The organism is Bradyrhizobium sp. PSBB068 (assembly GCA_016839165.1).
Lineage (GTDB): Bacteria > Pseudomonadota > Alphaproteobacteria > Rhizobiales > Xanthobacteraceae > Bradyrhizobium.
In genome coordinates, this window is sequence record CP069300.1 from 285,633 (window position 1) to 343,303 (window position 57,671).

Annotated in this window: 47 protein-coding genes and 2 pseudogenes (2 of these 49 cut by a window edge); 29 read left to right on the top strand and 20 right to left on the bottom strand. The window is 64.9% G+C overall.

The window, feature by feature from the left end; all coding sequences use genetic code 11:
- The 3 genes in view from JQ507_01315 to JQ507_01325 are tightly spaced (at most 19 nt apart) and all read right to left on the bottom strand, a layout consistent with a single transcriptional unit that may run on beyond the window.
- On the bottom strand, positions 1-190 hold the start of the coding sequence (locus JQ507_01315) for a Gfo/Idh/MocA family oxidoreductase (protein ID QRI70213.1). The gene continues 791 nt to the left of window position 1, outside the view; 190 of the gene's 981 nt are visible here — the first part of the coding sequence; its start codon is at positions 188-190; its stop codon lies beyond the left edge, outside the window.
- Complete coding sequence (locus JQ507_01320) at positions 187-1,074, bottom strand: NAD(P)-dependent oxidoreductase (GenBank protein ID QRI70214.1); 888 nt, start codon at positions 1,072-1,074, stop codon at positions 187-189. Before JQ507_01320 ends, JQ507_01315 begins: the two co-directional genes overlap by 4 nt.
- A 19-nt stretch (positions 1,075-1,093) precedes the next feature.
- A complete protein-coding gene (locus JQ507_01325) occupies positions 1,094-2,053 on the bottom strand; it encodes a hypothetical protein (protein ID QRI70215.1) in 960 nt (319 codons plus the stop codon).
- Between the two features lie 132 nt (positions 2,054-2,185).
- Between JQ507_01325 and JQ507_01330 the strand changes: the two genes are divergently transcribed.
- Both JQ507_01330 and JQ507_01335 read left to right on the top strand, forming a co-directional pair.
- Positions 2,186-2,581 (top strand): carboxymuconolactone decarboxylase family protein, encoded by a 396-nt coding sequence (locus JQ507_01330; protein ID QRI70216.1) that lies wholly within the window; start codon positions 2,186-2,188, stop codon positions 2,579-2,581.
- A 159-nt stretch (positions 2,582-2,740) separates the two neighbouring features.
- Positions 2,741-3,997 (top strand): aminopeptidase, encoded by a 1,257-nt coding sequence (locus JQ507_01335; GenBank protein QRI70217.1) that lies wholly within the window; start codon positions 2,741-2,743, stop codon positions 3,995-3,997.
- 7 nt (positions 3,998-4,004) lie between these two features.
- Here JQ507_01335 and JQ507_01340 read toward each other — a convergent pair whose 3' ends face one another.
- The 3 genes and pseudogenes from JQ507_01340 to JQ507_01350 form a co-directional block, all read right to left on the bottom strand.
- Positions 4,005-4,937, bottom strand: a complete 933-nt coding sequence (locus tag JQ507_01340; GenBank protein QRI70218.1) for a GNAT family N-acetyltransferase — start codon at positions 4,935-4,937, stop codon at positions 4,005-4,007.
- 11 nt (positions 4,938-4,948) lie between these two features.
- Positions 4,949-5,998 (bottom strand): amidohydrolase, encoded by a 1,050-nt coding sequence (locus JQ507_01345; protein QRI70219.1) that lies wholly within the window; start codon positions 5,996-5,998, stop codon positions 4,949-4,951.
- Between the two features lie 46 nt (positions 5,999-6,044).
- Positions 6,045-6,863 (bottom strand): annotated as a pseudogene (locus tag JQ507_01350) (MBL fold metallo-hydrolase).
- Between the two features lie 228 nt (positions 6,864-7,091).
- On the opposite strand from JQ507_01350, the gene JQ507_01355 reads away from it, so the two are divergent.
- Positions 7,092-7,976: an alpha/beta hydrolase gene (locus JQ507_01355; GenBank protein ID QRI73135.1), complete on the top strand. Its 885-nt coding sequence runs from the start codon at positions 7,092-7,094 to the stop codon at positions 7,974-7,976.
- Between the two features lie 8 nt (positions 7,977-7,984).
- Here the strand turns inward: JQ507_01355 and JQ507_01360 are convergent, their stop codons facing one another.
- Together JQ507_01360 and JQ507_01365 are read right to left on the bottom strand one after the other, a co-directional pair.
- On the bottom strand, positions 7,985-9,505 hold the full coding sequence (locus JQ507_01360; protein ID QRI70220.1) for a permease: 1,521 nt from the start codon (positions 9,503-9,505) through the stop codon (positions 7,985-7,987).
- Positions 9,502-10,254: an ABC transporter ATP-binding protein gene (locus tag JQ507_01365; protein QRI70221.1), complete on the bottom strand. Its 753-nt coding sequence runs from the start codon at positions 10,252-10,254 to the stop codon at positions 9,502-9,504. The genes JQ507_01360 and JQ507_01365 overlap by 4 nt, the downstream gene beginning before the upstream one ends.
- Positions 10,255-10,544: 290 nt before the next feature.
- On the opposite strand from JQ507_01365, the gene JQ507_01370 reads away from it, so the two are divergent.
- The 7 genes from JQ507_01370 to JQ507_01400 all read left to right on the top strand — a co-directional run bounded on the left by JQ507_01370 (position 10,545) and on the right by JQ507_01400 (position 19,351).
- Positions 10,545-11,420 carry a branched-chain amino acid ABC transporter permease gene (locus JQ507_01370; protein ID QRI70222.1) on the top strand — a complete coding sequence of 292 codons (876 nt, stop codon included), beginning with the start codon at positions 10,545-10,547 and terminating at the stop codon, positions 11,418-11,420.
- Between the two features lie 10 nt (positions 11,421-11,430).
- Positions 11,431-12,582: a branched-chain amino acid ABC transporter permease gene (locus tag JQ507_01375; protein QRI70223.1), complete on the top strand. Its 1,152-nt coding sequence runs from the start codon at positions 11,431-11,433 to the stop codon at positions 12,580-12,582.
- Positions 12,579-13,337 (top strand): ABC transporter ATP-binding protein, encoded by a 759-nt coding sequence (locus JQ507_01380; protein QRI70224.1) that lies wholly within the window; start codon positions 12,579-12,581, stop codon positions 13,335-13,337. Before JQ507_01375 ends, JQ507_01380 begins: the two co-directional genes overlap by 4 nt.
- Before the next feature lie 10 nt (positions 13,338-13,347).
- Complete coding sequence (locus JQ507_01385) at positions 13,348-14,127, top strand: ABC transporter ATP-binding protein (GenBank protein QRI70225.1); 780 nt, start codon at positions 13,348-13,350, stop codon at positions 14,125-14,127.
- 129 nt (positions 14,128-14,256) lie between these two features.
- On the top strand, positions 14,257-16,095 hold the full coding sequence (locus JQ507_01390; GenBank protein QRI70226.1) for an AMP-binding protein: 1,839 nt from the start codon (positions 14,257-14,259) through the stop codon (positions 16,093-16,095).
- A gap of 81 nt (positions 16,096-16,176) precedes the next feature.
- Positions 16,177-17,376: an ABC transporter substrate-binding protein gene (locus JQ507_01395; GenBank protein ID QRI70227.1), complete on the top strand. Its 1,200-nt coding sequence runs from the start codon at positions 16,177-16,179 to the stop codon at positions 17,374-17,376.
- Positions 17,377-17,878: 502 nt separating this feature from the next.
- Positions 17,879-19,351 carry an ATP-binding cassette domain-containing protein gene (locus tag JQ507_01400; GenBank protein QRI73136.1) on the top strand — a complete coding sequence of 491 codons (1,473 nt, stop codon included), beginning with the start codon at positions 17,879-17,881 and terminating at the stop codon, positions 19,349-19,351.
- Positions 19,352-19,502: 151 nt separating this feature from the next.
- On the opposite strand, the gene JQ507_01405 is transcribed toward JQ507_01400, so the two are convergent.
- Complete coding sequence (locus JQ507_01405; protein QRI70228.1) at positions 19,503-20,249, bottom strand: transglutaminase-like cysteine peptidase; 747 nt, start codon at positions 20,247-20,249, stop codon at positions 19,503-19,505.
- Between the two features lie 592 nt (positions 20,250-20,841).
- Between JQ507_01405 and JQ507_01410 the strand changes: the two genes are divergently transcribed.
- Both JQ507_01410 and JQ507_01415 read left to right on the top strand, forming a co-directional pair.
- The gene (locus JQ507_01410) at positions 20,842-24,996 is read left to right on the top strand and encodes a VCBS domain-containing protein (GenBank protein QRI70229.1); all 4,155 of its coding nucleotides are present in this window, start codon (positions 20,842-20,844) and stop codon (positions 24,994-24,996) included.
- A gap of 107 nt (positions 24,997-25,103) precedes the next feature.
- A complete protein-coding gene (locus JQ507_01415; GenBank protein ID QRI70230.1) occupies positions 25,104-27,338 on the top strand; it encodes an adenylate/guanylate cyclase domain-containing protein in 2,235 nt (744 codons plus the stop codon).
- A gap of 279 nt (positions 27,339-27,617) precedes the next feature.
- Here JQ507_01415 and JQ507_01420 read toward each other — a convergent pair whose 3' ends face one another.
- Positions 27,618-29,225 carry an ABC transporter substrate-binding protein gene (locus JQ507_01420; GenBank protein ID QRI70231.1) on the bottom strand — a complete coding sequence of 536 codons (1,608 nt, stop codon included), beginning with the start codon at positions 29,223-29,225 and terminating at the stop codon, positions 27,618-27,620.
- 211 nt (positions 29,226-29,436) lie between these two features.
- Between JQ507_01420 and JQ507_01425 the strand changes: the two genes are divergently transcribed.
- The 7 genes from JQ507_01425 (at position 29,437) to JQ507_01455 (ending at position 37,031) form a co-directional block, all read left to right on the top strand.
- Positions 29,437-31,089 (top strand): ABC transporter substrate-binding protein, encoded by a 1,653-nt coding sequence (locus tag JQ507_01425; GenBank protein ID QRI70232.1) that lies wholly within the window; start codon positions 29,437-29,439, stop codon positions 31,087-31,089.
- 195 nt (positions 31,090-31,284) lie between these two features.
- On the top strand, positions 31,285-32,238 hold the full coding sequence (locus JQ507_01430) for an ABC transporter permease (protein QRI70233.1): 954 nt from the start codon (positions 31,285-31,287) through the stop codon (positions 32,236-32,238).
- A gap of 65 nt (positions 32,239-32,303) precedes the next feature.
- A complete protein-coding gene (locus tag JQ507_01435) occupies positions 32,304-33,191 on the top strand; it encodes an ABC transporter permease (protein QRI70234.1) in 888 nt (295 codons plus the stop codon).
- A 189-nt stretch (positions 33,192-33,380) separates the two neighbouring features.
- The gene (locus JQ507_01440; protein ID QRI70235.1) at positions 33,381-34,454 is read left to right on the top strand and encodes an ATP-binding cassette domain-containing protein; all 1,074 of its coding nucleotides are present in this window, start codon (positions 33,381-33,383) and stop codon (positions 34,452-34,454) included.
- Entirely contained in the window at positions 34,451-34,648 is a 198-nt protein-coding gene (locus JQ507_01445; GenBank protein QRI70236.1) for a hypothetical protein, read from the top strand. The genes JQ507_01440 and JQ507_01445 overlap by 4 nt, the downstream gene beginning before the upstream one ends.
- The gene (locus JQ507_01450; GenBank protein QRI70237.1) at positions 34,645-36,057 is read left to right on the top strand and encodes an Asp-tRNA(Asn)/Glu-tRNA(Gln) amidotransferase GatCAB subunit A; all 1,413 of its coding nucleotides are present in this window, start codon (positions 34,645-34,647) and stop codon (positions 36,055-36,057) included. Before JQ507_01445 ends, JQ507_01450 begins: the two co-directional genes overlap by 4 nt.
- Complete coding sequence (locus tag JQ507_01455; protein ID QRI70238.1) at positions 36,054-37,031, top strand: ABC transporter ATP-binding protein; 978 nt, start codon at positions 36,054-36,056, stop codon at positions 37,029-37,031. The genes JQ507_01450 and JQ507_01455 overlap by 4 nt, the downstream gene beginning before the upstream one ends.
- Here the strand turns inward: JQ507_01455 and JQ507_01460 are convergent.
- The gene (locus JQ507_01460; GenBank protein ID QRI70239.1) at positions 37,028-37,936 is read right to left on the bottom strand and encodes a LysR family transcriptional regulator; all 909 of its coding nucleotides are present in this window, start codon (positions 37,934-37,936) and stop codon (positions 37,028-37,030) included. The genes JQ507_01455 and JQ507_01460 overlap by 4 nt on opposite strands.
- A gap of 108 nt (positions 37,937-38,044) precedes the next feature.
- Here JQ507_01460 and JQ507_01465 point away from each other — a divergent pair.
- The 4 genes and pseudogenes from JQ507_01465 (at position 38,045) to JQ507_01480 (ending at position 43,579) form a co-directional block, all read left to right on the top strand.
- A pseudogene (locus JQ507_01465) lies at positions 38,045-38,839 on the top strand (thioesterase family protein).
- Positions 38,840-38,987: 148 nt separating this feature from the next.
- Positions 38,988-40,739 carry a type I secretion system permease/ATPase gene (locus tag JQ507_01470; protein ID QRI70240.1) on the top strand — a complete coding sequence of 584 codons (1,752 nt, stop codon included), beginning with the start codon at positions 38,988-38,990 and terminating at the stop codon, positions 40,737-40,739.
- 20 nt (positions 40,740-40,759) lie between these two features.
- Positions 40,760-42,070: an HlyD family type I secretion periplasmic adaptor subunit gene (locus tag JQ507_01475; GenBank protein ID QRI70241.1), complete on the top strand. Its 1,311-nt coding sequence runs from the start codon at positions 40,760-40,762 to the stop codon at positions 42,068-42,070.
- A 216-nt stretch (positions 42,071-42,286) separates the two neighbouring features.
- The gene (locus tag JQ507_01480; GenBank protein ID QRI70242.1) at positions 42,287-43,579 is read left to right on the top strand and encodes an IS4 family transposase; all 1,293 of its coding nucleotides are present in this window, start codon (positions 42,287-42,289) and stop codon (positions 43,577-43,579) included.
- A 25-nt stretch (positions 43,580-43,604) separates the two neighbouring features.
- On the opposite strand, the gene JQ507_01485 is transcribed toward JQ507_01480, so the two are convergent.
- Entirely contained in the window at positions 43,605-44,087 is a 483-nt protein-coding gene (locus JQ507_01485) for a CinA family protein (protein QRI70243.1), read from the bottom strand.
- 175 nt (positions 44,088-44,262) lie between these two features.
- On the opposite strand from JQ507_01485, the gene JQ507_01490 reads away from it, so the two are divergent.
- Genes JQ507_01490 through JQ507_01500 form a run of 3 tightly spaced genes read left to right on the top strand, consistent with a single transcriptional unit; the run spans position 44,263 to position 46,917 of the window.
- Complete coding sequence (locus JQ507_01490) at positions 44,263-45,378, top strand: amidohydrolase (protein ID QRI70244.1); 1,116 nt, start codon at positions 44,263-44,265, stop codon at positions 45,376-45,378.
- A 15-nt stretch (positions 45,379-45,393) separates the two neighbouring features.
- Positions 45,394-46,503, top strand: coding sequence for an amidohydrolase (locus tag JQ507_01495; protein QRI70245.1), 1,110 nt, complete (start codon positions 45,394-45,396; stop codon positions 46,501-46,503).
- A complete protein-coding gene (locus JQ507_01500) occupies positions 46,504-46,917 on the top strand; it encodes a Rieske (2Fe-2S) protein (protein ID QRI70246.1) in 414 nt (137 codons plus the stop codon). It abuts the gene before it with no gap.
- 185 nt (positions 46,918-47,102) lie between these two features.
- Here the strand turns inward: JQ507_01500 and tcuB are convergent, their stop codons facing one another.
- From tcuB to JQ507_01525, 5 genes are all read right to left on the bottom strand, one after another.
- A complete protein-coding gene (gene tcuB, locus JQ507_01505; protein QRI70247.1) occupies positions 47,103-48,206 on the bottom strand; it encodes a tricarballylate utilization 4Fe-4S protein TcuB in 1,104 nt (367 codons plus the stop codon).
- A 70-nt stretch (positions 48,207-48,276) separates the two neighbouring features.
- Positions 48,277-49,305: an esterase gene (locus JQ507_01510; GenBank protein ID QRI70248.1), complete on the bottom strand. Its 1,029-nt coding sequence runs from the start codon at positions 49,303-49,305 to the stop codon at positions 48,277-48,279.
- Between the two features lie 163 nt (positions 49,306-49,468).
- Positions 49,469-50,869, bottom strand: a complete 1,401-nt coding sequence (gene tcuA, locus JQ507_01515) for an FAD-dependent tricarballylate dehydrogenase TcuA (GenBank protein QRI70249.1) — start codon at positions 50,867-50,869, stop codon at positions 49,469-49,471.
- 79 nt (positions 50,870-50,948) lie between these two features.
- Positions 50,949-52,259: an MFS transporter gene (locus tag JQ507_01520; GenBank protein ID QRI70250.1), complete on the bottom strand. Its 1,311-nt coding sequence runs from the start codon at positions 52,257-52,259 to the stop codon at positions 50,949-50,951.
- A gap of 188 nt (positions 52,260-52,447) precedes the next feature.
- Entirely contained in the window at positions 52,448-53,347 is a 900-nt protein-coding gene (locus tag JQ507_01525) for a transcriptional regulator GcvA (protein QRI70251.1), read from the bottom strand.
- Between the two features lie 118 nt (positions 53,348-53,465).
- Between JQ507_01525 and JQ507_01530 the strand changes: the two genes are divergently transcribed.
- Both JQ507_01530 and JQ507_01535 read left to right on the top strand, forming a co-directional pair.
- Positions 53,466-53,684 carry a DUF1127 domain-containing protein gene (locus JQ507_01530; GenBank protein ID QRI70252.1) on the top strand — a complete coding sequence of 73 codons (219 nt, stop codon included), beginning with the start codon at positions 53,466-53,468 and terminating at the stop codon, positions 53,682-53,684.
- Positions 53,685-53,751: 67 nt separating this feature from the next.
- Positions 53,752-54,375, top strand: coding sequence for a GNAT family N-acetyltransferase (locus JQ507_01535; GenBank protein QRI70253.1), 624 nt, complete (start codon positions 53,752-53,754; stop codon positions 54,373-54,375).
- A 51-nt stretch (positions 54,376-54,426) separates the two neighbouring features.
- Here JQ507_01535 and JQ507_01540 read toward each other — a convergent pair whose 3' ends face one another.
- From JQ507_01540 to JQ507_01550, 3 genes are all read right to left on the bottom strand, one after another.
- Complete coding sequence (locus JQ507_01540) at positions 54,427-54,984, bottom strand: GNAT family N-acetyltransferase (GenBank protein QRI70254.1); 558 nt, start codon at positions 54,982-54,984, stop codon at positions 54,427-54,429.
- A gap of 16 nt (positions 54,985-55,000) precedes the next feature.
- Positions 55,001-55,831 carry an enoyl-CoA hydratase gene (locus JQ507_01545; protein QRI70255.1) on the bottom strand — a complete coding sequence of 277 codons (831 nt, stop codon included), beginning with the start codon at positions 55,829-55,831 and terminating at the stop codon, positions 55,001-55,003.
- 142 nt (positions 55,832-55,973) lie between these two features.
- Positions 55,974-56,675 carry an SDR family NAD(P)-dependent oxidoreductase gene (locus JQ507_01550; GenBank protein QRI70256.1) on the bottom strand — a complete coding sequence of 234 codons (702 nt, stop codon included), beginning with the start codon at positions 56,673-56,675 and terminating at the stop codon, positions 55,974-55,976.
- A gap of 71 nt (positions 56,676-56,746) precedes the next feature.
- Here JQ507_01550 and JQ507_01555 point away from each other — a divergent pair, with 71 nt between their 5' ends.
- Positions 56,747-57,671, top strand: partial view of an acyl-CoA dehydrogenase family protein gene (locus JQ507_01555; GenBank protein ID QRI70257.1) — the 5' portion only. 857 nt of this gene lie beyond the right edge of the window; the window shows 925 of its 1,782 coding nt (coding positions 1-925); it begins with the start codon at positions 56,747-56,749; its stop codon lies off the right edge, out of view.

The following is a 57,671-nucleotide window of genomic DNA, read 5'->3' on the forward strand; positions in this document are numbered from 1 at the left end:
CGATGCCGGGCTCGGCGAGGACATCGTCCAGGCTGGGGGTGAGGGAGAGGCCATGCGTCGCGCAAAAGCCCGCGGCGCCGCCGACATCGGGTTCCACCGCGCTGGTGATCCTCAGTCGTGGCTCGCCTTGCGCAGCCTCGACCAGCGCGCGGCCCCAGCGGCCGAGGCCCGCGATCGCACAATTGATCATGAATGTTCCTTGTCCTGACTGCGTCCGGCCCGGATCGCCTCGATCACTGCGGCGCTGTCGCTGTCCGGGCCCCGAAGCGCGATCGCCGCGCGCAGCAACTCGGCCTGCACTGACGTCAGCGGCAAGCGCAGGCCGCATCGACCTGCCTCGCGCAGAATCAGCTCGGCGTCCTTCAAGGTCTGCGCGAGATGCGATTGCGGCGAGAAGTCCCGCGCCAGCATCTTTGGTCCCTTGCTGTCCATCACCTTGGAATATGCCGCCGATTGCCGCGCGGTCGCAAGGAACGTCGCCCCGTCGAGGCCGAGCGCTTCGGCAAGGGCGAGGCCTTCGGCCAAAGCGGCGCGGTTGTTCTGCAGGATCAGGTTGATGGCGAGCTTGGTGCGGCTCGCATTACCGATCGCGCCGACATTGATCCGCCGCGGGCAGAGGACGTCGAGCGTCGCTGCTGCGGCGGCGATGATGTCGGCGTCGCCGGCGACCAGCGCGGTGGCGGTGCCGGCGCCGACCTCAGCGCTGGTGCCCGAGATCGGCGCTTCGATGAAGGGCAGGCGTGAGCGCGCCGCGAATTCGGCGATGACAGTGATTTCGCCCGGCGCACACGTGGTGGTGCAGATGACGAGCGGCGGCGGCCTGGTGTTCGCAAGGTCCGGCAGCAGGCCCTCGACCTGGGCCGCGTCATACACTGCGATGACGATGACGCGGCAGCGCGCCGCGACGTCGGCAGCGAAGGCCGCGAACTCGGCACCGCTGGCCCGCAGTCCATCCTGCTTCGCAGCATCGACGTCGAAGCCGATCACGCCGATGCCGGCATCGATCAGGCGTGCCGAGAGCGCTGATCCCATCAGGCCCAGGCCGATCATGCCGACAGGTGTCTCGCGAGCCATGATGCGCCGCCGCTTCGCGCTATTGCGGCTGGATGCCGGCCGCCTTGACCTCCGCCGACCAGCGCACGACCTCGCTTTTGACGAAGGCGCCGAACTCGGCGGGCGTCAGCGGTGCCACGATCACCCCGACATCGGCGAGCTTCTTCCTGGTCTCCGGCATCGCGAGGTACTTCGCGCACTCCGCATGGATCTTGTTGACGATGGGGGCCGGCGTGCCGGCCGGCGCGAACAGCCCGTACCAGATCGTGGCCTCGAAGCCCGGCATGGCTTCCGACAGCGCGGGCAGGCCGGGGGTGAGCTCGTTGCGGGCCGCCGACGTCACTGCGATGCCGCGCAGCGTGCCGCCCTGCATCTGCGGGATCGCGACCGAGAAATCGCCGAAGGTCAGGTCGATCACCCCCGCCATCACGTCGGTCATCGCCTGCGGCACTCCGCGGTAGGATGCCGCGATCAGCGACAGGCCGCCGCGGGACTGCAGCTGCGCGACCGAGATCTGCGATGCGCCGGAGCCGTAGCCCGCGGTCAGATTTGGATTGGCCTTGGCGTAGCTGAGGAACTGCGGCAGGTCCTTGGCCGCAAGCTTCGGGTTGACCAGCAGCACCATCGCCGTCGTGGTGGTGCGGATGACAGGCGCGAAATCCTTCACCGGGTCGTAGGGCAGGCTCTTCAACGTCGCGACGTTGCTGGCATGGGTGGTGTTGGTGCCCATCAGCAGCGTGTAGCCGTCGGGCGCGCTGCGGGCGACTTCCTGGGTGCCGATGCTGCCGAGCGCGCCGGCGCGATTCTCGATCAGCACGGTCTGGCCGAACGCATCCTGCAGATGCTGGCCAACCAGCCGCGCGACATTGTCGGGGCCGGCGCCGGCCGGGAAGGGCACGATGATCCGGATCGGCCGTTGCGGGAAATCGTCCGCGGCGACCGCCGGCAGGACCCGAAGCGCAGCGAGCAGGACGACGAGCAGCCCCAGCCGTAACTTCATCCCGGTCCCTTCCCGTGCCTGCTTTTCCCAAATTTATACGGACAAATAAGTCTGAAATGCAAGCAGATGGCCCGTCGGAATATTGAGACGCGGCAAATTTATCCGTATAAATAGCCCATTCAGAGGAGCCAGATGACGATGGTGGACATCAGCGATCTCCATGCGCGCGGGCTGCGCCGGCGCCAGAAGATGTTCGGCGAGGTCGATGTCGCCAAGCGGATGGCGGCCGCCGGCGATTTTGGCACGCCGCTGCAAAACATCATCAATGCCTACGTCTATGGCGACGTCTGGGAGCGCAGTGGGCTGTCTGACCAGATCCGCAGCCTCGTGATGCTCGGCATCACCGCGGCGAGCAGCAAGCCCGCCGAGTTCCGCGTTCATGCCAAGGGCGCGTTGGCCAATGGCTGCACCGCCGCGCAGGTGCAGGACGTGCTGCTGCTGGTTGCGATGTATTGCGGCATTCCGGCTGCGATCGAGACCAGCAAGATCGCGGCCGAGGTGTTCGGCGAGGCGCCTCCGAAGGCGTAGGGTTCGCGCCGGGGCCAAACAGGCGGACACGCGCCGGAGCGGTAAATTCGACGCGAATGCTCGCTGCCGCGTGATCGGGCGCGGCAGGCTGGAACCTTGCGGATGCGGATCGAATTGGACTACGAATCCTGAAGAGATCCTCAAACGACACGGCGCTTCATGACCGCACATCAACGCAACCTTTCCGCCTCGATCGATCCGGTGAAGCTCGATCGGCTCGCCGAAGTCGCGATCAAGGTCGGCCTGCAGCTGCAACCGGGGCAGGATCTGCTGCTGACGGCGCCCGCCGCGGCGATGCCGCTGGTGCGGCGGGTCGTCGAGCATGCCTACAAGGCCGGCGCGGGTCTCGTGACCCCGTTCTTCTCGGACGAGGAGCTCACGCTGGCGCGCTACCGCTACGGCAACGATGCGAGTTTCGATCGCGCCGCCGGCTGGCTCTACGAGGGCATGGCGAAGGCGTTCGGCGCCAACACCGCGAGGCTTGCGATCGTCGGCGACAATCCGATGCTGCTGTCGGGCGAGGATCCGACCAAGGTGGCCCGCGCCAGCAAGGCCAATTCGATCGCCTACCAGCCGGCGCTGCAGAAGATCGTCAATTTCGACACCAACTGGAACATCATCGCCTATCCCAGCACGTCCTGGGCGAAGCAGGTATTCCCTGATGATGCCGAGGACGTTGCGGTGGCAAAGCTCGCGGATGCGATCTTCTCCGCCTCCCGGGTCGATCAGGACGGCGCCGTCGCCAATTGGGAAAGGCACAACGCGAGACTGCGCGAGCGCACCGAATGGCTGAACGGCCAGCGCTTCCACGCGTTGAAATATTCCGGCCCCGGCATGGACCTGACCATCGGCCTCGCCGACGGTCATGAATGGGAAGGCGGCGCCTCGACCGCGAAGAACGGCATCGTCTGCAATGCCAACATCCCGACCGAGGAGGTGTTCACCACGCCGCACTGCCGCCGCGTCAGCGGCCATGTCGTCAGCTCCAAGCCGCTGTCCTATCAGGGCACGCTGATCGATAATATCTCGGTCAGGTTCGAAGAGGGCCGCATCGTCGAGGCCAAGGCCTCGCGCGGCGAGGAAGTGCTGAACAAGGTGCTCGACACCGACGAGGGCGCGCGCCGTCTCGGCGAGGTCGCGCTGGTGCCGCATTCATCGCCGATCTCGAAGAGCGGCCTGCTGTTCTTCAACACGCTGTTCGACGAGAACGCCGCCTCGCACATCGCGCTCGGCCAGTGCTACTCGAAATGCTTCGTCAACGGCGACAGACTGACACCGCAACAGATCGCCGAGCAGGGCGGCAACAAGAGCCTCATTCATATTGACTGGATGATCGGCTCCGCCCATACCGACATCGACGGCATCCATGCCGACGGCCGCAGCGTGCCGGTGTTCCGCAAGGGCGAGTGGGCGTAACAGCCCGCTAGCGGAACCTCCGCTCCCGCGCGGCGAGCAGGTCGCCCCGCGTGGCGCTGAAGCGGCATGTCTCGTGCTGCGGTCGGAAGCCGAGCCGGCGATAGATCTTCAGCGCGGGGGCATTGCGGCTCGAGACGTTGAGCCAGCAGGGATGCTCGACCGAGACGTCATGCGCGCTGAGTACGCGGTAGACCAGGAGTTGGCCGAGCCCGCGTCCCTGCCGCGCCGGGTCGACGGCGACCGACTCGATCCACATCGAGTTCCGCTCCGGCTCGGTCAGGCAGTAGCCCGACATCTGTCCGTCTTCCGACGCGATCCAGACCTCGGTCTCGGTCAGGACCTGCGCCATCTCCTCCGGCGAGTACAGGCGGAAGGCGGCGTCCGAGGCATAGGCGGCGTTGTGGATGCGCGCGACCTCGGCCGCGCAGGCGGTCACGTCGCTGACCTGTTCGATGGTGGCGCGGGCCGCCGCGAGGGTGCGCGCCGGCTGCAATGGCTCGACGCATTTCATCCCGATCTCGGACTCGAGATGAACAAACCCGAAAGCGGAGACGAAGGCCATTCCGGCCGGCCAGTCACTGCTCACCAATGTTTGCACGATCAGGTCGGGATCGGTCTCGATTGCGATGATGTCGTCGAACAGGGCCAGACCAATCCGGCGCCGCCGCATCTCGGGCGCCACGACGATCTTGAGGAACCGGGACTGATGCGCGCCCTGATCGCGCAACGAGGATTCGGCGAGACCGACCAGTCGGCCATTTCGCTCGGCAACACGGAAGTCGCGCCCGCCACGGTTCTGCGGCAGTTTCAGGAACTGGTCCCACTGCGGCAGCGCAACAGGGCCCAGCCGCGGTTCCACCACAGCTGCCTTTGCGTAGAGTTCGACCACCGCTTCCGCATCAGCCTCTCGAAGCGGCCGGATGGTGATGCCGTCATCCATGAGTCGCAAGTTTACCCGATGTCGAGCCGATAGACATCCTTTGCCGTATTCAAGAACAACGCCGTCTTCTCGACTTCGCTATATTGTGATGCAAGCCGTTTAAAGGTGTTGAAGATCACCTGATAGCTGCACTGTCCCTTGTCAGGTGGGAAGTTGCTCTCGAACATGCAACGGTTCGGCCCGAACGCCTCGATGCAGGTCTCCACATAAGGCCGCCAGGCGGCGGCGAGTTCCTCGGACGAGGGCGGCCGGGGGCGAAGGTGGAAGTCGTAGCCCAGCAGGCACATCGCCAGCCCGCCGAGCTTGACCACGACGTTCTGGCACCGGGCGATCTCCTGGATCGAGGCCCTCCAGACCGGAAAGGTCTCCTCGCGCTTGCCGGCGAAGCGGCCGGTGCCGACCGGCCCGCCGCAATGGTCGAGCACGATCCGGGTGTCGGGAAAGGCGCGGGCAAGGTCGGTGAGCTCGCCGATCTGCGGGTGGAACAACCAGGCGTCGAAGCTGAGGCCGAGCGGCGCCAGGCACGCGAACCCCCTACGAAAGGTGGAATCCAGCAGAATGCCCTTCGGCCGGTTCGCATACATGTGCGCGACATTCGGATCCTCGTCCCAGGCCGAGGAGTGGCGGATGCCGCGGAACCGGCCGTTGCCGGCGGCAATCTCCGCCTCCAGCACCGCCCTGGCCTGGTCGCCGATCAGGAGGTTAACATGGCTGACGATGCCGGCGCAGATCGCCGCCCTGCCGTAGCCGCCGCTCGCCGCCATCGCCGCGACGCCGTTGGCGAACTCGACCTCGCCGACCGGGCGGAATGCCTCCGGCCCGTCGGCGCGATACATCGACCGGCAGTCGACATAGACGGTGGCGACGATGTTGTGGCCCGAGGCGATGTCGTCGCGCATCTCCTCGATCAGATAGCGCAAGCCTCCGCGATCCCAGAGATGGTGGTGCGGGTCGACGATCGGCCTGTCGGGATCGATGATCGCCTCGGTGTACTGGGCGAGCCAGTCTTCGCGCGGATTGGCATAGAGCCCGCTGGCAGAGGCGGGCAGGGTGCTGGCCATGGATTTTTCACTCCCGTTTGGTTTTGCTTCTTCTTGAACAGAGACCTTACACGCCGTCGAGGATGATGACAGTCGGCGTCATGGGCAGCGTGTCGCGCGAGATCCTTAAAGTCCGCTCGCCGCCGCGGCGGTCGATCTCGAATTGCTGGCCGATCAGGTGCATGAACTCGTCGAGCGGGGTGGCGAAGCGGTGCATCGGCAGCACCACCGATGCCCGCAGCCGCTTGGTGATCGCGGAGATGCCGTCGAGTGACATCGTGTAGGTGCCGTCGATCGGCACCATCACGATGTCGAGCCGGCCGATCGCCGCGAACTGGCTGTCGTCGAGCTTGACGTGGAGGTGGCCCAGATGGCCGATGCAGAGGCCGGCGACCTCGAAGATGAAGATCGAGTTGCCGTCCTTGATCATCTCGCCGCCGGGGTCCTCACCCTAATAACGGCGGATGTCGGTCGTGACGTTGCGGATATAGACGTCGCCGATGCGCTCGGCGTAATGCGCGGCCTGGCCGTTCTCGCCCCAGCCATGCAGCACGTGGGCGATCCTGGGATCGGGGAACAGCGTGTAATGCGTCGCATGGGCGCGGTTCATGGTCGCGACGTCGGGCAAGCGCCCGGTCTGGTAAACGCCGTTGTAGTCGGTCGCGATCCGGACGCCGCCGGGCGTGTCGATATAATAGGTCGAATGGCCGGCATAGGTGATCGCGACCTCGTCGGCTTTAGCCGCTGCGACGCGCCGATAATTCACCGGGACGGCGCGCGGCGGAGCATTGGCCATCGCCAGGCATTCGCTGCGCTGGGCGTCCTGCGCGAAGGCATGGACGGTCAATGATCCCAGCAAGACGAGCGCGGCAAGCAATCTCAGCATGAGCTGTTCCGTCTTCGGCGATATCGGCCGATACGAGACTATCGCGCAATTGGCTTGCCGTCATGATGAGGCCGGCGCATCGCTCCATGGCGCTGACTGCAACACGATCCAGGCGATTCTTGCTCCGGGACGCGCTACCATGCCGCGCAGACATCGGAGATCAGGGAGTTCTGCGTGACCGACGTTGCCCCTACGCCGCGCGCGTCATCGACCAAGCGGCTCGAGCCATTGCGCCATGTCGACGCAGGCGTGCTCAACATCGCCTATTACGAGGCTGGTCCGGCCGACGGCCCCGCCGTGATGCTGCTGCACGGCTTTCCCTACGATATCCATTCCTTTGTCGACGTCGCGCCGATCCTGGTCGGGCAGGGCTGCCGGGTCATCGTGCCGTATCTGCGCGGCTACGGACCGACACTGTTCCGCGACAAGGCAACGCCGCGCTCGGGCGAGCAGGCCGCGGTCGGCGCCGACCTGATGGCGCTGATGGATGCGCTCGGCATCGAGCGTGCGGTATTCGCCGGCTATGACTGGGGCGGCCGTGCCGCATCGATCGGCGCCGCGCTGTGGCCGCAACGCTGTAGCGGACTGGTCTGCACCAACGGCTACATGATCCAGGACATCGCGCACGCAATGCAGCCGGCGCCGCCGGAGCGCGAAGTGCCGCTCTGGTATCAGTATTATTTCCAGCTCGAGCGCGGCCGGGCGGGGCTTGCCGCGAACCGGCGCGGCATCGCAAGGATCCTGTGGTCGCAATGGTCCCCGACCTGGACGTTCGACGAGGCCTGCTTCGAGCGGACGGCAGTGGCGTTCGACAACCCTGATTATGTCGACGTCGTGATCCATAGCTATCGGCATCGCTACGGCGTTGTCGAAGGCGACCCGCAATATGCCGCTGTGCAGCGGCGGCTCGACGCCTTGCCTGTGATCACGGTCCCAGCCATCTCGCTCGACGGCGCCGATGATGGCGTGACGTACGTGAGCGACGGCAGCCGCACCGCGGCAAAATACACAAGCCGCCTGGCCTATCGCGTGATTCCGGGCGCCGGCCACAATGTCCCGCAAGAGGCGCCGGAGGCATTTGCCGCGGCGGTAATCGAGGTGATGAGGGCCTAACCTCGGTCTCACGCCTGTCGCGGGCTGATCTTCCAGGCGATGGCGAGCGTCAACAGCGTCAGAATGCCGCTGGCGAGCGCGACCACCGGGATCGTCAGGGCCAGCGCCGCGGTCGCGGCCCAGCCGATCGAGGAGAAGGCTTCGGCGAAGGTCGCGATGCGGGAGGAGGTCTGGCGCCGGCGGAACTGGCTGCGCTTGGCCTGCGCGCGGAACCAGAGCTGGACCGCGGCGGCGGATGCGGTCGCGATGATGATCGCGATCGCCGTGACCACGGCCTGCCCTGGCGAGGCGAAGGCCAGTGCGGCCACCAGCGGCGCGAACACGACGGCGATGGCGATCAGGACGACCTCGACCTTGGCGCGGGTCACGCGTGACGGCGGCAGCGGCGCGGTCGCCACCAGATCGGGCGCGTCCTCGCCCGAGATGGTCAGCCACGCGAGCCCGCCGGCGAGTTGGCCCGCGGCCATCACCACGACCGGCGTGATCAGCACGATCGCGGTCGACGTGCCGGAGAAGCTTCGCCACAGCATCAGCGCCGGCGGCAGCAGATAGAGCATCTGCATCAGGCTCTGCGACAGTAGCCACGGGTCGCGGCGCAGCAGCAGGAACTCCTTTCGGCGCAGCGCCTGCTGCCGCGAGCCGGGCCGGAACGTGCGGGCACGGCCCTGTGCGACCGCAGCCGGATTGGCGGCAACGCGGGCGACCGTGTCGGCAAACCGCGGCGCGAACGCCGCCATCACGGCGCCGAGCAGCACGAGGCTTGCTGCGAGCAGCAGCAGCATGATTTCGCGATCGCCGAGCGCTGCGCGCGCCGGCCACCAGAGCGGGCTATCGGGGGCAGGGGCGATACGTGCCGCGGTATCCGAGGTCAGGAAAGCAAAGCGCGACAGCGTGCCGTAGGACAGCACGGCGACGACCTGCAGGGCGATGACGAACCCGGCGCCGATCACGGCGGAGACGATCTGCGCCACCAGCCGCGTCCGGCTCGGCCCGATCACGCGAAACAGCAACGCGGTGACGGCGATCGCCGCGGCAGCCGCCGATAGCCCGATCGCAAGGACGACGCCGAAACCGGCGAGCCAGCGCGCGCCGCCGAGATAGACCAGCACGTCGATGAACGGCGTCGACAGCAAGAGCGCCATGCTGCTCACCGTCAGCGCGATCGCGGCAATCCGGATCGAGAAGATGTTGGTGAGCTTGGCCGGCGACGACATGATCAGATCGAGATCGGCACGGGCATAGAATACCCGCGTCACCGACTCGATCGCCTGCGAAAGCATCAGCGCCCAGGACAGGAAGATCGTCGCGGTCAGCACGATCAGCGAGGACGGATCGAGCGGAAACCGCAAGTCGACATAGCGGGCGACCACGGCATAGGCCGGCAGATGCAGGATCGCCGCGAAGACCAACAGGCCGATCACGGCGTGATTGCGCCGCCGCCGGCCGCCGGTCATCATCGCCAGCCATTCGCGCCAGGCCAGGCGGAATTCGTGGCGGGCGAACCAGGTGAGATGGGCGGTCGAGCTCACGCGGCCGCCGCTTCGGTATCGACCAGCGCGATGAACATGTCTTCGAGCGTGGTGTCGTTGCGGCCGTTCTGCTCGCGCAACTCGGCAAGCGTGCCCTCGGCGATCAGCCTGCCGGCCGCGATCACGCCGATCCGGTCGGCCATGCGTTCGGCGACTTCGAGAATATGGGTCGTCATGATCACGGTGCAGCCGGCCCGGACGCGCTCCTGCAGCAGCCCCTTGACGTGACGCGCCGACAGCGCGTCGAGGCCGGTCAGCGGTTCATCGAGAATGATTAGGCGGGGGTCGTGCACCAGCGCGCCGGCGAGCGCCACCTTCTGGCGCATGCCCTTGGAGAAGCCTTCGCAGCGCTCGTTCAGATGCGGCTCGAGCCCGAGCGAGATCAGGAGATTGCGTGCCGACTTCTCCGAGGTGCGGGGATCGATGCCCCACAGGCCGGCGACGAATTCGAGGTATTCCAGCGGCGTCAGCTTGTCGTAGATCATCGGCTCGTCGGACACCCAGGCCATGATCTGCTTGGCGGCGACCGGATCGGCCAACGCATCGATGCCCAAAATCGACACTGAGCCGGCATCGGGCCGCAATAGCCCGGCCACCATGCGCAGCGTTGTGGTCTTGCCGGCGCCGTTCGGCCCGAGCAGCGCATAGAACTCGCCGACACGGATGGTGAGATCGAGCGCGTCGACCGCCGGGCGATCAAAACGCTTGGTTAACCCTCGCACGGCCAGTGCGGACAGTTGCGACGTCATTGTGTGGCGATCCCGGATTTCGCTCGTCGGTTGCGCAACTTGGACAAAAACCGTTTCGGTGCAGTGAATCGCACGGGGCAAATCGCAGGCGATATCCGTATTACTCCGTGCTGCGGCATACCTCCGCAAATGTGATGATACAGCGGGATCAGGGGTTTGTTGACAGGGATCGGGCCATTTGGCTCAATCCGGGCGGACGTAGGTGGCTTTCAGCGCTTCCGACACAAGGGCGTGAAGGCGGGATGCAACGAGCGATCGGATAAGAATCGCCGGGCATCGGGGAGGGAACGATGCTGGACTTCGTTCAGCAGCTCGTCAGCGGCATCGCGCTCGGCTGCGTTTACGGCCTGATCGCGCTCGGCTTCGTGCTGGTCTACAAAGCGACCGAAGTCGTCAATTTCGCGCAAGGCGATTTGATGATGCTGGGCGGCTTTTTCGCCTTCACTTTCATCGGCATGCTCGGGCTGAATTACTGGGTCGGCTTCGCCGGCGCGGTGATTTGCATGGCGCTGTTCGGCATGCTGGCCGAGCGGCTCGTGGTGCGGCCGATCCTCGGCTATCCGCAATTCTCCATCATCATGGCGACGATCGGGCTCGGCTATTTCCTGCGCTCGGTCGCCGGCATGATCTGGGGCACCGACGACTTCAAGATCGAGACGCCGTTCAGCCAGGGCGTGTTGCGGATCGGCAGCCTGGTGCTCGCCTACGACAAATTGTCGGTGATCGCGGCGACCATCATCCTGTGCGCGCTGCTCTATCTGTTCTTCAATCGCACCACGCTCGGCACCGCGATGCGCGCCAGCTCCGAGAACATGCTGGCTGCCTATTACATGGGCATCCCGGTCAAGCGCGTGGTCTCGATCGTCTGGGCGATCTCGGCGGCGGTGGCAACCTGCGCCGGCGTGCTGCTGGCGCCGATCACCTTCATCCATTCCAATGTCGGCCTGGTGCTGGGACTGAAGGCGTTTCCGGCCGCGGTGCTCGGCGGCTTCGGCTCGATCCCGGGCGCGGTGGTCGGCGGCGTCCTGATCGGCGTGATCGAGAGCATGGCCGGCTTCTATTTGCCGCAAGGATGGAAGGACGTCGCGCCCTATATCGTGCTGCTCGCGGTGCTGCTGCTCAAGCCCGAAGGCCTGTTCGGCCTTCACGTCCGAAAAAAGGTTTGAGGAGCGACATATGCGGTTTCTCTTCAAGACCGATTACGAAGACGACATCAGGCTGTTGCCGCATTCCGGCTACGTCTATTCCTACGGCCTGCTGCTCGCGGTGCTGCTGATCGCGCCCTACGTGCTGTCGAGCTATCTGATGAGCCAGCTGGTCTTCGTCTGCATCTATGCGACCGTCGGCGTCGGGCTGATGATCCTGACCGGCTTTACCGGACAGGCCTCGCTCGGCCACGCCGCCTTCCTGGCGATCGGCGCCTACACCGCGGCCTATCTGCAGCAGTTCAACGTGCCGTTTCCGGTCTACTTCCTCGCCGCGGGGCTGTTGACCGGCGTCGTCGGCGCACTGGTCGGATTTCCGGCGCTGCGGCTGCAGGGCATCTATCTGGTGATCGCCACGATCTCGTTTGCCTTCATCGTCGAGGAAATCCTGGCGCGCTGGGAAAGCGTGACCAACGGCAATGAGGGCATGCGGATCAAGGCCATGCAACTGCTCGGCACCACGGTGTCGCGCGACGGCCCGACCTTCTATTATATCTGCCTTGCGGTGCTGGTGCTGACCATCGTCGGCACGCTCAATCTGCTGCGCTCCCCGACCGGACGGGCCTTTGTCGCGATCCGCGACAGCGAGACCGCAGCGCGCAGCATGGGCATCAATGTCGCGCTCTACAAGGTGAAGTCGTTCGCGATCTCGGCTGGTATCACCGGCTTGGCCGGCGTGCTGTTCGCGCACAAGCTGTCCTTCATCTCGCCTGAGATGTTCACCTTGCAGCTCTCGATCGAGTTCATCATCGTGATCCTGATCGGCGGCACCTTCAGCCTGCACGGCGCGGTGCTGGGCGCGATCTTCCTGGTCATGATCGATCCGTTCCTGACCTACCTGAAGGACGACATGCCCAGCGTGATCGCTGGCACCGCGGCCGCACTGGGCGCGGGCACGGAGCGCGCCGGCCGCATCCAGGATGCGGTCGCAGCCTTCGCCTCGGCAAACGGGCTGAAGGGCGCGATCTACGGCATCATCATCGTGGTGTTCGTGCTGTTTGAACCCCTCGGGCTCTACGGCCGCTGGCTCAAGATCAAACTCTTCTTCCAGCTCTTCCCGCTGTACAAGCGCGCCACCTTCAAGCGGCAGAAGATCTATGTGAAATCGGAGCGGAACCGATGAGCTATTTCCGCGCCGAGAACCTGTCGTTGCATTTCGGCGGCCTCAAGGCGGTCGATGCCGTCAGCTTCGCGGTCGAGAAGGGCGAGATCCTCTCGATCATCGGGCCGAACGGCGCCGGCAAGAGCTCGATCTTCAACCTGATCTCGCGCATCTACCCGCCGACCTCGGGCCGGATCTTCTTCGAGGATCAGGACATCACCCAGCAGCCGGCCTACGATATCGCGAAACTCGGCATCGCGCGCACCTTCCAGAACATCGAACTGTTCGAGAACGCGACCGTGCTGAGCAATCTCCTGGTCGGCCGGCATCGCCATTCGACCACCCGGCTCTGGCAGGAGCTGCTATTCCTGCCGAGCGTCCGCGCCGGCGAGAAGGCGCATCGCCGCCGGGTCGAGCAGGTGATCGAATTCCTCGACCTCGAGCCTTACCGCGACAAGCTGATTTCGGGCCTGCCTTACGGCGTGCGCAAGGTGATCGAGTTGGCGCGCGCGCTGTGCTCGGAGCCGAAGCTGATCCTGCTCGACGAGCCGTCGTCAGGCCTCAATGTCGAGGAGACCGACGACATGTCGTTCTGGATCCGCGACATGAAGAGCGAGCTCGGCATCACCGTGCTGATGGTCGAGCACGACATGACACTGGTCAACCGGGTCTCCGATCGCGTCATTGCGCTGAATTACGGCCGCGTGCTGGCGATGGGCTCGCCGTCCGAGGTGCAGCACCATCCCGACGTCGTCGCAGCCTATCTCGGCGCATGAGGATGATGCCATGAGCACACCGGACATCATCCTGAAGCTTTCCAACGTCGAAAGCTATTACGGGCCGATCATGGCGATCCGCGGCATCAGCCTCCAGGTGCCGCGCGGCCAGATTGTGACGCTGCTCGGCGCCAATGGCGCCGGCAAGACCACGGTGCTGAAGACGATCTCCGGCATCCTCGACCCGCAGAAGGGCTCGATCGAATTCCTCGGCAAGCCGATCCAGCGCATGGAGGCCGATCGGATCGTGCGGCTCGGCCTCAGCCATGTGCCGGAGGGGCGCGAGGTGTTTCCGTTCCTGTCGGTGCGCGAGAACCTGATGATGGGCGCCTATCTGCGCCGGGACCGCGACGGTGTGGCGCAGGACCTCGAGCGCGTCTACGGCTATTTTCCACGGCTGAAGGAGCGGCTCGGCCAGCCCGCCGGGCAGTTGTCGGGCGGCGAGCAGCAGATGCTGGCGATCGGGCGGGCGTTGATGAACCGGCCGACGCTGCTGCTGCTCGACGAGCCGTCGCTCGGGCTGTCGCCGATCCTGGTGAAGGAGATCTTCACCATCATCCGCCGCGTCAATCAGGAGCACGGCATGTCGATCCTGCTGGTCGAGCAGAACGCCAAGATCGCGCTGGAGACGGCGCATTACGGCTATGTGCTGGAGATCGGCCGCGTCGTCATGAACGATACCTGTGAGCGGCTGATGAGTTCACCCGATATCCAGGAGTTCTATCTCGGCGCCAAGGAAGCCGGCGCGCGGGGCGAGCGGCGCTGGAAAAAGAAGAAGACGTGGCGTTAGGGAGGTTTGGTGCTGACTAAAGTTGGTTTGGCACTGAGAGCGAGTCGGAGTTAGATTTCAGGCCTGTTTCGCGAACAAGACCGGCAACAAGGCCGGCGCGTGAGACGGGCGGCAGAGGAGGGAGCGCGCATGGCAGGACCAGCGGTGCTGACGGTCGCCGACACGATCGCGAGGAGCTTTCTGCTCGCGGTGCAAACGCGCGGCGACAGGCCCGCGATCCGCGAGAAGAAGTTCGGCATCTGGCAGCCGACCAGCTGGCGCGAATGGCTTGAGATATCCAGGGACATCGCCTGCGCCCTGCATGCGACCGGCTTCCGCCCCGGCGACGTCGCCTCGATCATCGCCAACGCGGTGCCGGAATGGGTCTATGCCGACATGGGCATCCTGTGCGCCGGGGGCGTCTCCTCCGGCATTTACCCGACCGATGCGGCGGCGCAGGTCGAATACCTTCTCAATGATTCCTGCACCCGGGTGATCTTCGTCGAAGACGAGGAGCAGCTCGACAAGGTGCTGACCTGCCGGTCGCGCTGTCCGACGCTGGACAGGATCGTGGTGTTCGACATGGAGGGCCTCTCCGGCTTCTCCGATCCGATGGTGCTGTCGCTCGCCGAGTTCACGGCACTCGGCCGCAATCATGCGCAGGGCAATGATGCCCTGTGGGATGAAATGACCGGCAGCCGCACCGCGTCCGATCTCGCGATCCTGGTCTATACGTCGGGCACCACGGGCCCGCCCAAGGGCGCGATGCACTCCAACCGCAGCGTGACGCACCAGATGCGCCACGCCAACGATCTCTACCCTTCGACCGACAGCGAGGAACGGCTGGTGTTCCTGCCGCTCTGCCATGTCGCCGAGCGGGTCGGCGGCTACTACATCTCGCTCGCGCTCGGCTCGGTGATGAATTTTGCCGAAAGCCCGGAGACGGTGCCGGATAATCTGCGCGAGGTGCAGCCGACCGCGTTCCTCGCGGTGCCGCGGATCTGGGAGAAGTTCTATTCGGGCATCACCATCGCGCTGAAGGACGCGACCCCGTTCCAGAACTGGATGTACGCCCGCGCGCTCGCGATCGGAAACCGGATGACCGAATGCCGGCTGGAGGGCGAGACGCCGCCGCTGTCGCTGCGGCTCGCCAACCGTGCCGCCTATTGGCTCGTGTTCCGCAACATCCGCCGCATGCTCGGGCTCGACCGTTGCCGGATCGCATTGACCGGCGCGGCGCCGATCTCGCCGGATCTGATCCGCTGGTATCTCGCGCTCGGCATCGACATGCGCGAGGTCTATGGCCAGACCGAGAATTGCGGCGTGGCGACCATGATGCCGGCGGACCGCATCAAGCTCGGCTCGGTCGGCAAGGCCGCGCCCTGGGGCGAGGTGATGATCTGCCCGAGGGGCGAGATCCTGATCAAGGGCGACTACCTGTTCATGGGCTATCTCAACCAGCCGGAGAAGACCGCCGAGACGATCGACGCGAAGGGCTGGCTGCACACCGGCGATGTCGGCACGATCGACAATGAAGGCTTTGTGAAGATCACCGACCGGATGAAGGACATCATCATCACGTCAGGCGGCAAGAACATCACGCCGTCCGAGATCGAGAACCAGCTCAAATTCTCGCCCTACGTCTCGGACGCGGTCGTGATCGGCGACAAGCGGCCATACCTGACCTGCCTGATCATGATCGATCAGGAGAATGTCGAGAAATACGCCCAGGACCAGGACATCCCGTTTACCAACTACGCGAGCCTGTGCCGTGCCCGCGAGATCCAGGACCTGATCCACCGCGAGGTCGAGGCGGTCAACGCGAAGTTCGCGCGGGTCGAGACCATCAAGAAATTCTACCTGATCGAACGTCAGCTCACCCCAGAGGACGAGGAGCTGACGCCGACCATGAAGCTGAAGCGCAGCTTCGTGAACAAGCGCTACGCGGCCGAGATCGACGCCATGTATGGCGAACGCGCAGTCGCGTAGCAGGCGATAAGACGTTTGGCGAAGGAGCGAGAAGGCCCGACCCTTCGCTCACCATGGGCCGTTGTGAAGGAGGAGACTGCAATGTCGAAATCGCTGAAGGCGCTGGGCTTTGCGGTCAGCGCGCTGGCGCTGACCTGTCTGCCGGCCGCAGCCCAGACCAAGGTCACCAATGAAGGCATCTCGCCGGCCGAGATCGTGATCGGAACGCATCAGGACCTGTCCGGCCCGATCAAGGTCTGGGGTGTTCCGGTGTCCAACGGCATGAAGATGGCGGTTGAGGAGATCAACGCCAGCGGCGGCATCAACGGCCGCAAGATCAGGATGATTCTGGAGGACAATGGCTACGACCCGAAGAAGGGCGTGCTGGCCTCGCAGAAGATGGTCGAGCGCGACAAGATCTTTGCGATGATCGGCTCGATGGGTTCGGCGCCGACGCTGGCCGCGCAGGACATCCTGTTCGATGCCGGCGTGCTGCAGCTGTTCCCGCTGACAGCCGCCGAATTCACCTTCAAATTCGATCCGAGCAAGCCGCAGGAACGGCTGAAGTTCAACAACCTGCTGCCCTATGTCGAAAGCACGCGCGCCGCGCTCAAATACATGATGGACTGGAAGAACTTCAAGAAGCCCTGCATCCTGCATCAGGACGACGAGTACGGTAAGAACGTGCTCGACGGCTTCAATCAGCAGCTCGCTGCGATGAAGGTGCAGCCGGCTTCGACCACAAGCTACAAGCGCGGCGCCTCCGACTTCTCGGCGCAGGTTGCCAAGATGAAGGCCGACGGCTGCGATCTCGTCGTGCTCGGCACCGTGATCCGCGAGACCATCGGCGCGATGAACGAGGCCAGGAAACTCGGCTGGGACGTGACCTTCCTCGGCGCTACGCCGACCAACGTGCTCGAAGTGCCCGCGCTCGGCAAGGAAGCCGTCGAGGGCCTCTATGCGGCCTCGGGCTTCGAAATTCCCTACGAGGACACCGCCAAGGGCAAGGTGAAGGACTGGCTCGTCAACTACAAGAAGATGTTCAACACCGACGCCAACACCCAGGCGATCATCGGCTACAACGCGGTGATGACGTTCGCGTTCTACGCCCAGAAGGCGGGCAAGGATCTCACCGGCCAGAAGATGCTGGATGCGCTGGAGTCAGGCGACAAGTTCCTCGACATTTTCAGTTCGCCGCCGACCAAGTTCTCCAAGACGGATCATCTCGCCAACACCATCACCCAGGTGCAGCAGGTCAAGGGCGGCCGCTGGGTTCTGGTGAAGGATAACCTGATGTTCTAGTCCAGAGCATGATCCGGAAAAGCTGACACTGGATTCCCGAGAGGATCATGGCGTTGTGGGAAGAGGCCGCTCAAGCGAAGCGGCCTCTTCGTCGGATGGGATCGAGCTAGCAACCATCCGAACTGAGGAGGACAACTCCGCCGGCCTCGGCGAAGCCCTGCATCAGACCCGGGGCGAAAGCCTTGTAGGCGGGAGTATCCATGTTCCTCATGCCGCCACTGACGGCCTCGAACTGCTCAGCGGTCAACGCGAGGCGAGGATCTGACTAGGACGTGGTATTCGAACGCATGTTGTTCTCCTGAGATCGTGGGATGATGGAGGCAGGCGACCGGCCGTCAGCAGCCCTGTCCGCCTACGACCCAGACGGTTGCGCTGGGAGCGGTGCTTGCAAAGCCTCTCAGGAACGCCCTGCACGGCCGCGCTTGCGGCGAGGCGCGTGGCCGCGCGTGCGCTCCATCACAAAACTGCGCTCTCCATCGCCGGCCTGCAGGTCGTGCAGGGGATGGCGATGCTGCGGCTCGAGGGCCTCGCGGAATACAGGCTTCAGGCGGCGCTGATCGATCGGCTGCTCAGGTTGCCGGCCTCCCTGTTTCGCGATTACACGGCAGGCGATCTGGTGGATCGATCGATGGGCATCGACGCCGTCCGCAAGACGTTGACCGTCCATAATCTCCGCGGCCTCACGGCGCTTCTGTTCTGCCTCTTCAGCATCGCCCTGATGTTGTATTACGACGTCAAGCTGGGGAGCATCGCCGTTCTGCTGGTGGCGGTGCGTGCGGCCGCGATCATGGCCGCCGGCGGGCTGCGTATCTATTACGAAGCCCGCTACCTCGATCTGCAGGGAAAGATCGGCGGCTTCGTTCTCCAGTTGATCACCGGCGTTGGCAAGCTGCGTGTGGCCCGGGCGACCGGACGCGCGCTCGCCCTGTGGTCGGAACGCTTCTCGGTCCAGAAGCGCTATTTCACCGCGTCGCAGAAGGTCTCGAATGCGCTCAGCGCGTTCGAGAGTTCCTATCCGACACTTGCGACGCTCGTCATCTTCGCGATTGCCTTCCATGACAACAGCGAGATCCTGCGCGATCTCGGCGCTTTCCTCGGCTTCCTGGCGGCTTTCGGCCAGACCTTGGCATCGGTCGGCAACTGGGCGTCGAGCATCAGTGAAGCGCTGGTTGCCGTCCCGCAGCTGGCGCGGTTGAAGCCATTGATGTCAACTGCCGCCGAGATCGGCGAAGAGCGCAGGCCACCCGGAGCGCTGTCCGGTGAGATCGAGCTTTCCGGCGTCGGCTTCCGATATGCGCAAGGTGGTCCGCCGGTGCTCGACGATGTCACGTTGAAGATTCAGCGCGGAGAATATGTCGCCATCGTCGGCCCGTCGGGCAGCGGAAAATCGTCGCTGCTGCGATTGCTGCTCGGCTTCGAGCAGCCGGAGACGGGCTCCGTCTTCTATGACGGCAAGGCGCTCAACACGCTGGACATCAGTGCGGTGCGCCGACAACTCGGCGTGGTGCTTCAGGACACCAAATTGGCGACGGGCAGCCTCTACGAGAACATCTGCGGCGGCATCGATCTGTCGCAGGACAAGGCCTGGGAGGCAGCGAGGCAGGCCGGTCTCGACACCGACATCCAGCAGATGCCGATGGGTATGCATACGCTGGTTTCCGAAGGCTTCAACACGCTCTCCGGCGGCCAGCGGCAGCGGGTCATGATCGCCCGGGCGCTTGCGCGGGCGCCTCGGATCCTGCTCTTTGACGAGGCGACCAGCGCGCTCGACAATCGGACACAGGCGATCGTCGCAGCTTCGCTGGAGCGGCTTCCTATCACGCGCCTCGTCATCGCACATCGATTGAGTACCGTACGCCAGGCCGACCGCATCATCATGCTGTCGGGCGGCAAGGTGGTCCAGGTGGGAAGTTACGCCGAACTTGTCGCGCGCCCTGGCCCGTTCGCGGACTTCGCGGCGCGCCAGCTGCTCTAAAGCATGATCCGGAAAAGTGCGAAGCGGTTTTCCGAAAAGATCATGCTCAAACAAAGGTCTGAAGCGCGATGATGATTCAACCAAATCTCATCGCGCTTTAGGTCCGGCTCAGCATTCCGATGTCGCCGCCGGCGGCAGGCGTCGCCTCAGTTCACCGCGCTTGAGGCCGCCACGCGGTCTCGGCGACGAGCCGCGCATCGCCATACCGGTTGACGCCGTTCTGGTCGATCACAAAGGTCGGCCGGAAGCTCCTGATATCGGTGTCCTCGATCATCGCCATGCGGCGGTTGTCGAGCATCAGCCAGTGGCCGTCGAGCCGCGCCGCGACTACGGCGTGGTCCTCGCCGCCGAGCAGGTCATGCATGACCACGATGCGCAAATCGTCCGGCGCGACGCCGGCCTTGGCGAGCGCGACGAACTTCGCGATCGCATAGTCTTCGCAATCGCCGCTGCCGCGGGCGAATGTGGCGAGCGGCGTGGACCAGACGTCTGGCTCGCCGTAGGTCGCAAGATCGCTGCCCGGGCGGATCGCCAGATTGATCGCGCGGTTGATCTCACCGAACCGGGCGCGGCCATCGCGTGCCCGGCCGGCATCGACGATCGCCAGGAACCGCAGCGCCTCAGGCGATGCGCAGCCCGCGCGGTCGCTTTCGCAGGCTGCAAGCTGCGCCAATTCGTCGGCCAGCTGGCGCTGCACCCCGCGCCATTTGTCATGCAGGCCGCCGCCGGCAAGCAGGTTGGTCGCCAGGCCGAACGGTTCGGTTGATTGTCTGAGCAGGGTCGCCGGGCCGGGCGACAGGAGCGAGGCGGCATTGAGCTCGACAATTGGCGCGGCCAGAACCAGGCCGAAGCCTAACACGACGGAGCGCAGCGCAAACGAGCGAAGCGAGAATCCCATGTGACACCCCCTGTCCGCTCATCGGCGGGTGGAGATTACACCGCGCACGCGACGGATCGTTTGATGCCGACAGCATCGCAAACGACCCTTCGAATCGACTTAAGAGGTGGGAAATCCGGGCAGGAGGCTGAAGGGCGCGTGGCCCGGGTCCCGAAAACTTTACCGGTTTGTGAAACGAACCCGCGAACCTTTTTCCACCGCGAAACGCCTCATCCTTGCCTACTGGTTAACCCGGCCAATCCGCGCATGGGATAGCTGCGATTTGTAAGCCAAGTCACAGCTTTAGCCGGAAAAATCGGGTCAAATGCCCTCTCGGGGCTGCGGGGAAATAAAGGCAAGTACAGAAATGCCAGTCAATACCACGAATACGTGGCTCACTACCCATCTTGGCTCAAATCCCATCTCATGGTACCGTCAGGCGAGTTCGGAATACACGACTCATGTGAGAGTGAGCCAAGTCACATCCGCTCAAACCGCGCGACCGGAGCACCTTGCGAAAGCAAAGGATGGTTTCGCCAAGCTTTATCCGATGATATGCAGGCGTAATCATTCGGATATTTTACCAATATTAACCCTCGTGCGGTGATCCGCAGTGAACTTTGTCGAGAAATTCGACGGCCATTTGCCGAGCGCGGACGCTTACGCCCGCGGATCGGCATACGTCGAAAGCGTTACCTCGAATGCTCCGCCTGGCGCGATCACGGTCGACGACGGGCAATTGCTGTTCACCGGCGACTTCAAGCGAACCGGGCTCGATCTCGTCATCTCGAAGGACGATCGGGAACTCGTCCTGCACGACTATTTCAAGGGCGAGAAGCGCGCGGCGCTGGCCTCGCCTGAAGGCGCGCACCTCACCGGCAACCTCGTCAACGCACTCACCGGTTACACCCAATATGCCCAGGCCGGCGGCGCGGCGGAGCCGGCCAAGGTCATCGGCCATGTCACCAAGCTCACGGGCGGCGCCACCGCCATCCGCAACGGCGTCGCTGTTGTCCTGAACCAGGGTGACAACGTCAACAAGGGCGATGTGGTGCAGTCGGGCAGCGACTCGACGCTCGGCATCACCTTCATCGACGGCACCGTGTTCGGTCTCGGACCGAACGCCAAGATGGTGCTGAACGAGATGATCTACGACCCGAACGGGTCGAGCAATTCGTCGCTGATGAGCCTCGTCTCGGGCACCATCTCGTTCGTCGCCGGCGCCACCGCCAAGCATGGCGACATGAAGGTCGATACGCCGGTCGCGACCATGGGCATCCGCGGCACCGCGGTGCTGGTCGAGATCGATTTCGACGTGCAGGGCTCGGGCGGCGTGCCGCCGGCCAAATTTCAGGTGCTGGTCGAGCCCGACGGCAGCACCGGCTCCTACATCCTGTTCGACAAGACGACGCTCAATCCGATCGCAACCGTCGATCAGGCCGGCACCCAGACCATCGTCAACGGCCAGGGCAGCGTCAGCTTCGTCTCGTCGGCGCAGCTGTCGACCGATGCGCAGAAGCTGATCTCGGACGTCTTCGCGCTGAAGTTTACCGACAACAACAATCCCAACACCAAGCTTACGACGAACTTCACCGACAGCATCGTCCCGGTCACGACAATCCTCAAGCTCGCGACCGGCGATGTGATCCTGCCGACAAGCTTGCTGCTGGCCCTGACCGGCAATGCCGGGCCAGAGGCCGCTTCCGCGAAGCCCGACCACGCTCCCGGTGCGCCGCATGTCGTGACCCAGAATGCTTCGTTCACCGAACAGGCCGGGCTGACCCATAGCGCGCTGCCCGACACGGTGACCGGCCAGATCACCTGGACGGACGTCAATCTCGGCGACAGGCCCAGTGCGGCGGTCAGCTTCAGCACGTTCAGCTACCACGACGCCGGCGGCAAGGACGTGACCTCGCAGCTGACGGCGGCGGAACTGGCGGCCATCAAGGCGGTCGAGATCCCGTTGCTGCTGCAGAGCGATCCGAACAACACCAATGTCGGCTCGGCGACCTGGACCTACAGCCTTGCCGACGGCGCCTTCGACTTCCTGGCCGCCGGCGAGACCTTGACGCTGACCTATCTGGTGCGCGTCGATAACAACTATGCGCCGAGCAACGAGACCGCGTTCAAGACCATCACCATCACGATCACCGGTACCAACGACACGCCGGTGGTGACATCTGCGCCGCAGGTCGCTTCGATCACCGAGCTGCCATGGACGACGAATTCCGCCGCGCCGGATACCGCGCACGGCGCGATCACGTTCACCGATGCGGATCTGACCGACACGCATACGGTCACCATCACCGGCGTCACCGAAGCCGGCGTCACCACGGGACTCGCCGACCACGCCACCGTGCTAAGCTGGCTGTCGCTGGGCGCGCTGACCGATTCGACCGATGGCGTGATGGGATCGCGCGCCTGGACGTTCTCGGCAACCGACAAGAGTTTCGATTATCTCGCCGCCGGCGAGACGCTGACTCTGGTCTACACGATCCAGATCGATGACCAGCATGGCGGCGTCGTCACGGTCCCCGTCACGATCACGATCGTCGGCACCGACGACAAGCCGGTGATCACGTCGCCGACGCAGGCGGCAACCATCACCGAGGTGCCGGAGACGACCGGTTCGGTGAGCCACGATACCGCGTCCGGCACGGTGACCTTCACCGACGTCGATCTCAGCGACACCCACAGCGTCACCGTCGCCGGTGTCACCGAAGCCGGCGTCACGTCAGGGCTCCCCGATCAGGCGACGGTGCTGAGCTGGATGTCGCTCGGCACGCTGAAGGATTCGACCGGCGGCGTGACCGGAACGGACGTCTGGACTTTCTCGGCCGCCGACAAGAGTTTCGACTATCTCGCGGCCGGCGAGAAGCTGACGCTGACTTACCTGATCCAGGTCGACGACCATCATGGCGGCGTCGTCACCCAGCCCGTCACCATCACCATCACGGGCACCAACGACGTTCCGACATTCACCACCGAGCCGCAGACCGCGACCATCGCCGAGCAGCCCGATACGACGGGTTCATCGAAGCCGGACGTGGCCCAGGGCGTGGTGGGATTTGCCGACGTCGATCTCAGCGACACCCACACCGTGTCCATCACCAGAGTGACCGAGCAGGGGACGACCACGGGCCTGCCTGAGAGCGAGCCAACGATCCTGAACTGGCTGTCGCTTGGGGCGCTGACGGATTCGACCGGCCATGTGACCGGATCGCAGGCCTGGACGTTCTCGGCCGCGGACAAGAGTTTCGACTATCTCGCCGCCGGCGAGACGTTGACGCTGACCTACACGATCCAGGTCGACGACCATCATGGTGGTGTGGTCAGCCAGCCGGTGACGATCACGATCACCGGCAGCAACGACGTGCCGACGGTCACGTCGGCGGCGCAGACGGCCAGCATCGCCGAGCAGCCCAACACCACGGGCTCATCCAAGCCGGACAGCGCATCGGGCGTGGTGACCTTCACCGATGTGGACCTCAGCGACACCCACACGATGACCATCACCGGCGTCGCCGAAGCCGGGGCGACCGCAGGCCTGCCCAAGGATCAATCCACCATCCTGAACTGGCTGTCGCTGGGGACGCTGACGGATTCGACGAACGGGATGACCGGATCGCAGGCCTGGACGTTCTCGGCCGCGGACAAGAATTTCGACTATCTCGCCGCCGGCGAGACGCTGACGCTGACCTACACGATCCAGCTCGACGATCATCATGGCGGCATCGTCAACACGCCCGTGACGATCACCATCCACGGCGCCAACGACGCGCCGACGCTCGCCGACGTCAATGCCGGCACGCTGACCGATACCGCCGCCTACGACACGTTCAGCCCACTCACCGGCACGCTGCACGGCCACGACGTCGACGACGGCGAGACGGCGACGCTGACCTATGCCGCCCTCAATTCCGACCACGCCGCGGTCACGCAGATCACAGGTCTCTACGGCTTGCTCACCGTCAACCCCAACGGCACCTACAGCTACGTTCCCGATGCTGCCGCGATCAACGCGCTGCCCAAGGGGACCTATGCCGACACCTTCACCGTCGAGACGGTCGACGTGCACGGCGCCGTCGGAACGGCGACGCTGACGGTCGACGTCATCGGCGCCAACGATGCGCCTGTGATCCACACCGACAACATCAGCATCACCGAGAATCCAAACGGGACGGACACGATCTCCGGCCTCACCGTGACGGATATCGACGCCACGGCTACCGAGAACTTTCTGCTGGCGGCGACGACGGTCGGTTCGGGCAGCAGCGTGACACCGCCCGCGCAAGCGGGGCACCTCGCCGACATCAACGCGGCGCTGGTATCGTCGGCACTCACCTATCACCCCGGCACCGCGCCGACCGACACCGTCACGCCCTCCGTGACCGACGGCAACGGCGCGAGCGATACGGTCAACCTGATCTTCAACGTCCAGCAAAATCCGACCGCGCCGGTGACCCTGACCAGCACCGCTGGCAAGGACGTGCTGTTCGGGACGGCGGGTTATCAGGACCAGTTCGTGTTCGCGCCGAACTTCAACCACGACACGATTTTGAACTTCAAGCCCGGCATCGACCATATCGATCTCACCGCGGTGGTATCGACGGGCGATGTCGATACCTGGATCAGCCAGCACGTCGCGGCATCGCCGACCAACGCGGCGGATACCCTGATCACGATCGACAGCGCCGACACCATCACGCTGCGCAACGTCAGTCCCGCGGCGCTCGGCCACAACGACTTCCTGCTTCACGTCACGTGACGGCTGTGCGGCCGTGCCGCCATCGGCGGTGCGCCGGATCTGGCTGGTTGTGCAGCGCGCATGCCTGCTCCATTGGAACAACTCGCCGTGCGTGATATCCAGATGGCATGAGACGGCTGAAGGCGATACGAAGGTGGTTCGGACGGCGCTTCGGCTATGCGCGGCTGGCCTGCGTGGCGCTATTGGTCGGCTTTGCCGCGCTGCGGGCCGCCGATCCGGCTCCGGTGCAGGAGATTCGCGTCAGGACGTTCGACACATTTCAGGTGCTCGAACCCCGGAAGAAGACCGCGCGGCCCGTCACCATCGTCGATATCGACGAGAAGAGCCTCGCCGATCCCCGGCTCGGGCAATGGCCGTGGCCGCGGACGCGGCTCGCCGACATCGTCATCAACCTGACCCGGCTCGGCGCCGTGGTGATCGCGTTCGACTCGGTGTTCTCCGAGCCCGACCGCCTCAATCCCGATATCGCGGCCGATACGTTCAGCAGCCTCGATGAGGAGATGCGCGCCAGGCTGCGGCAGCTACCGAGCAATGACAGCATCCTGGCCGACGCCATCAAGAACTCGCGCGTGGTGCTCGGCGAATCCGGCGCGCCCAATGTGCGCGCCGACCTCAACGAAAAGCTGCCGGTCACCGGGCTTGCAATGCTCGGCGAGGAGCCGCAGCAGTTCATGTTCGAGTTTCCCGGATTGTTGCGCAACGTGCCGGTGCTCGAGGAGGCCGCCGCCGGGCGGGGCCTGTTCACGATCAGGCCGGAGCGCGACGGCATCGTCAGGCGGGTGCCGATGATGATGGTCGCGCAGGGCGTCACCATGCCGTCGCTGACGTTCGAAATGCTGCGGGTGGCCGGCGGCTCCGGCACCATCCTGATCAAGGCCGACAAGGGCGGCATCCAGAGCCTCGGCATCACGGGCTTTGCGATCCCGACCGACCTCTACGGCCAGCTCTGGATCCATTATGCCCGCCGCGACCCCTCGATCTATGTTTCGGCCGTCGATGTGCTGGATGGGCGGGTCTCGCCGGACAGAATCGCCGGCAAGCTGATCCTGATCGGCACCTCCTCGGTCGGGCTGAACGACATCAAGACCACGCCGGTGACGCCGGCCATGCCCGGGGTCGAGGTTCATGCCCAGGTGCTGGAGAGCGCGCTGACCGGCGACGTCGTTTCACAGCCGAGCTACGGCATCGCCATCGAGTTCTTTGCCGCGATGATCATGGGGCTGCTGGTCATCGCCTTCGCGCCGAAATTCGGTCCGGTGACGCTGGTCGTCGTCGGCGGCCTGTTTGCCTCGGTGCTGATCGGTACGTCCTGGTATTTCTATTCGCAGCACCGGCTCCTGATCGATTTCACCTATCCGCTGATGTCGACCACGGCGATCTACCTGACGCTGATCTTCTCCGCCTTCGTGCGCGAGCAGCAGCAGCGTCGGCAGATCAGGTCGCAGTTCGTGCAGTACATGTCGCCCGCGCTGGTCGAGCAGCTGGCGCAGTCGCCGGAGCGGCTCGTGCTCGGCGGCGAGGAGCGCGAGATGACAATCATGTTCTCGGACATGCGCGGCTTCACCTCGATCTCGGAGACCTACAAGAGCGATCCGCAGGGCCTCACGGCGCTGATGAATCGTTTCCTCACACCGCTCTCCAACGCGATCCTCGCCCGCAAGGGCACCATCGACAAATATATGGGCGACGCCATCATGGCGTTCTGGAACGCGCCGCTCGACGACAAGCAGCACCAGCTCAACGCCTGCGACGCTGCGCTCGACATGCTGGAGCGCGTCGACGACCTCAACCGCGCGCGCGAGCAGGAGGCGAAGGAGGGTGGCCACGTCTATGTGCCGCTCAACATCGGCGTCGGTCTCAACACCGGCACCTGCGTGGTCGGCAACATGGGCTCCGATGTGCGCTTCGACTATTCGGTGTTCGGCGACAGCGTCAATCTGGCCTCGCGTCTCGAGGGGCAATCCAAGGAGTACGGCTTCCCGATCATCGTGGGGTCGAAGACCGCGCTCGCGGTGAAGGAGAAGTTCGCCATCCTCGAGCTCGACTTCATCATGGTGAAGGGCAAGAAGGAGCCCGAGGTGATCTATGCGATCGCCGGGCGTGAGGACGTCGCCGGCTCCGGCCGCTTCCAGCGGCTGCGCAACCTGACCATCGAGATGCTGGCCTGCTACCGCAGCCGCGATTGGGATGGCGCGCTCGCCGCGATCGAGCGTGGCCGCAAGACCGACGAGGCGCAGGCCTTGCAATATCTCTACCGCCTCTACGAGGCACGCATCCGCGCCTTCCAGAAGGAGCCGCCGCCGGATGATTGGGACGGCGCATTTGCGTTGACGACGAAATAGGCGTCGCAAACTCGCTGTCGTCCCGGCCTGCGCCAAGCATGATGAGATTAGATCGAGCTGGAACGGCGTTGAAAGTTCACCTCTCCCTTGGGAGAGGTCGATTTGCGCAGCAAATCGGGTGAGGGGTTGCGGTCTATCGCGAGAGCGGGAGCCCTCACCCGGATTGCTGCGCAATCCGACCTCTCCCCGGCGGGGAGAGGTGAACCAAGACCGCGCCAAGGCGATTCAACCAAATCTCATCGCGCTTTAGGGCCTGCGCCGGGACGACGATGGGGAGATCTACTCCAGCCCGATCTGCGTCAGGTCCTGGAACCAGTGCTGCGCCTGCACGAAGGTCTTCACCTTCGGCGACAGCGCGTGCGGATTGGTGTCGTGCACCACCCAGACCAGCGCGGCGTCGTCGACGATCAGCGCGTGCGCCTGCGCCAGCAGTGCGTCTTGTTTGGCGCTGTCGAAGGTCTGCTTGGCCTCGTCGATCAAGGCGTCGACCTTCGGATTCTTGTAGCCGCCCCAGTTGACGCCCGTCGGCGCCACTTGGCCGGAATGGAAGAACCGCACGATGGCGTAGAGCGGGTCCGAGGTGACATAGGCGATGTTGTTGGCGGTGATGCCGGCATTCATCTCGTCGGCTGCGCCCTTGCGCCAATGCGAGTACAACGTCTCGAGCTCGACCACCTTGAAGTCGATATCGATGCCGATCTCCTTGAAGCTTTGCTGCAGGAATTCGTTCATCGGCAGCGACAGCATCTGCCCGGTGCCGCCTTGGGCGATGATGAAGGTCGTCTTCAGCGGCTTGTCCTTTGAATAGCCGGCTTCCTCCACCAGCTTCTTTGCGGCCGCGAGATCGTATTTCAGCTCGAAGGTCGGCTTGCCGAACCACGGGCTCGACGGGTCGACCTGGCCCTTGGCCGGCTTGGCGAGGCCGCTCATCAGGCCGACCACGGCGTCGCGGTCGATCGCGAGGTTGAGCGCCTTGCGCAGGCGGATGTCGGTCCAGGGCGAGCCCGGAAGCACGCTCAGATGATAGTTCCAGACATGCGGCGTCACATTGTCGACGATCCTCATGCCGGCGGCCTTGAGCTGCGGTACGGCGTCGGGCGCCGGCGTCTCGATCAGATCAACCTGCCCGGCGAGCAGCGCGTTGGTGCGGGTCAGCGCCTCCGGCATCGGGATCAGGATCAGCTTGTCGGCCTTTGCCAGCCGCTTCTTGTCCCAATAGTCCGGGTTCTTGGTCAGCTCAGCGAGCTCGCGCGGCACCAGCTTGGTCAGCTTGAACGGGCCGGTGCCGGAGGGCTGGCTTGCGAACTTGTCCCAGTCCTTGCCGAGCTTGTCGTATTGCGCCGGGCTCGAGACCAGGAACCAGAGCATCTGGTAGGGAAAGAAGGAATCGACTGTCTTGGTGGTGATCTCGACAGTGAAGTCGTCGATCTTGGCGTAGCTCGCAACCGAGGGCAGGCGGGTTTTCACCTGCGCGCTCTGCCGCTTGTCGAATTGCGGTGCCTTATCGTTCAGCACCTTGTCGAGATTCCAGATCACGGCATCGGCGTTGAAGTCACTGCCGTCATGAAACTTGACGCCCTTGCGCAGCGTGAAGCGCCACTTGGTCTTGTCGGCATCGTCGACCTTCCATTCGGTCGCAAGCCCGGGCACCAGTTTGCCGGGCCGGTCGGCAACATCCATTTCCCAGGCCACCAGCGGATCGTAGATCGTGTAGGCGGTGAACTGATAGGCGCCGGCACCGCGATCGGGCTGGCCGGTCGTCAGCGGAATGTCGGCCATCGAAATGCCGTAGCGCACAACGGACTCCGCCCGTGCCGACATGCCGGGCCAGCCCGCGGTCAGGGCAAGCGCCATTGCCGCCATCAGGATCGAATTGCGCGCACGCATGTGAAAGGCTCCGTTGGTGGGAAGTCGGAGCCAAAACTTGCAAGCATGATGCCAGAATAGGCAGCATTGCCCCGTCTTAGCCTAAGGTAGGAAGAAATGACGCGCCCGGCGGTTATTTGCTGAAGAACTATTCCCCTTGGCACAGGCATTGCATACGCTTGCCCAAGAAATAATCACCAAAACGTCACCAGACTTCGAAGGGGTTGCTGAGATGCGTAACAACAAGACCAATGCGACGGCATTCATGCTGGCGCTCGCGATTGCTGCCGGCGTGCCGGCGATCGCCGGCGCCGAGACCGTGCTGCGTATTGGCATGACGGCTGCCGATATTCCGCGCACGCTCGGTCAGCCCGACCAGGGTTTTGAAGGCAACCGCTTCACTGGCTTGACGATATATGACGCGCTGACGATGTGGGACCTGTCGTCGTCGGACAAGGCCAGCGCGATGATCCCGGGCCTTGCCACCGAGTGGAAGGTCGACGATGCCGACAAGACCAAGTGGGTTTTCAAGCTGCGTCCCGGCGTCAGCTTTCATGATGGCTCGCCGTTCAATGCCGACGCGGTGGTCTGGAACGTCGACAAGGTGCTGAAGCAGGATGCGCCGCAATACGACGCGAGCCAGGTCGGCGTCACCGCTTCGCGCATGCCGACCTTGGTCTCGGCGCGCAAGATCGACGACATGACGGTGGAGCTGACCACCAAGGAGCCGGACAGCTTCCTGCCGATCAACCTCACCAATCTGTTCATGGCGAGCCCGGCCAAGTGGCAGCAGTTCTACGACAAGGCCGAAGGCGCCGACGCCAAGGCGAAGTCGCAGGCCGCATGGGCCGCATTCGCCAAGGACGCGTCGGGCACCGGCCCCTGGAAGATGTCGAGCTTCACCCCGCGCGAGCGGCTCGAGCTGGTGAAGAACGAGAACTATTGGGACAAGGCCCGCGTGCCGAAGACTGACAAGATGGTGCTGTTGCCGATGCCGGAGGCCAATGCGCGCACCGCGGCGCTGCTGTCCGGGCAGGTCAACTGGATCGAGGCGCCGGCGCCGGACGCATTGCCCGAGATCAAGCAGCGTGGCTTCAACCTCTATTCCAACGAGGAGCCGCATGTCTGGCCCTGGCAGTTTTCCCGCGTCGAGGGCTCGCCGTGGAATGACATCCGCGTCCGCAAGGCCGCCAACCTCTGCATCGATCGCGAAGGGCTGCGCGACGGTCTGCTCGCAGGCCTGATGGTGCCGGCGACCGGCACGTTCGAGCCGGGCCATCCCTGGCGCGGCAATCCGACCTTCCAGATCAAGTACGACAAGCCGGCCGCCCAGAAGCTGATGCAGGAGGCGGGCTTCGGTCCGAACAAGAAGCTGACGGTCAAGATCCAGACCTCGGCGTCGGGTTCGGGCCAGATGCTGCCGCTGCCGATGAACGAATATCTGCAACAGGCGTTGGCGGAGTGCTACTTCGATGTGCAGCTCGACGTCATCGAGTGGAACACGCTGTTCACCAACTGGCGGCGCGGCACCAAGGATCCGTCGGCCAACGGTTCGAACGCGATCAACGTCACCTATGCGGCGATGGATCCGTTCTTCGCGCTGGTGCGCTTCCTGCAGTCCGGCATGGCGCCGCCGGTCTCCAACAATTGGGGCTTCAACAACAATCCGAAGTTTGACGAGCTAGTGAAGAAGGCGCGCCAGACCTTCGAGCCGGCGGCGCGCGACGCGGCGCTCGCCGAGCTGCATGCGGCCTCGGTCGATGATGCGGCGTTCCTCTACGTCGCCCACGACGTCGCGCCGCGGGCGATGAGCCCGAAGGTGAAGGGCTTCGTGCAGCCGAAGAGCTGGTTCGTCGACTTCTCGCCGGTCACGGTCGCGCCGTGATGCCGGCAACGTGATCGGTGCACCCTCTCCCCTTTTGGGAGAGGGTGGCCTCGCTGAAAGCGAAGCCGGTGAGGGTTGTCTCCGCGGACACTCCTTATTGTCGTGAACTGACTGTAGCCGCGGACAGAACCCCTCACCCGGCGCGCCTCGCGCGCCACCTTCTCCCACAAAGGGAGAAGGAAGAGAGAACGCAACGTGCTCGCCTATACGTCCAGACGGATCGTCTACGTCATTCCGATCGTGCTCAGCGTGGCGCTGGTGTGCTTCCTCCTGGTGCACATCACGCCCGGCGACCCGCTGGTTGCGGTGCTGCCCGCCGATGCCTCGCAGGAGCTCGCCGCGCAACTGCGCAGCGCCTACGGCTTTGATCGCCCATTGCCCGTGCAATTCGGCCTGTGGCTGTGGCGCGCGATCCATGGCGATCTCGGCAATTCGATTGCGACCGGGCGGCCGGTCCTGTCGGAGGTGATGCGCGCGGTCGGCAACACCGTGATGCTGGCGATCGCGGCCGCGATGATCGGCTTCACGCTCGGCCTGCTGTTCGGCCTGATCGCCGGCTATTTCCGCGACACCTGGGTCGACAAGGTCGCGACCTCGATCGCCATCGCCGGCGTCTCGCTACCGCATTACTGGCTCGGCATGGTGCTGGTCATCATCTTCTCGGTGCAGCTCAACTGGCTGCCCGCGGTCGGCGCCGGGCCCGGCGGCTCCGGAGCCTGGGCGTGGGACTGGGAGCATCTGCGCTATCTGGTGCTGCCTGCGATCACGACTTCAGTGATCCCGATGGGCATCGTCACCCGCACGGTGCGTGCGCTGACCGGCGACATCCTGAGCCAGGATTTCGTCGAAGCGCTCCGCGCCAAGGGCCTGCGCGAGACCGGCGTGTTTCGTCACGTCATCAAGAACGCGGCGCCGACCGCGCTCGCGGTGATGGGACTTCAGCTCGGCTACATGCTCGGCGGCTCGATCCTGATCGAGACCGTGTTCTCCTGGCCGGGTTCTGGCCTGCTCTTGAACTCCGCGATCTTCCAGCGCGATCTGCCGCTGCTGCAGGGCACGATCCTGGTGCTGGCGCTGTTCTTCGTGCTGCTCAATCTCCTGGTCGACATCGCGCAGGCCGCGATCGATCCGCGCATCAAGCGGAGCTAGAGCATGATCCGGAAAAGTGGAGACCGGTTTTCCGCGGAGATCATGCTCCAACCAAGAGGCTTCGCATGAGTGCGATGAGCGATACCGCATTGCAGGCCGCACCCGCGAGCAAGGCGCGCGGCTACTGGGCGACGGTCGGGCGACGGATCAGGCGCGACAAGGTCAGCATGGCCTGCGCCGTCGTCCTGCTGCTGATCTTCGCCTCGGCGCTGCTGGCGCCGTGGCTGCATCTCGCCGATCCCTATCAGGGCTCGATGATCCGGCGCCTGCGCCATATCGGCACGCCGGGCTATCCGCTCGGCACCGACGAACTCGGTCGCGACATGCTGGCGCGCCTGATCTATGGCGGCCGTCTCTCATTGGTGATCGGCATCCTGCCGGTGATCTTCGCCTTTGCGATCGGGACCTCGCTCGGCCTCGTTGCCGGCTATGTCGGCGGCAAGCTCAACACCGCGATCATGCGGACCGTCGACGTGTTCTACGCCTTCCCCTCGGTGCTGCTGGCGATCGCGATCTCGGGCGCGCTCGGAGCCGGCATCACCAATTCGATCGTGTCGCTGACCATCGTGTTCGTGCCGCAGATCACCCGCGTCGCCGAAAGCGTCACCACCGGCGTCCGCAACATGGACTTCGTCGAGGCGGCGCGGGCCTCCGGTGCCGGTCCCTTCACGATCATGCGTGTGCACATGCTCGGCAATGTGCTTGGCCCGATCTTCGTCTACGCCACTGGCTTGATCTCGGTGTCCATGATCCTCGCCGCCGGCCTGTCTTTCCTCGGGCTGGGGACAAAGCCGCCGGAGCCGGAATGGGGCTTGATGCTGAACACGCTGCGCACCGCGATCTATGTCAATCCCTGGGTCGCAGCGCTGCCCGGCGCGATGATCTTCGCGGTCTCGATCTGTTTCAACCTGCTCAGCGACGGCATGCGCAGCGCCATGGACATCAGGAACTAGTGCGATGACCATACTCGCAATCTCTCCCCGCAACGACGGTTCACCTCTCCCCTTGTGGGAGAGGTCAGATCGCATCGTTAGATGCGATCTGGGTGAGGGGTTATACCCTCTCGTGAGACCTAAGGCCCTCACCCGGCGCTACGCGCCGACCTCTGCCCGGTGGGCAGGGGTAATCCCCGCGTGCTCGACATGATCGATACAACCACTCCAATCGACATGCTGGAGCCGGTCGCCGACATCGGCGGCGCCGCGCAGCCACTGCTGCACGTCAACGGGCTGACAAAGCACTTCCCGGTGCGCGGCGGGCTGTTCAGTCCGCGCAAGACCGTGCGCGCCGTCGACGACGTCACGTTCTCGGTCATGAAAGGCGAGACCGTCGGCATCGTGGGCGAGTCCGGCTGCGGCAAATCGACCACGGCACGGCTGCTGATGCATTTGATGACGCGCGATGCCGGCGACATCATCTATGACGGGAGGCAGGTCGGGCCGGCGCTCTCGCTGCGCGATCTGCGGCGCGGCGTGCAGATGGTGTTTCAGGACAGCTACGCGTCGCTCAACCCGCGCCTCACCATCGAGGAGTCGATTGCGTTCGGACCAAAGGTCCATGGCATGGCCGACGACACGGCGCGGACGCTGGCGCGCGAACTGCTCGGCAAGGTCGGATTGCGGCCGGAGATCTTCGCCAATCGCTATCCGCACGAAGTGTCCGGCGGCCAGCGCCAGCGCGTCAACATCGCCCGTGCGCTCGCGCTCTCGCCGCGGCTCGTGATTCTCGATGAGGCGGTCTCCGCGCTCGACAAGTCGGTCGAGGCGCAGGTGCTCAATCTGCTCGCCGATCTGAAGCGCGAATTCGGCCTGACCTATCTGTTCATCAGCCACGATCTCAACGTCGTCCGCTACATCTCTGACCGCGTGCTGGTGATGTATCTCGGCGAGGTCGTCGAGCTCGGCCCGGTCGATGCGGTCTGGGACGCGCCGGCGCATCCCTATACCCGCGCGCTGCTGGCGGCGATGCCGTCATCCGATCCCGACAAGCGCACCGAGGTGCCGCCGATCTCCGGCGATCCGCCCAACCCGATCGATCCGCCGCCGGGTTGCCGGTTTCACACCCGTTGTCCGTTTGCGGAGCCGCTCTGCGCAAACGACACGCCAAAACTCAGCGATCTCGATACAATGGGCCATCAAGCGGCGTGCTACATGGCCATTGCTGGCTCGGGGCACAGCCGCGCGCCGGCAAAAGCAAAAGGAGAAAACGCGGCATGACCAGACCCACGCCAAAAGATGTCAAGGTGATCGCGCACGTTGCCGACGTGCCCGCTGACGACGAGGTCGCCACCCGGATCGCCAATTCGATCGGGCCGGCATTCGACGGCTTCGCACCGATCGCCGGCACGTTGCCGTTCGATCTCGAACCCGCGAGCTTCCTGCTGGCGCAGATCGCAAAGGTGTCGAAATGAGCTCTGATCCGGCCCTGATGACGCTGACCGCGGTTGCCAAGGCGATCGCTGAGAAGAAGGTCTCCTCGCATGAGGTGACGCGCGCCGTGCTGCATCGCATTGCCGAGTGGCAGCCGCGCCTCAACGCCTTCATGGCGATCGAATCCGAGCAGGCGCTCGCCGCTGCCACCGAGGCCGACGCCTCCCTCGCCAGGGGCGACAGCCGTGGCGCGCTGCATGGCGTGCCGCTGGCGCACAAGGACATGTATTACGACGCCGGCAAGGTCGTGACCTGCGGCTCGCTGATCCGCCGCGACTTCGTGCCGAAGACGACCGCGACTGCGTTGCAGCGGCTGAAGGATGCCGGCCAAGTCCGGCTCGGCTCGCTGCAGATGGTCGAGTTCGCCTATGGGCCGACTGGTCATAACGTGCATTACGGCCCGGTGCGCAATCCCTGGAACACCGAGCACATCACCGGCGGTTCGTCGTCGGGTTCGGGCTCGGCGGTCGCCGCGCGGCTGACCTTCGCCGCGCTCGGCTCCGACACCGGCGGTTCGGTGCGGATGCCTGCGCATTTCTGCGGTGTTACCGGCCTGAAGACCACCGTCGGCCGCGTCAGCCGCGCCGGCGCGATGCCGCTGTCGCAGTCGCTCGATACCGTCGGTCCCCTGGCGCAGACCGCGGAGGATTGCGCGCTGCTGCTTGGCCTGATGGCCGGTGCCGATCCCGAAGATCTCACCGCGTCGACGCAGCCGGTGCCGGACTATTTGGCTGCGACCAGGCAGTCGCTGAAGGGTCTCAAGATCGGCGTGCCGACGGCCTTCTACGTCGATGACCTCAATCCCGAGGTGGCACGCGTCCTCGACGAGACGGTTGCCACCCTCAAGAAGGAAGGTGCCGAGATCGTCACGGTCGAGCTGCCGGATCAGCGTCAGCTCAGCGGGGCGTCGCAACTGGTGCTCGCGGCCGAGGCCGCCGCCTTCCACAAGCGCTGGATGATCGAGCGGCCGCAGGATTACGGCGCGCAGGTGCTGATGCGGCTGCAGAACGGCCTGACCATTCCCGCCGTCACCTATCTCGAGGCGATGCGCTGGCGCGGGCCCGCGCTCGCCGCGCACAATGCGGCGGTCACCGGGATCGATGCTGTCATCGCGCCGTCCTCGCCGGTGCCGGCGCCGACAATCGCCGAGAGCGATGTCGGTAACGGTCCGGGTGCGGAGGCGGTGATCCAGCGGCTGACGCGGTTCACCCGCCCGGTCAACTATCTCGGCCTGCCGTCGCTCTCGATTCCCTCCGGCTTCACCAGGACGGGTCTGCCGGTCGGCATGCAGCTGATCGGCCGCTCCTTCGAGGAGGCGACGCTGCTCCGGATCGGCGCTGCTTTCCAGCGCGCGACCGATTTCCACGCCAGGGTACCCAAGCTCGCATGACCAATCTCGTCGAGATCAACAACCTCAACATCCGTTTCACCGGCGATCGCACGGTCCATGCCGTGAATGATCTCAGCCTGTCGCTCGGCGAGGGCGAGGTGTTGGGGCTGCTAGGCGAGTCCGGGTCGGGCAAGAGCGTGACCTTGCGCGCGCTGATGCGGCTGCTGCCGCGAAAGCGCACGCAGATCTCCGGCAGCGTCAAGGTGCTGGGCCGGGAGGTGCTGGCGATGGACGACGAGGCGCTGTCCGCATTCCGCGGCCAGACCGTCTCGATGATCTTCCAGGAGCCGGCGCTGGCGCTCGATCCGGTCTACACCATCGGGCGCCAGATCGCCGAGACGGTGATGCGGCACGAGGGCAAGAGCGAGCGCGAGGCCACGGCCCGTGCGCTTGAGATGCTCGAAGTGGTGCGGATCCCCTCGGCGAAGCGGCGGCTGGAGTCCTATCCGCACGAGATGTCGGGCGGCATGCGTCAGCGTGCGATGATCGCGCTGGCGCTGGCCTGCAAGCCGAAGATCCTGCTTGCGGACGAGCCGACCACCGCGCTCGATGCCACGGTGCAGATACAGATCCTGTTGCTGCTGCGCGAGTTGCAGCGCGAGTTCGGGATGTCGGTTATCTTCGTCACCCACGACATCGGCGTTGCGATCGAGATCTGTGACCGGGTCGCGGTGATGTATGCCGGGCAGATCGTGGAGCAGGGCGCCTTGCGCGAGATCGTGCGCACGCCGGTGCATCCCTATGCCAACGGGTTGCTGGCCTCGACCATTCACGGCGCGATGCGCGGCCAGCGGCTCGAGACCATCCCGGGCACGCCGCCCTCGCTCGACCACGCACCGGCGAGCTGCTCGTTTGCGCCGCGGTGCAAGTTCGCCGAACCGCGCTGCAGTGAAAGCCTGCCGCCGAACGTGCAAGTCGCGCCCGGCCACCAGGCACGCTGCGTCCTGGCAGAGCCTGTACCCGCCACGGTCTAGCTCGCGCGCGCCACCGCATCGGCGATCCAGCGCCGCACCGCCGCAATGCGGCGATCGCGGGCCTGCTCGGTGCGGGAGACCAGATAGATCGTCTCGCTGTGCGTGGGCTCGAACGCGAATGGCGCTACCAGCTTCTTGCCGAAGCCCGGCCGCGCCTTGATCAGGGGCGCCAACGCCAGTGCCACGCCGAGCCCATGCTCGGCGGCTTCCAGCACCGCCGGCACGCTGTCGAGCCAAAGATGCCCGCGCGGGGCGAGGTGAGGCAAACCGGCCTCCTTCAGCCAGGCCGGCCACGCCCGCGGTTGCGTCGTGACGTGGATCAGCACCTCGCGCGACAGGTCCGCCGGGCTGCGCAGCCCGGCCTTGACCAGCGCCGGCGTGCAGACCGGCAATCCCCTGACCTGGACCAGCGGCTCGACCCTCAGCCCGGCGGCATGTTCCCGGCCGTAGCGGATCGCGACGTCGACGCGGGAGCCGTTGAAGTCGGCATATTGATGGGTGGCCTCGATCCGCAGCGTCAGTTGCGGATGGCGCCGCTTGAACTCCGGCAGCGCCGGCAGCAGCACCGCGCCGGTGAAGAACGGCAGTGAGCTGATCCACAGTTCCCCGCCGCTCTCGCCGCGCTGCCGCAGCATGTCGCGGCTCGCCTCGTCCAGCATTGCCAGCGCCGCCGACACCTTTGCGAGGTAGCGTTCGCCGTCCGCGGTCAGCCGCACCGAGCGCGCGCCGCGGACGAACAGCCTGGTGCCGAACTGTTGTTCCAGCCCGCGGATCTGGTGGCTGATCGCCGACGGGCTCAGCGACAGGTCGCGGGCGGCGCGGCGGAAGCTGAGCTGCGTCGCGGCGCGCTCGAAGGCGAGCAGCGCCGCAAGCGGCGGGATGACCCGCGGATCCGGGGCATCCAATGGATGAATCCTGTTCACCTCGAGTGATGAATGGCCTTTTGTCATGGCCGCTATTCTTGGATCAGATCGGCCGAACGCTCAATCCCGCTCACCTCAGGACCATTCGCCTTGGCCATCTTCGAACCTGCAGCCACGCCGCATCACTGGAGGCCCGCCGCGCTGGCGGCCGGGCCGTTTGCTGGCCTTCAGGGCGGCGCGGTCGCAAGCCTCCTGACTGCCGAGGTCGAGGCCATCGCCAATGCGCGCAACTGGGGCGTCGCGATCTCGGCGTCGGCCTGGTTCCTGCGGCCGACACCGATGGCGGAGTTGCGCACGCATGTCACCGTGGTGACCGAAGGCGGCCGGGTCAGCGTCGTCGACAACACACTCTGGCCGGCGGGGGAGCCGCAGCCTTGCGCGACCGTGCGGGTGACGCTGTCGCGCGAACGTGCGGCCGAGGTCCCCGGTTTTCAGGCCGGCGCGGCCGACTAGATCGATCCGATGCGCTTTCCGCTGCGCCGCCCGCACGCCGTCCACGGCCGCAGCTGGTTCATGGACGCGATGGAAGCCCGCGCCGGCGGCGACGTCGCCTGGTTCCGCATGCATCACGACGTGATTGCGGATGCCGGCCCGCTCGCACGCGTGCTCGGTCCGGCCGACTGGACCCATGGCATCGCGCGCCCGGTGCAGAACGTGGTGGCCGATCCCAATCCGAACCTCACAGTGCAGCTGTTCAGGCCGCCGCGGGGCGCGTGGATCGGTGTTCGTGCCGAGGCCCGCTGGCGCCCGGAGGCCGGGCTCGGCGTCGGCAGCGGGGTGCTGCTCGATGTCGATGGCGAGATCGGCCGGGTCTCGATGTCGGTCGTTCTCGTGCCCTTTCCGAGAAGCGCGTCCGCCGCAAGCCCGGGTTCCGCGGCCGGTTAACCCTGTTTATTCCGTCAACTGTCTGTGGGATCACAAAAATAGCCCGCGAACCGTGCTTTGGTCGGCGCGACTTGAAATGGACGGTGGTCGCAAACGCCTGTACAACGTGGTGATCACGTAACTCTTTCGTTTTGCAGAGATCTTTTTTATGGCAGCCGCGCCCGCTGTCCGGCGTTCCGAACTGGCTGAGGCGCTGCGCGCATGCCGCAGTGCCTTCATCGGCGTCGGCCTCATCAGCTGCATGATCAACCTGCTGTATCTGACAGGTTCGATGTTCATGCTGCAGGTCTACGACCGGGTGCTGCCGAGTCGCAGCGTGCCGACCCTGGTCGGCCTCGTCGTCATCGCGGCCGTGCTCTACATCGCCCAGGGCGTGCTCGATCTGTTGCGCGGGCGGATCCTCGGCCGCGTCGGCACCTCGCTCGACGAAGCGCTCAATGCGCGGGTGTTCGACACCATCGTGCGGTTGCCGCTGATAGCCGGCAATCGCAGCGAGGGTCTGCAGCCGCTGCGCGACCTCGACAATGTGCGCTCCTTCCTCGGCAGCATGGGTCCAGGTGCGTTCTTCGATCTGCCCTGGCTGCCGTTCTACATGCTGATCTGCTTCGCGTTCCACTGGCTGCTCGGCGTCACGGCGCTGGTCGGCGCCATCATCCTGGTGACGCTGACGCTGATCACCGAATACATGTCGCGCACGCCGGCCAGGGAGGCGATGTCGCTCGCGTCGCGGCGCAACGATCTCGCCGTCTCCAGCCGCCGCAACGCCGAAGTGCTGGTGGCGATGGGCATGGCCGGGCGGATGAACAAGCGCTGGAACGAGGCCAACGAGGAGTATCTGTCCGGCAACCAGCGTGCCAGCGACGTCACCGGCGGGCTCGGTGCGGTCGCGAAGGTGCTGCGCATGATGCTGCAGTCGGCCGTGCTCGCGGTCGGTGCCTATCTCGTGATCCACCAGGAGGCCACCGGCGGCATCATCATTGCCGGCTCGATCCTGAGCGCGCGGGCGCTGGCGCCGGTCGATCTCGCGATCGCGCATTGGAAGAGCTTCGTCGCCGCGCGGCAGAGCTGGCAGCGCCTCAACCGCCTGCTGCAGCAGATTCCGGCGCGGCCGGAGCAGACCCTGCTGCAGGCGCCGAAGAAGAAACTCGCGGTCGAGGCGGTGACCATGGTCGCGCCGGGCGACCAGCGCCCCATCGTGCAGGACGTCAGCTTCGCCGTCGAAGCCGGCAGCGGCGTCGGCGTGATCGGCCCGAGCGGGTCCGGCAAGTCGTCGCTGATCCGGGCGCTGGTCGGCGTCTGGGTGCCGGCACGCGGCAAGGTGCGGCTCGACGGCGCCGCGCTCGATCAATGGTCGTCGGACGAGCTCGGCCGCCATGTCGGCTATCTGCCGCAGGACGTCGAACTGTTCGCCGGCAGCGTCGCGCAGAACATCTGCCGGTTCGATCCCGACGCCAAGTCCGACGGCATCATCGCGGCGGCCAAGGAGGCCGGCGTGCATGAGATGATCATCAAGATGCGCGAGGGCTACGATACCCAGGTCGGCGAGCAGGGCACCGCGCTCTCCGCCGGCCAGGCGCAGCGCGTCGCGCTGGCGCGCGCGCTCTACGGCAATCCGTTCCTGATCGTGCTGGACGAGCCGAACTCCAACCTCGACAGCGAAGGCGACGAGGCGCTGACCCGCGCGGTGCGCGGCGCCCGCGAGCGCGGCGCCATCGTCATCGTGGTCGCGCACCGGCCGATCGGCATCGAGGGGGTCGACCAGCTGCTGGTGCTGAAGGACGGCCGCATGCAGACCTTCGGCCCGAAGGAAACCGTGCTGGCGCAGGTGCTTCAGCGCGCCGCGCCGCCGGTGCCGACGCCGATCAAGATCGTCGCCGATGCCGGGGCGGCCAAGTCATGAGCGACCGCACGAGCGCCCGCATGACCGATCAACCGCGCAATGCACATGCTTCGATCAGGAAGCACCTCGTGGTCGGCCTCGCCGTGGTGCTGGTGCTGGGCGGTGGTGTCGGCGGCTGGGCGGCGACGGTGCCGATCTCGGGCGCGCTGATCGCGCCGGGCTCGGTGGTGGTCGATACCAACGTCAAGAAGGTGCAGCATCCGACCGGCGGCGTCGTCGGCGAAATCCTGGCGCGCGACGGCGACACGGTCAAGGCGGGCGACGTCGTCGTGCGCCTCGACGAGACTGTCGTCAAGGCGAGCCTTGCGATCGTGGTCAAGACGCTGAACGGCCTCTACGCGCGCGCGGCCCGGCTCCAGGCCGAACAGCAAGGCCTCGACAAGATCGCGTTTCCGCCGCAGCTCACCGAGCAGGCCAGGGATCCCGACGTTCGCGATATCATGGCGAGCGAGACCAAGCTGTTCGAGGTGCGGGTCAACGGCCGCACCGGCCAGAAGGCGCAGTTGCGCGAGCGGGTCACCCAGCTCAACGAGGAGATCTCCGGCCTGCAGGCGCAGGAGGCTGCCAAGGACAAGGAGATCGCGCTGGTGCAGCAGGAGCTGGTCGGCGTCCGCCAGCTCTACGAGCAGCATCTGGTGCAGCTCACCCGCCTGACCACGCTGGAGCGCGACGCGGCGCGGCTCTCCGGCGAGCGCGCGCAGTACATCGCCTCGCGCGCCCAGGCCAAGGGCAAGATCACCGAGACCGAGCTGCAGATCATCCAGGTCGACAAGGACATGCTGTCGGAGGTCTCGAAGGACCTGCGCGAGACCAACGACAAGATCGGCGAGTTCGTCGAGCGCAAGGTGACCGCCGAGGATCAGCTCCGTCGTATCGAGATCCGCGCGCCGCAGGATGGCGTGGTGCTGCAGTCGACCGTCCACACCGTCGGCGGCGTCATCACCGCGGGCGATGCCATCATGATGATCGTGCCGAGGGCCGACGACCTGTCGGTCGAGGCCAAGGTCAATCCGCAGGACATCGACAAGCTTCAGGTCGGACAGAAGACCGTGCTACGGCTCTCCGCCTTCAACCAGCGCACCACGCCGGAGTTGAATGGCGTCGTCACCCGCGTCTCCGCCGACGTCAACACCGATCAGCGCACCGGGCAGAGCTACTACACGATCCGCGTCTCGATGCCGCCGGAGGAAGTCGCGCGCCTCGGCAGCGAGGTCAAGATCATCCCCGGCATGCCGGTGGAAGCCTTCGTCCAGACCGGCGACCGCACCATGCTGTCGTATCTGATGAAGCCGTTGCACGACCAGTTCATGCGCTCGTTCCGCGAGAAGTAGGGTTTTCGCGAATATCCCCACCCGTCGTCCCGGCTTTCGCCCTAGGGCATGCACACATCTAGTTGGGTGGGGATTCCCGAATCGGTATTTCGTGTGATTCATATTGCGGCACTTCGGCTTTGGCGGAGGTGTCGACATGCTGGCGCAAATTGACTGGTCATTAGGTCGGTTCGGGGATCTCCGCCTCGATAAAGGGGGGCGGCGCTCGTCGAATGCATGGTCGCGGGCAAGGATGTCTGCCTGCGACGGCTGGCAGGAGGCATGCGTGCCCGGGAGGTGCGCTTCAACCGCTTTCTCGGCAATGCCAAGGTGACGACGACGCGGATAATCGAAAGCTGGAGCGATGGTACGGTAATGGCGGCCGAAGGCCGCCATGTGCTGGCGATCCAGGATACCAGCGAGATCAATTTTGCCACCAAGGCACAAAACCGGCGTGGCTTGGGCGAGATCGGTCATGGCAACACCCGCGGGGTGTTGCTGCACCCGATGCTGGCCGCAGACGCGGAAAGCGGCTGCTGCCTTGGCCTGTTGCACGGCGAGATCTGGACCCGCCAGGGCCGCCGCACCGTCTCGCACGACAATCGCGATCTGAAGGACAAAGAATCGCAACGCTGGATCGCGACCGCTCTGGCAGCCAAGCCGCTGTTGGCGAAGGCTGCGATGGTGACCATGCTGGGCGACCGCGAGAGCGACATCTTCGCGCTCTACGCCTGCGCCGCAGAACACCAGTTCCACGTCATTGCCCGGAGCATGCATGATCGCAAGCTGGCGGATGGCTGTGGCCTGTATGCGGCCAGCGAGGCCATGACCAGCATCGAACAACGGACCATCGTATTGCCTGCGCGAGCACAACGGCCTGAGCGGGCTGCGCTTCTCGATCTGCGCTTCGGCGCCGTCGAACTGGCCCGACCGCAAACCAAGTTCCTGCGCCATCTGCCGAAAAGCCTACCCTTGATCCTGGTCGATGTGCGCGAGATCGAGCCGCAGGCCGGGATCGAGCCGCTGCACTGGCGGCTGCTCACCACGCATCCGGTGACGAATGCAGAAGAGGCCTGGCGCATTATCGAATGGTACAAGCGGCGGTGGCTGATCGAGCAGTTCTTCCGCATCTTGAAGACACAAGGCCTCAAGCTCGAAGACAGTCAGATCGGGACCGCCGAGCGGCTTCTCAAGCTGGTCGCGATCGCGGCCAAGGCGGCAGTCATCTCCCTTCAGCTTGTGCAGGCGCGCGATGGTCGCGACAACCAGTCTGTCCGAATTGCCTTCAATGCTGGGGAAGTCGCTACACTTGCCGCCCTCAATCGCAACCTCGAAGCCCAAAGCAAGCGGCTGAGAAACCCGCACCCGCCTGACAGCCTCGCTTGGGCCGCCTGGATTATCGGCCGGCTCGGCGGCTGGGACGGCTATCCATCGTCCAAACCGCCGGGCCCCATCACTATGAAACACGGCCTGCAATACTTCCACGCCGCAGCCGCTGGATGGTCCCTCAGAGATCTGTGCATGCCCTAGGGCTTTCGCCGGGACGACGGGGAATTTATTGCGACAAATTCCTCAACAACAACTCCAGCGCCGCCTTCGCGAACGCCTGCATGTTGGCCTGCCGGTCGCTGCTTCCGGTCTCCAATGTGATCACCTGCTGCCTGGAACCTGCGACCGCCATGCAGCTGTAGCCGGCGGCATCGCCGTAGCGGTTCCCGGTCGGGCCGGCGGCGCCGGTCTCCGACAAGCCCCAATCGGTCGACAGCCGTTCGCGGATCTGGCGCGCAAGCAGCTGCGCATAGGGTTCAGACGACGAGCGGAGCCCGCGCATTGCGTCGTCCGGAATATCCATCAACGCGCGCCGCGCATCGCGGGTGTAGATCACACCGCCGCCGAGGAAGTAGGCCGACGCGCCCGGTACTGCGAGCAGCGATGCCGAGATCAGCCCGCCGGTGGATGATTCCGCAACCGCAATCGTCTGCTTGTTCGCGATCAGTTTGGCGGCGACCTGTTCAGCGATGGATGTGAGTGCGTTCATCGGCGCTCTTTCTCGTTGCTTGCCATGAAATTCCTGGAGGGCGTTCTGCCTTCCTAGCACATCACATCGGTCCCTGCCGAGTTGCGGATCGCGGCCCGGCCTGCTTGAATATCGGACAATAATCAAGCTGTGCCTCACAAGGTGTTGTGAGCGTGCGCGGAGCCGAGGAAACACCATGACGTCGCCGATCGCGGGCGGCGTGGATTGCGATCTGCATCCCGCCGTGCCTCATCTCACCAGCCTGCTGCCGTATTTGAACGACTACTGGCGCGACCAGGTGACGACGCGCGGCATGACCGACCTGATCTCGCAATCCTACCCGACCAATTCGCCGATCTCGTCGCGGCCGGACTGGCGGCCCGCACAAGGCAAGCCGGGCTCGAGCCTCGCCGACATGCAGCACCAGGCACTCGACAGGTTCGGCACGGCCTACGGAATCTGCAATCCGCTCTACGGCGTGCAGATGGTGTTCTCCGAGGACATGGCCGATGCGTTCTGCCGTGCGCTGAACGACTGGCTGGTCAAGGAATGGCTCGACAAGGACGATCGCCTGCGCGGCTCGATCGTGATCCCCGTGCAGAGCATCGAGAAGGCGGTCGCCGAGATCGAGCGCTGTGCGCAGGACAAGCGTTTCGTGCAGGTGCTGATGCTCGTGATGGGCGACATGCCGCTCGGCAAGCGCCACTACTGGCCGATCTACGCCGCGGCCGAGCGACTTGGCCTGCCGATCGGCATCCATGCCGGCAGTGCCTATCATAACCCGCCGAGCTCGGTCGGCTGGGGCTCCTACCACATCGAGGACTATGTCGCGCAGGCGCAGGCGTTCCAGACCCAGCTCACCAGCTTGATCGTCGAGGGTGTGTTCGCGCGCCACCCGAAGCTGAAGATGGTGATGCTGGAATCCGGCTTCACCTGGCTGCCGCCGTTCCTGTGGCGGCTACACAAATTCTGGCGCGGCGTGCGCATGGAAACGCCGTGGGTCGACCGGCCGCCGCTGGAGATTGTGCGTAGCAACATCCGCTTCTCGCTGCAACCGGTCGATGCTCCGCCGGAACCTGAGACGCTGAATCGGCTGTTCGACCATATGCAGTCGGACGAATTGCTCCTATTCTCATCAGACTACCCGCACTGGCAATTCGACGGTGACGAGGTGCTGCCGCCGGGGTTGTCGCCCGACCTGGTCCGCAAGATCATAATCGACAATCCGCATGCGACCTATCCGCGCCTGAAGGTGGCGCATGATACCGAAAAGCGGCCCCCGGTTTTCGGACAAGATCATGCCCAGAACTGACAAGGAGACGACGCGATGAACATCCAGATTCGGGAACGCCCGGAAGCCGCATCGTCCACCGGCATCAAGACCGCGATCGCGGATTGTGACATCCATCCGGCACGCGCGACCAAGGACGAGTTGTATCCTTATCTGGCCAAGCGCTGGCACGCGCATCTCGAAACCTTCGGCATCCAGGCCTATCAGGGCATGATGGAAGGGCCGCCCTATCCGAAGGCGCAACCGAACGCGTCGCGCCGCGATGCCTATCCGCCGGAAGGCGGCCCGCAGGGCTCGTCGCTGTCCTTCATGCAGAAGCAGCATCTCGATCCCAACAATGTCGCGCTCGGCGTGCTCAACCCGCTCGCCACCGGACAGGGACTCCGCAACCAGGATCTCGCCGGCGCGGTCTGCGCGGCGATCAACGACTGGCAGATCGAGAAATGGACCAGCAAGGACTCCCGGCTGAAGGGCTCGGTCGTCGTCGCCAATGAGGATGGCGCCTCGGCCGCGGCCGAGATCCGCAAGCGCGCCGGCGACAGCAATTTCGTCCAGGTGCTGCTGCTGAGCCGCAATGTCGAGCCGCTCGGCCAGCGCCGCTACTGGCCGATCTATGAGGCGGCCCAGGAAGTGGGTCTCCCGATCGGCGTGCATGCCTTCGGCTTCGGCGGCAACCCGATCACCGCCTCGGGCTGGCCAAGCCACTACATCGAGGAGATGGTCGGCCATTCGCAGTGCCAGCAGACCGCGCTGGCGAGCCTCGTGCTCGAAGGCGTGTTCGAACGCTTCCCGAACCTGAAGATGGTGATGGTCGAGGCCGGCTTCGGCTGGGCGCCGTCGCTGGCGTGGCGGCTCGACAAGGTGTTCGCGCGGCTGCACAGCGAGGTGCCGCATTTGAAACGCAAGCCGTCGGAGTATATCCGCGATCACATCTGGTGGACGACGCAGCCGATGGAGGACCCGGAGAGCCGCGACCATCTATTCCAGACCATCGAGTGGATCGGCTGGGACAAGCTGTTGTTCGCGACCGACTACCCGCATTGGGATTACGACGAGCCGTCGCGCGTGCTGCCGGCCGGCGTCAGCGACGCCAACCGGCAAGCGTTCTATCTCGACAATGCGAAGCAGCTTTACGGTATCTCATAGATGGCGCGTCATGTGATTGCCCCGGTGGACGAACTGCCGCCGGGTTCGCGAAAGTTCCTCGAGATCGACGGGCGGCCGATCGCCGTCTTCAACGTCAAGGGTGAGTTCTTCGGCCTGTTGAACCGCTGCCCGCACCAAGGTGCGGCGCTATGCGAAGGGCCGCTGATCGGGCTCGCGTCGTCCTCCGATCCGGGCGAGATCGAGTATACAAAACTCGGCGAGATTCTGCGGTGCCCCTGGCACGGCTGGGAGTTCGATATCCGCACCGGCCAGTCCTATTGTGATCCGCGCCGCTTCCGCGTGCGCGCCTATCCTGTCAGTGTCGAGCCGGGCACCAATGTGGTGAAGGGCCCGTATGTCGCCGAGACCATCAAGGTTGCGGTGGAAAGCGACTACGTGGTGGTCGACCTGTAGCTAATCGTCATTCCGGGGCGCCGCGAAGCGGTGAGCCCGGAATCCATTTTTCCGGTTGTTTGTGTGGCCTGATGGATTCCGGGCTCACGCCATCCAAGTCGGCTGTTGCCGACTTGGACACTTAACATCTGCCGAACTCGGGTAAACCCGAGTTCGGGCGGCGTGCCCCGGAATGACGGGAGAAGTCACTCCGCCATCATCCGCCGTTCCCGGGCATAGCGCACCAGCGCGACGAAGCGGTAGATGCCGTGAACGAATTTGCCGTAGGGCATGGTGATGAACAGCGCGAATACCACGCCGAGATGCAGCGCCAGCAGCGGGCCCATCGCGGCGGTCTCACGCCACAGCAGCAAGGCGAGGCCGCTGATGCTGGTCAGGAACAGCATCAGGATAAACGCGCTGTCCATGCCCTTGGCCTGCTCGTCGACCAGCACGCGGTCGCGCTTCCATTTCTCCGACAAGAGTCCAATGGGCCCGACCACGAGGCCGATGCCACCGAGCGTGCCGAGCACCACCGGCAGGTCCCACCACGCATAGGGCGCCTCGCGCGCGAAAAGGTAGTGGTAGAGCGTGCCGACGCAGGTCGCGGCGAAGCACAGCGCGAAGCCGTAGAAAGTGAAGTGGTGATACAGCTTGCGGCGGTCGGTCGGATGGTCGTCCTCGTTGAAGCAGCCGACGCCGCCGCCGTCGAGATAACGTAGCTCGCCGGCGTCGCGGACTGCCTGCAACAGCGATTTCGTATCCGTCGTCATGCCGACCGGTTCGCCGATATCGCGCCAGAACGCGCGCACGCCCATCGCCAGCGCCAGGATCGCGTACAGCAAAGCGAGGCCGAACAGCAGCGCCATGGCGTTGTGCGGCATCAGTTTGTAGAACGCGCCGGGGCCGGTGTGGATGCCGGTGAGCACGCCGCGGTCGTTGAGCGCGGCGAAGCCGAAGATGAAGGCCGCGACGCTGAGCGCCGCGATCAAGCTGATGACGAGGCCGTTGCGGGCGAACGCGCCGGAGAACGCGCGCGGCCAGGCATAGGCAGCGTAGGACTCGGCGCGTGCCACCGCCAGCGTCTTCGGCACGTTGACGTTGAATTCATGCGGCGGCGAGAACTGGCAATCGGTGTAGCAGGCGCCGCAGGAATGGCAGAGATTGGCGAGGTAGTTGAGGTCGCCGTCGGAGAAGGCGCGGCGCATCTCCATCGCAGGAAACACCGCGCACAGCCCCTCGCAATAGCGGCAGGAATTGCACACCGTCATCAAACGGTCGGCTTCCTGCAATGTCCTCGTCCCGTGCATCGCGTGTTGCTCTTTGTTTGACGCGTTTTCCTGACGCGAACCGGTGTCCACTTCGCTTGAAAACGCTATGTTACTTCTTGGTCAGCCCTTTGCCTTCCAGCCATGTCTGGATCAGGCCGGCGACCTCGGCATTGTTCTTGTCCATCATCATCATGTGCGAATTGCCCTTGATCCCGACCTTGGGCAGGTCGACCACATCCGCGCTGCCGCCGGCGGCGCTGATGGCGTCGGCGAAGGCACCACCGGTGGCGCGGATCTTGGGCCAGCGCGAATCCCGCTCGATGTAATCGCCATAGACCATCAGCGTCGGGATGTTCTTCAACGCGTCGACCTTGGCGGGATCGCCGACGCCGGCCGGCTCGATCGCGATCAGCGCCTTGACCTTGTCGGGCCGCGCCTGTGCAACTTTGAAGCCGAATGTGCCGGCCTGGCTGTGGAACAGGATGATGCAGGGGCCGACGCGATCGATCTCGGCGATGTAGGCCGCGATGGTCGCGTCATCGGTCGTGGTCCAGCGCGGCACGTTCTGCTTGACGAAATTCTCGTAGCCCGCGTTCGGGAACTGGCTGCCTGGCATCAGCTTGCGCTTGGCGGGATCCGGATCATAGGAGTCGGGGCCGTCGCCGATCCGAAACCGCTGGAACGGATTCGACGTGGTGAGGAACACCGGCTCGCCCTTGAAGATATCGGGGTATTGCGCCCAGCCGGCGCGGCCGCGCTCGACCGCGTCCGAATTGTAGACGCTCCAGCCCTTGCGCAGGAAATAGTTCAGCCAGCCCTCGCGGCCGTCCGGCGTCGTCTCATAGGTGACGCCGGTCAGTCCGCCGCCATGCCACAGCAGCAGCGGATAGGCGCCTTTTTCGTTTTGCGGCAGGAAGTACTGCACGTACATCTGCTCGACCTGGTAGGTGCCGTTCGGATCGACTTTTGCGGGCACTCCGCCGGGCGTGAAGGTGACGTCCTTGACCGGCTTGCCGCTGATTTCGACGAGACGGCCGCCGACGTGGAACGAGCCCATGTCGCGCAGCGCGATCGGCTCGGCGGCGTAGGTCGCGGCCGATGCCATCAGGGTAACCGCAGCGATTGCAAGCCGTGACATGTGTCCTCCGATCTTCCCCTTCTGCCCGCGTGCGGGCGGAAGGTCGGGATGAGAGGGGCTCTCCCAGCACCGCGCTCTTGGAGACTCCCCCTCACCCGTATCGCATCTTCGATGCGATACGACCTCTCCCCGCAAGCGGGGCGAGGTAAGCAAGGTGCGAGACTTAGTTCCGCGCATTCTTCGCCGCTTCCCGGCCGGCGACGCGGCCGAACACGCTGCCGATGGTCATGCCGATGCCGGCGGCGTAGCCCTTGCCGAGCACGTTGCCGGCCATGATCTCGCCGGCCGCGAACATGTTGGCGGACGGCTTGCCGTCCTGCATCAGCATGCGCGCCTGCTTGTTCACGCGGGTGCCGAGATAGGTGAAGGTAATGCCGGGCCGCACCGGATAGGCGAGATAGGGCGGCGTCTCGATCTTGCGCGCCCAATGCGTCTTGGCCGGCGTGATGCCTTCGGTACGGCAGTCGTCGAGGATGGTGTGATCGAAGGTGCCAGGCTGCACCGCGGCGTTGAATTCGGTGATGGTCTTTTCCAGCGCGGCGGCGTCGAGTTTGAGCTTGCCGGCGAGCTCGGCGATGGTCGCGCCCGCGATCGGCGGAAACAGCGTCGGCATGAAGCTGGTCACCACGGTCGAGTCGAAAATGATGTAGGCGATCTGGTCCGGTTGCGCTGCGACCAGGCGGCCCCAGATCGCATAGCGCTTCGGCCAGATGTCCTCACCTTCGTCGTAGAAACGCTCGGCATGCTTGTTGACGACGATGCCGAACACCACCGAGTCGTGGCGCGTGATGATGCCGCCGTCGAACTTCGGCGCGCGGGCGTCGATCGCAACCGCATGGCACTGCGTCGGATCGCCGATCTCCTGCACGCCCTTGGCCAGCAGCATCTTGAGGATCGTGCCGCGATTATACGGCGTGCCGCGGATCAGGAAATTGTCGGCGGCCTCGCCCCAATATTGCTTCAGCCATTCGATGTTGGCCTCGAAGCCGCCGGCGGCCGCGACCAGCGTCGAGGCGCGCACTTCGGTCCTGCCACCGACCGGCTGCTTCAGCTGCGCCGAGAGGAACATGCCGTGCTCGATATTCAGATCGATCACCTCGGCATTGTAGAGGATGTCGACGCCGAGCTCCTCGGCGGTGCGATAGAGCGCGTTCAGCATCGCGCGGCCGCCGCCGAGGAAGAACGAGTTGGTGCGGCCGAGGCTGAGCGTTCCGCCGAGCGAGGGCTGCCAACGTACGCCCTGCTCGACGATCCAGTTCAGGATGTCCTTGGACTCGTGGATCATGAAGCGGGCCAGTTCCTCGTCGGTCTGGCCGCCGGTCACCAGCAGCAAATCCTTCCAGAACTCCTCTTCGGTGTAGGGACCGGTGAGGATCTCGGTCGCCGCGTCATGGGCGCAGCGCATGTTGCGGGTGTGGCGGGTGTTGCCGCCGCGGTAGAATTTCGGGGCGCCTTCCAGCACGAGCACCGAGGCGCCGGCGCGCCGTGCGCTGATCGCAGCGCAAAGGGCGGCGTTGCCGCCGCCGATCACCAGCACGTCGAACCTGCGTGTCAGATCAACCATGCGTTCTTGTGATCGTTGTTGGCATGGAAAGCAACATGCCGGGGCAGGCGATCGGCCTGCCCCGAATGCATACGCGATCTCAGGCCGCAACTGTCTCGCGCTGCTCGATGGTCTGGCCGCCGCGATAAACGATCAGCGCGGCGACGATGCCGAGCGCCGCGGCGCACATCAGCCAGTAGCCGGGCGAGGCCTTGTCGCCGGTCTTGTCGATCAGCCAGGTCGAAGCGAACGGCGTGAAGGTGCCGAACAGGCCGGCCGCAAGCGCAAAGGCCAGCGAGAAGCAGGTGGTTCGGACATGCGCCGGCACGATCTCGACCAGCGCGCCGAGCATGGTGCCGCTGTAGACGCCGAAATAGAACGAGAACATCATCTCGACCGCAAGCATCTTGCCGAAAGTCGGCTCGGTGACGAGCCAATGCAGTGCCGGATAGGCGGTCACGAGGGACAGACCGGCAATCGCGAGCAGCACCGGCTTGCGGCCGACCCGGTCGGACAGCGCACCGCCAACCGGATTCCAGATGAAGTTGGTCACCGCAACCAGCAGCGTCACCAGCAGCGCGTCCTGGGTCGACAGTTTCAGTACGGTCTTGCCGAAGGTCGGCGTGTAGACGGTGACGAAATAGAAGGTCGTCGTGGTCAGCACGGCGATCATCATGCCGAGGATGACGATGCGCCAGTTGGCGAGCGCCGACGCGAACACTTCGCGTGCGGTCGGATGATGCTTCATCGCCAGGAATGCCGGCGTCTCCTCCAGCGTCCGGCGGAGGAAGAAGATCACCGGAATGATCAGGCAGCCGACGAAGAACGGGATGCGCCAGCCCCAGGCCGCGACGGTCGCGGCCGGCATGCTCTCGCTCAGGATGAAGCCGAGGATGGAGGCGACGAAGATCGCGACCTGCTGGCTCGCCGACTGGAACGAGGTATAGAAGCCGCGATTGCCGGGCGTCGCGATCTCCGCAAGGTAGACCGACACGCCGCCGAGCTCGACGCCGGCGGAGAATCCCTGCAGCAGGCGCGCGAGCAGAACGATGATCGGCGCGGCAATGCCGATCGTCGCATAGGTCGGGCAGATCGCGATCACCACGGTGCCGATCGCCATGATCGACAGCGTCACGATCAGGCCCTTGCGGCGGCCGATCTTGTCGATGTAGGCGCCGAGCACGATCGCGCCGACCGGGCGCATCAGCGCGCCGAGCCAGAACACGCCGAAGGCGTTGAGCAGTGCGGCGGTCTCGTTCTCGGAGGGGAAGAAGGCCTTCGCAATCGCCTGCGCATAGAAGCCAAACAGGAAGAAGTCGAATTGCTCGAGGAAATTGCCGCTGGTCGCGCGCAGGATCGCGCCGAGACGTGACTTGATTTGCGGTACTTGCGATGGACTCGACTGCGACATAGCGCCCTTTCCTCCCCGTGACGAAACGGCCGGCGCAAATTGCTTCGTCGGCCAAGGCAGTTACCTGCCATATGCGGCAATTTGGCACGCCGGTCCGGCGCGACCAACCCGAAATCTCGCAGGAGCCATTGGAAAAAAGCCGTAGATGGAAATCGCCTGAGGCGCTTACGAGCGAAGGGGGCGCCGCATCACGACGCCGAGTGCGCCGCGGCGCCGAGCCAGGAGCGGAATGCGGAGAGCTTCGGTGAATCAGCACGGCCCTGCGGCGTGACCAGGTAGAACCCGGCGTCGGCCGGCAGCGCAATCTTGAAGGGAACTATGAGGCGGCCCTTGGCGATGTCGTCCTGCACATAGGAGGTGCGGCCCATCGCAATGCCGATGCCGTCGATCGCGGCCTGCAGCGTCACGAACAGCAGGTCGAAGGTCACACCCGGCTGCTTGGAAATGTCGGTCGGCAGGCCTGCTGCGGTCAGCCACAGCCGCCAGTCGTCGCTGTTGGCGTTGCTGGTGTGCAGCAGCACGTGATCCCTGAGGTCCTCGGGGCATTTCAGCGGCTTGGTTCCCTGCAGCAGCGACGGGCTGCACACCGGAAACAGCTCGTCCGCCATCAGCCAGTCGGCGCGCAGGCCCGCCCATTGGCCGCGGCCATAGCGGATCGCGGCGTCGACCTTGTCGCGCTGGAAGTCGACCAGGCTGGTCGAGGTGGTGATGCGGACGTCGATGCCCGAATGCGCCTCCTGGAACGCCGACAGGCGCGGCAGCAGCCACTTGGCCGCGAGCGATGCCAATGTGGAGACGGTCAGCACGTGATCGTCGTCCCGGCGTAGCAAACGGTCGGTCGCGAGCCTGAGGTCATTGAAGGCGGCGCGGACGCCGGGAAGGTATTCGGCAGCCTCCGGCGTCAGGCTCAGCGAGCGGTTCTGGCGGATGAACAGGCGGACGCCGAGTTCCTCCTCGAGGCGCCGGATCTGATGGCTGATCGCGGTCTGCGTCACGTTCAATTCGGACGCCGCCAGCGTGAAGCTCATGTGCCGTGCCGCGGCCTCGAACGCCCGCAGACCATTCAGCGAAGGCAGCCGGCTGGTCATCCCCTCAATGCCTCCCAATACATGACTTTAATTCATGCGAAGCGGTACAAAGTGTCGTTTGTGAACGGGCCGAATGGCGCAGATATTACCGCCAACAGGTTACCGATAGGAGCCGCAAATGTCCATTTTCACCCATGAATCGATGACAAATCATCATACGCTGGATCACCAAGCATCAGGCCTTTTGAATCAGGTCGGCGAGACCCTTCACGTCTGGTGGGAGCGCTATGAGCGCCGCCGCGAGCTGTCGCAGTGGACCGAGCGCGACCTGCACGACATCGGCATGTCCCGCAGCGACATCGTGTTCGAGACCGAGAAGCCGTTCTGGCGGGCCTGAAGGGCCGCCATCGCCGGCGCTGCCTCTGTCGAGGGGCGCCGGCTAATTTTCACCCGAGGAGCGTGTCATGACTGCGCTGCATCTCGACGATCTCAAGCAATACTCTGACGTGCTGCGCGCCAAGAACGGCAGCGAGATCAAGGTGCGCTTCGTCGAGCCGCGCGACCGCGAGGAGCTGCAGAACTATATCCGCTCGCTCTCCGCGGGCTCCCGTTACAACCGCTTCCTCGGCGCGTTGAGCGAGCTGCCGAAGACGGAGCTCGAGCGTTTCGTTCATGTCGGCGAGGCTGACCGGTTCACGGTGGTCGCGACGATGCTGGTCGATGGTTTCGAGACCATCGTCGGCGAAGCCCGCTACGCCTTCCATGCCGATACGTCGAGCGTCGAGTTCGGCCTGTCGATCGATGACCGGTGGCAGGGCCACGGCATCGGCAAGGCGCTGCTCAAGAATCTCGAATGCCGTGCGGCGTCCTTCGGAGCCGAGCGCATCTTCGGCGACACGCTGCGTTCCAACGCGACGATGATCGGCCTCGCCCGCAAATCCGACTACGCCTTCGCGGCAAGCCCCGGCGACTGGAAGCTGGTGCGCTTTGCGAAGGAAATCCATGTCGAACCGCAAGACATTCCCTGTGCCAGCTGGCGGCTTGCCGCCACTTCCCGCTCGGCCGTGATGTCCTCGCTTGCGGTTTGATTGACTAGGCCCGGTTCTGGCCCCTCCAGAACCGGGCCCTTTTCTCCCGCGTTACAGCTTCTGCAGATACAGCCGCATGATAGGCCGTTCGGGCGATGGCGAAGGCACGTGTTTGAACCCCAGCCGTTCAAACGTCGTTACAAATCCCGTGCTTGATGAACTGGGAGACGCTGATCGGTCGATCGGGTACGCCTCGATCGCAGGTACTCCGTTGCTTCGGGCCAAATCGATCGCACTCTCGGTCAAGCGGGCAGCGATCCCGTGCCGACGAAAATCCTTTCCGATGTAGAAGCAGGAAATCGCCCAGACAGGAACGTCATCAGGTGAACGCAGCCGCCAGGACTGTTGCATGTAGGGCAACGCGTCGCGGCTGCCGATCTGGCACCAACCCGCAGGTTGGCCGCCGACATAGGCGAGAAGTCCCGGCGGCGGCCCCTTCCTAACAGTCTTGTTGAAGGCTGCTCGATTGATCGACGGCTGTTGCCGGCGGTACCGGGCGCCGATGCGCCAATACATGCACCAGCATCGCCGTGTCACGGCACCTTCGCTGAACAGCTTGTCGATATCGGCCCATCGCTCCGGGGTGAGGACTTTGACGGAGGCGTCCATGCGCACGCGAACGCGCCTAGCTGCCCCGGAACACCGGCTTGCGCTTCTCGATGAAGGCCTGCACCGCCTCCTTGTGATCGGCGGTCGTGGTGAGGCGGATCAGACGCTCGGCCTCGTGGTCGCGCGCGGTGGCGAAGTCGAACAGCAGTGCCTCGTCGAGATTGTCCTTCATGTAGCGCAGCGCCAGGGTCGGACCTTCGGCGATCGACTTCGCGAGCGCGAACGCCTCGTCCTGCAGCGTCTCGTCCGGCACCACGCGGTTGACGAGGCCGATCTGCTCGCACCTCGCGGCATCGACCTTCTCCGAGGTGAACATCAGTTCGCGGGCGCGCGAAGTGCCGACCAGGCGCGTCAACAGCCAGGCCATGCCGTAATCGCCGCTCAGCGCCACGCGCAAGTAACCGGTCGAGACGAAGGCCGATTGCGCCGCGATCCGGATGTCGCAGGCCATCGCGATCGCAAGCCCGGCGCCGACCGCGGGGCCGGGCAGGGCGGCGATGGTCGGCTTGCGCACCGAGGCGAGCGCGCCGGTCAGCAGGCGCTGGCGCTCCTGCAGATCCGCGACCTTGTCCTCATAGGACATTTCGAGCTTCTTCGGGTCGCGGTTGGCGCCCATGCCCTTGACGTTGCCGCCGGCGCAGAACGCCTTGCCGGCGCCGGTCACGAGCAGCACGCCGACCTCGGGGTTCTCGCCGCAAGTCCGGATCATCGTGCGCAGCGCCGGCGTCAGCGTGTCCGACAGCGAGTTGCGGGCATCCGGGCGGTTCAGCGTGATGACGGCGACGCGGTCGCGGATTACGCAGAGCAGTTCGTCGGTGCCGGTCTCGATCTTGATGTCAGCGGTCATTTCGCTCCCCATGGTGCTCATGTTTGGCTTCGTAGGGTGGGCAAGGCTTAGTGTGCCCACCACCGCGACCAGAGTGCCGAGAGTGGGCACGGCGCAAGGGCGCCCTTGTCCACCCTACGCCTGTTGCATGATATCCGTCATCTCAAAACTTCTCAACCCAGGGCCGCAATTCCAGCTCCCAGGTCCAGGCGCTGCGCGGCTGTTGCAGCACGTTCCAGTAGCTCAACGCAATCGCGTCGGGATCGAGCATCGAATCCGGTTTGTCGGCGGGCTCGGTGCGGGCGGCGCTGCGGATGCCGCCGTCGATCACGAAATGCGCGACATGGATGCCCTGCGGCGACAGTTCCCGCGCCATGCTCTGCGCCAGCCCGCGCAATGCGAACTTGCCCATCGCGAACGGCGCCGATTGCGCGTAGCCCTTCACGCTGGCGGAGGCGCCGGTGAACAGGATCGCGCCCTTCTTGTTAGGGACCATGCGCTTCGCCGCCTCCTGTGCCACCAGGAAGCCGCCGAACGCCGAGACCGCGATCGCCTGCTCGACCTCGGACGGAACGAGTTCAACGAACGGCCCGCGCGAGCGGCCGGAGGCATTGTAGACCACGAGGTCGGGTGTTCCGATCTCGCGCTCGACCAGACCAAACAGACGCTCGACATCTTCGGCCTTGGTGGTATCGCAGGCATAGGCCTTCGCACCGGTTTCGGTGCAGAGCGCGCCGAGCTTCTCGATGCTGCGGGCGCCCAGCGCCACGCGAATTCCCTCCCGCGAAAATAGCCGGGTCAGCGAGGCGCTGAGACCCGCGCCGGCGCCGACGATCAGGGCGATCTTGTATTTTGGAATATCCATTGGGCTTTCCTTTGCTCGGCCGGAGGAGGATAGTCGTGCCCAAAGAGATGAGGAACGCAGCCGGGAATTCAATGCAGCCGCTCAAGCAAGATTTGACTTCGTCGTCCGCCAGCCAGCCGGGCCTGTTGGCCCCCGACACGACGGGAATGAATTTCTACCGGGCCGATCCGGCGCTGACGGATCTTCTGAAACTGCATCTGCCCGAGGCGTTGTTTCGCCACATCGAGCCGTATCTTGATCGGCTCGGCGAATTGGCCGGCGGCCATCTCGACGAATGCGCGCGGTTGGCCGACCGGCATACGCCGGTGCTGCACCAGCGCGACAAGTTCGGCCGCGACGTGCAAACGATCGAGTATCATCCGGCCTATCGCGAGATCGAGAAGGCCGCGTTCGGCGAGTTCGGCATCCATGCACTGTCGATCCGCAAGGGTATCATGGGCTGGCCCGACAAATATCCCGTGGTCGCCAAGCACGCCTTCACCTTCCTGTTCAACCAGACCGAATTCGGCATGGGCTGCCCGATCAACGTCACTGACGGCTGCGCCAAGCTGCTCAACAATTTCGGCAGCGAGGCGTTGAAGGCGAAATATCTCGACGGCCTGACCCAGACCGACATGAGCAGGCTGACGCAAGGCGGCCAGTTCATGACGGAGAAGGAGGGCGGCTCCGACGTCGGCACGCTGACCACCCGCGCGGTGCAGGAGGGCGACCACTGGCGGCTCTACGGCGAGAAATGGTTCTGCTCGAACGCCGATGCCAAGGTGGTGATGCTGTTGGCGCGGCCGGAAGGTGCGGGGCCGGGCACGAAAGGCGTCGGCCTGTTCCTGATGCCGCGGTTCCTCGACGACGGCTCGCCGAACCACTACCGGATCGTGCGGCTGAAGGACAAGCTCGGCACCCGCTCGATGGCCTCGGGCGAGATCAAGTTCGATGGCGCGATCGCCTATGCCGTCGGCAAGCTCGATCGCGGCTTCGTGCAGATGGCCGAGATGGTCA

Bases quoted from the DNA above. Each gene is read 5' to 3' on its own strand.
- JQ507_01320 (QRI70214.1), bottom strand. From the start codon at position 1,074: ATGGCTCGCGAGACACCTGTCGGCATGATCGGCCTGGGCCTGATGGGA.
- JQ507_01325 (QRI70215.1), bottom strand. From the start codon at position 2,053: ATGAAGTTACGGCTGGGGCTGCTCGTCGTCCTGCTCGCTGCGCTTCGG.
- JQ507_01330 (QRI70216.1), top strand. From the start codon at position 2,186: ATGACGATGGTGGACATCAGCGATCTCCATGCGCGCGGGCTGCGCCGG.
- JQ507_01335 (QRI70217.1), top strand. From the start codon at position 2,741: ATGACCGCACATCAACGCAACCTTTCCGCCTCGATCGATCCGGTGAAG.
- JQ507_01340 (QRI70218.1), bottom strand. From the start codon at position 4,937: ATGGATGACGGCATCACCATCCGGCCGCTTCGAGAGGCTGATGCGGAA.
- JQ507_01345 (QRI70219.1), bottom strand. From the start codon at position 5,998: ATGGCCAGCACCCTGCCCGCCTCTGCCAGCGGGCTCTATGCCAATCCG.
- JQ507_01365 (QRI70221.1), bottom strand. From the start codon at position 10,254: ATGACGTCGCAACTGTCCGCACTGGCCGTGCGAGGGTTAACCAAGCGT.
- JQ507_01370 (QRI70222.1), top strand. From the start codon at position 10,545: ATGCTGGACTTCGTTCAGCAGCTCGTCAGCGGCATCGCGCTCGGCTGC.
- JQ507_01375 (QRI70223.1), top strand. From the start codon at position 11,431: ATGCGGTTTCTCTTCAAGACCGATTACGAAGACGACATCAGGCTGTTG.
- JQ507_01380 (QRI70224.1), top strand. From the start codon at position 12,579: ATGAGCTATTTCCGCGCCGAGAACCTGTCGTTGCATTTCGGCGGCCTC.
- JQ507_01385 (QRI70225.1), top strand. From the start codon at position 13,348: ATGAGCACACCGGACATCATCCTGAAGCTTTCCAACGTCGAAAGCTAT.
- JQ507_01390 (QRI70226.1), top strand. From the start codon at position 14,257: ATGGCAGGACCAGCGGTGCTGACGGTCGCCGACACGATCGCGAGGAGC.
- JQ507_01395 (QRI70227.1), top strand. From the start codon at position 16,177: ATGTCGAAATCGCTGAAGGCGCTGGGCTTTGCGGTCAGCGCGCTGGCG.
- JQ507_01400 (QRI73136.1), top strand. From the start codon at position 17,879: ATGGCGATGCTGCGGCTCGAGGGCCTCGCGGAATACAGGCTTCAGGCG.
- JQ507_01405 (QRI70228.1), bottom strand. From the start codon at position 20,249: ATGGGATTCTCGCTTCGCTCGTTTGCGCTGCGCTCCGTCGTGTTAGGC.
- JQ507_01415 (QRI70230.1), top strand. From the start codon at position 25,104: ATGAGACGGCTGAAGGCGATACGAAGGTGGTTCGGACGGCGCTTCGGC.
- JQ507_01420 (QRI70231.1), bottom strand. From the start codon at position 29,225: ATGCGTGCGCGCAATTCGATCCTGATGGCGGCAATGGCGCTTGCCCTG.
- JQ507_01425 (QRI70232.1), top strand. From the start codon at position 29,437: ATGCGTAACAACAAGACCAATGCGACGGCATTCATGCTGGCGCTCGCG.
- JQ507_01435 (QRI70234.1), top strand. From the start codon at position 32,304: ATGAGTGCGATGAGCGATACCGCATTGCAGGCCGCACCCGCGAGCAAG.
- JQ507_01440 (QRI70235.1), top strand. From the start codon at position 33,381: ATGATCGATACAACCACTCCAATCGACATGCTGGAGCCGGTCGCCGAC.
- JQ507_01445 (QRI70236.1), top strand. From the start codon at position 34,451: ATGACCAGACCCACGCCAAAAGATGTCAAGGTGATCGCGCACGTTGCC.
- JQ507_01450 (QRI70237.1), top strand. From the start codon at position 34,645: ATGAGCTCTGATCCGGCCCTGATGACGCTGACCGCGGTTGCCAAGGCG.
- JQ507_01455 (QRI70238.1), top strand. From the start codon at position 36,054: ATGACCAATCTCGTCGAGATCAACAACCTCAACATCCGTTTCACCGGC.
- JQ507_01470 (QRI70240.1), top strand. From the start codon at position 38,988: ATGGCAGCCGCGCCCGCTGTCCGGCGTTCCGAACTGGCTGAGGCGCTG.
- JQ507_01475 (QRI70241.1), top strand. From the start codon at position 40,760: ATGACCGATCAACCGCGCAATGCACATGCTTCGATCAGGAAGCACCTC.
- JQ507_01480 (QRI70242.1), top strand. From the start codon at position 42,287: ATGGTCGCGGGCAAGGATGTCTGCCTGCGACGGCTGGCAGGAGGCATG.
- JQ507_01485 (QRI70243.1), bottom strand. From the start codon at position 44,087: ATGAACGCACTCACATCCATCGCTGAACAGGTCGCCGCCAAACTGATC.
- JQ507_01490 (QRI70244.1), top strand. From the start codon at position 44,263: ATGACGTCGCCGATCGCGGGCGGCGTGGATTGCGATCTGCATCCCGCC.
- JQ507_01495 (QRI70245.1), top strand. From the start codon at position 45,394: ATGAACATCCAGATTCGGGAACGCCCGGAAGCCGCATCGTCCACCGGC.
- JQ507_01500 (QRI70246.1), top strand. From the start codon at position 46,504: ATGGCGCGTCATGTGATTGCCCCGGTGGACGAACTGCCGCCGGGTTCG.
- tcuB (QRI70247.1), bottom strand. From the start codon at position 48,206: ATGCACGGGACGAGGACATTGCAGGAAGCCGACCGTTTGATGACGGTG.
- JQ507_01510 (QRI70248.1), bottom strand. From the start codon at position 49,305: ATGTCACGGCTTGCAATCGCTGCGGTTACCCTGATGGCATCGGCCGCG.
- tcuA (QRI70249.1), bottom strand. From the start codon at position 50,869: ATGGTTGATCTGACACGCAGGTTCGACGTGCTGGTGATCGGCGGCGGC.
- JQ507_01520 (QRI70250.1), bottom strand. From the start codon at position 52,259: ATGTCGCAGTCGAGTCCATCGCAAGTACCGCAAATCAAGTCACGTCTC.
- JQ507_01525 (QRI70251.1), bottom strand. From the start codon at position 53,347: ATGACCAGCCGGCTGCCTTCGCTGAATGGTCTGCGGGCGTTCGAGGCC.
- JQ507_01530 (QRI70252.1), top strand. From the start codon at position 53,466: ATGTCCATTTTCACCCATGAATCGATGACAAATCATCATACGCTGGAT.
- JQ507_01535 (QRI70253.1), top strand. From the start codon at position 53,752: ATGACTGCGCTGCATCTCGACGATCTCAAGCAATACTCTGACGTGCTG.
- JQ507_01540 (QRI70254.1), bottom strand. From the start codon at position 54,984: ATGGACGCCTCCGTCAAAGTCCTCACCCCGGAGCGATGGGCCGATATC.
- JQ507_01545 (QRI70255.1), bottom strand. From the start codon at position 55,831: ATGACCGCTGACATCAAGATCGAGACCGGCACCGACGAACTGCTCTGC.
- JQ507_01550 (QRI70256.1), bottom strand. From the start codon at position 56,675: ATGGATATTCCAAAATACAAGATCGCCCTGATCGTCGGCGCCGGCGCG.